Here is a 54,476-nt window from a genome sequence, read left to right as displayed (position 1 = left end):
GAATCGATGTTGTAATAGCTAATGGAAAAAGGCAAAAAAAAATTTTTTGCTCCATTACAATAAACGTATGTATGTTTAAGCATAATCCGACAAAATCTGTTCGTTGTGGCAATACTCATTCAGTGGTAACATAATAGATATAATTAGCGAACTAAAAGGAATCTTGTATGCATATACTAGTAAATTGCGGTACATACACCTATGAAATGAAATGACATTTGATAAATAAAATTTAGAAAGAGGTGCAATTTCTATTGATTGAACAAATTGTAAATTTAAGACGTAAAGGACTGTCTTTCCGGAAAATTGCCATCGAACTAAATTCAACTGTAGGAAAAGTTCAGTACCAATGGAAAAAATATGTGAAGGAACAAGAACAAGATGGGAATGTTGGACAAGCAGAGGAGCAAAAGAAGGCAATCCAAATGCAAAAGCAGGAATCATATATAACGGAAAGCTTTTGGACAAGCGTTGATTTATTAGCAAAGAAAAATGGGATGGAGGCTTGGTTAACGTCAGAAGACACTGCATTAATATTTTGGAGAATTCCCGAAGGAAAATGGCAGTTAATTTCAACTTATTATGATATTGATCCGGAAACTTGTTCGCTTGCAGTAAAGATTAATGATATAACTAGCATTATCTATAATGGAAGAAATGCGCATAATTCTCGTATTCTACCTGTTGAAAATAGGCAAGAATCAGTTGTGTTACAGGACTTATCACCAAATAGAAGTTTTTGTTTTGAAATAGGGGTTCTTGATGTGTATCAATCCTTTTTACCGATATTACAGTCAAATCCCTTGCATACACCGAGAACTGCCCATAACCAAACAGGCCAACTAGCAAAGGATTTACAGGAGTGGGAGAATGGGGATGTTTCTGTCCCGAATTGGATTGAACATGTAAGCACTTATAGTTATTATGAATTAGAAGAGCAAGAGGATGTGAAAAAGAAATGAATGGTTCTTATTTTCAGCTGATTGTAATTAATAAGATTCCTTTTATGAACTATTTTTCAAAAGATAAACAGAAGAAAAAGGAATTATATACACAAACTATTAACTTTATCAAGTTTCTTTTCGAAACAGAAAAGAATCAACTTCCATATACCATTCAAATTGTTGTGCCGCCAATTTTTCTCGAACTGCTTGATGTGCAGTCATTTCGAGAAGAAATAACAGAATTTTTAGAAAAATACTGTTGCGATGATGAATTGTATTCTTTCTGGATAGAAAAAGAAAAAAATCTATTAAAGGTCCTTAAGTCGCTTCTTCAAGAAAAGCGGATCGAATTGCTGGCAAGTCCCGCTTCCTTTTCGCCTTTATCAAATGTATCGACAAGTACAGGTATTCAATTACAAATAGAGATAGGCTTATCTATTATTGATGATTATTTAGACTACCGACCGACAGGATTCTGGTTTCCAGAAGGAAATTTTTCACCTGGTTTAGATTTATATTTGAATAAAGAGAACTTTTCTTATAGCTATCTTAACAGTAAGACAATCAATCATAGTGATCCCTTACCAAGCGGTACAGGTATTGCAGTTGAATCACCACATAATATTGTGTTTTTTCCTGTTGAAGAAAAGCTGTATCAACTTTTTAAAGGGGAGAATGTAACGAAACAAATATGGGATAAATGGTTATTAGATTTGCTAGAATCCTATCCTCCATACATAAATGAGTCCATTTTATCCTTATCAATTGATTTAGCTGACTATGTGAAGATAACAGACGAGCTGAATAAAAGTATTCGTTATTTAAATGATGAAGGCTATGTGGTTCATATCATGCCTGAAACATATATAAAGCAATTCAGTCAAGGAATGGATCGTGTCCATCTCTGTGCTTCCTTCCTAGAACGTAGAGGGGGAGAGGCGGTTGTTACACATAGTTCTTTCTATGCTGCTTTAGCATTTTTGGAAAGAGAGCTTCATGAATGGAGACAAATTTCTTTACCACCAGCAACTAATAGAGTGCAAAAGCAATTGGAAAAGGAATGGTTGTTATTAAGCGCTCTCCTTTATCAAGATAATTGGACAAGTGAAGAAGTAACAAACCATCTAGAAGCGGCAAAGAAGTTAAGCGGATTTTGGATAGGACCAATCGATAAAGACTGGCTTTCCTTAAGAGAAAGAGAACAACCAATTTTAAATACAACAATCCAGAACCATAAAACGGTTCGGTCTCAAAAGGAACCAACAAACAAGAAGAGCATTTTAATCTTATCTTGGGAGTACCCGCCCAATCTAGTTGGTGGTCTTGGTGCTCATGTAGTTGGGTTAACAAATAGTTTAATAAAAAATGGCTATGAAGTTCATCTTGTTACAGCACAAGCGATGAACAAAAATCCAGAAGATGTAGAAGAAAAGGCTGGCTTATTTGTTTATCGAGTTAAGCCGATTTATAGTAAAGAGCAAAACTTTATTCACTGGATTGGCGGCTTAAATTTAGCAATGTGGGAAAAAGCAATAGAGATAGGAAAGAACACAACATTTGAATTAGTGCAAGCACATGATTGGCTAGTAGGTGCAGCTGCTATTTCTTTAAAGAATCAATTAAATATTCCTTTAATAGCTACCATCCATGCAACTGAGCATGGAAGAAACGGTGGTATCTATACGGAAATGCAGAAATTTATCCATAGGCAAGAAAGGCAGTTAATAGACACAGCTGATTCTTTAATTGTGTGCAGTGAATATATGCAGAATGAGATAATGACTATTTTTGATGTAGAACAAACGAAAATTAATATCATTCCCAATGGAGTCGAAATGCTGAAAAAGGAAGCCGTTTCAGCAGCTCCGGTTGATAATTTCTCAAGAGACAACAAAAAAGTTGTTTTTGCCATGGGGAGAATGGTAAAAGAAAAAGGCTTTGGAACATTATTAGAAGCAGCAAGAAAATTGCATAAAAAGCGAAATGATCTATGTTTTGTTATTGCTGGAATCGGTCCAATGTATGACGAATATCAACAATTTATTGAGAGACATCAATTAGCAGAAAGTGTTCATTTAATAGGCTATTTGCAGGAAGAACAGAAGAATGCACTCTATGCACAAGCAGATATAGTTGTTATACCAAGTTCCTATGAACCATTTGGAATCGTAGCATTAGAATCCCTTGTTTTCGCCATTCCAACGATTGTATCCCAGACAGGCGGCTTAAAAGGAATTATTAAGGATGGAGAAACAGGACTATATATGGAAACAAATAATGCAGAGAACTTAGTAAAGAATATCGAGTATTTGTTAGAAAATCCAGTCGTAGGTAAAGAAATTGGTAAGAAGGGGCAAATATTAGTTAGCCAGCTTTTTAGCTGGAATCGAATTGGCGAAGAGACAAAAAGAGTTTTTGATGAATTGATTGTACAGGCAAAGGTGAAGGAATCCATATCTAATTAAAAATATTAGAGTAGGTGAAGGAAGAATGAAAATTGAGGCCAATTTACAAAAAGACTATCAAAGTGTTCAAAGAAAGTTATTAGTAAAAAAAATAACGACAACTCCTGGAATCTGGGTTGATGGAAAAACGTATTGGATTCAAAATGGTTATGAAAAATTAATACCAGAACATTCTATTTCCGTTCATGTAAAACAAATACACAAGCACTCGAAAATTCAATATAATGAGATTTTCGTCAGAAATCACTCTCAAGAACCCCAAAAAATGAAAATCCTAGTGTTGAATTATTTTTCAAAAGCTTTTCATAATCATCTTTCTTTTGTATCACCTACGGAAAACGTTATCTATCATTCCATTGATGACCAGCTATATTTAGTAAATGGAGAACATAACTCAAACAGCATGGAACAGAGAACCGTACAACCTCTCTGGAATGTGCATACTGATCATATATGGAGCAATAATCAAAATGGAGTCCTAAAATATCAGCCTATGGCAAAAGGCTCCAGTGTAAGTATTTTTTCTTTAAATATGGAGGTAATGCCTCAATCAACTGGTATTAGTCGCGCTTGGTCCATTATGGGGACAGAAAAAAAGGATATTTTAGATATGAATCATATTCTAATGCAAACAAGTACTAGCATTTCCTAACAAAAGATGTTATCATATAAAAGTCGTATGCACGAACTAGCAACCTATAGTTTGGAGGGAAATAAACATGCGTGTAAACATTACGTTAGCTTGCACTGAATGTGGTGATCGTAACTACATTTCTAAAAAAAATAAACGAAATAATCCAGATCGTCTTGAGCTAAAAAAATATTGCTCAAGAGAAAAACGTACTACAGTTCATCGTGAAACAAAATAAGCAGAGGGGGATATCCCTTCTGTTTTTTTTTCATATTTATAACGAAAATTGTAAAGAAGGTGTACATAAAATGCAGGAAAAAAAACATTTCCGATCAGAAATGATAAAACAACTCCAGTCAATTAATAAACCACTATATGAGCATATGTCCTACCAAATAGCTTCCCGATTATATAATGATGCTGCCTTTATCTCTGCTAGTCATATTGGGATAACCATTTCCAAATTTCCTGAGGTGGATACATACCAAATTATTCGTACAGCTTGGAAATTAGGCAAAAAAGTAAGTGTTCCAAAGTGCATACCTGCAACTAGACAAATGAGTTTTCGCGAATTAGAGCAATTTAATCAACTTGAATCGGTCTATAGTAACCTGTTTGAACCAGTTATAGAAAAAACGAAACAAACGGATTCCAAACAAATTGATTTACTGCTAGTTCCTGGATTAGCCTTTTCGCCTAAAGGATATAGATTAGGATTTGGGGGCGGTTATTATGACCGATTTTTGCAAAATTATGATGGACAAACAATATCACTGGCATTTTCCATGCAAATACAGCAGCAAATTCCCATTGAGAACCATGATTTAGCTGTTCAGAAGATCATTACAAATGAAGGAATTATTTGCGCAAATGAGTAGTATGATGTATGCAGTAGTCATTTTGTTTGTCTCTTATTTGGCATATAAACGCAGGTCATTAACGAAGAGTGGTGCGATCGCGGCTTTTTTTGTTGGGAGCGGAATTGCGCTAGGATTTGGCTCTAAAGGATTAGTAGTTCTAGGAGTATTTTTTGTTTCTTCTAGTATGTTTTCAAAATACAAAAGCAAAACGAAACAGACGATGGAGGACAAAACCAAAAAAGGGTCGAGACGTGATGCATGGCAAGTTATGGCGAATGGAGGCTTTGCAGCAATAGTTGGTATCATCTATTTTTTTACAAAAGAATCAGTCTGGATTATTGTATTCGCCATACTTCTAGCGGCTGCCAACTCGGACACATGGGCATCAGAGATTGGATCGTTAAGCAAGAAAAAGCCAATCTCTGTTCGAACGTTTAAACAAGCGGCCACTGGAACGTCGGGAGCGGTCAGTGTCCTAGGAACAATTGCAGCATTTGCTGGATCACTATTAATAGCTTTAACAGCGAATTTCTTATTTGCTCTGGAGCCTGGTAGTTTTGTGGTCATCCTTGTTTTTGGATTTTTAGGTAATATCGTGGATACACTTTTAGGTGCCTTTGTCCAAGTTGAATATAAATGTCCTGTTTGTGGTCGAATAGTTGAATCAAAAGTAGAATGTCACACTACCTTAGTGAAAACAAAGGGTTTTGCACTTTTTAATAATGATATGGTAAATGTTCTTTCCGGTTTTTTAGCTGCGTTGGTATATGTTTTTTTCTTTTAGTAATATTTTAACCGGGTCCATACAAGAACATTTTCATTCGTTAATATGGATAAAAAATAATATTATTACCAAACTAGTTAATAGGAGGGATTTCAAAAATGTCAAAAGTATTCTCCGTTTTACTAATTGTTTTAGGTGGATATTATTTATTTCAAAAACGATATCGTGTCATTAATACGGTATTAAGAAGTCCATTTATTCGTAAATATGCAGTTAGAATATTAATGAATATTCCAAGTGTAAAAAGAATGACAATGAATTCTGTTTTTGGACGTTCGCAAAATACGATTTATCAATGAATAAAAATGAACTGATGAGACGGAAAATAGCGTTTAAATGAGCTGGGAATAAGTAACCTCACAAAAATAAGAGCAAACAATTACAGAGAAGTAACGTAATTGATTGCTCTTATTGGCTTTTAAAAATTTACGGACAGCCAGTGTATGCCTGAATGCGCAAAGTCTTGTGAATCTAAGCTCTGCTTTTAAACTGTAAAAACTCAGTTGTCCCGCTAATCTAAGCTAAGTGTATTTAGTTTTCCTATTAGTATTACAAACGATATCTTTTTTACTTTTAAAGTGGTGGATTGTCTACCCCTATGCGAATCCAATCTTCTTTTGATGGTCCATAAACTCCAAAAGGCTTGATTCCAGCTTGACGCATCAGAATTGTAACTTGTCCACGGTGATGAACGATATGCTTAATGAGACCCATTAAAATTTGAGCATTTGTTTCTTCTCTGCCAAATGCGGTTTGCACGTCCTTTAAGGATTCGTCTGTCCATTGTTCTTCTATCACTTTGATTGCAGTAGAACTGAGAAGTTTAAATGTTGCGGCTATTTCTTTAGCTGTAGCTGGAATTATTTTTGCGTTATCTAGTTCATTTATTTTTAGCCCGAAATGAGCTAAATATTCAGGGATATTGGTTGTGAAATGCCAAACAATTCTTCCTAATGTTCGACCTTCAGGGTAGACTTTTTGCTGTAAAGATTCATCGGTTAAACCTTCTAAAACCTTTTGAGTCAGCTCTGCCTCCCACTTCCACTCTCTAATAAAGTCTGTAATCGTTACATACATAAAAATACCTCCATAGTCAAATGTCAAAGTTTTTTAATTTCATACAGGAAAAATTTCCGCTTTTTATATACGATAATTGCTTGATATCCTTTGACATAGTGCTAAATACTTGCTATCTTAATATCGAATCGAACAATTGTTCTTATGTGAATAATATCAAGAATATCGACATATATCAAATATCATTTGTTTGAGTGGTGAAAATTTGATAAATAGACATCGAAAAGGAAAGGGGATGCGCAAAGTGTTCATAACATAAGGGCATCAATGGGTTACTTTTGTTCTATCCTTTTTTTCATTTTGCCAATGTGTTTTTAATCTTCTTAAAAAGGTAATAACAAATAATAACCTTTACGTCTTCAAGCGGTATGTTTATCGAATGTCACTCTCATTTATAAAATACATAAAATAAGCTAAAATGAAAGATGGATTTTGTGACATTTAAAAGAAATGAAGGAAAAAAAGAAACATATATAGTATTGTTACATAGAAAGCGTATTTCCTTAAAAAGGAACTATTTAAGAACTTGAAGAATATAGTGTCATTACCTTTCAAGATGTTCGGAGAGTAGGGAGAGAACAGATGGAGCTAGAACATTATAAGTATTGGAGAATCATCCATATACTAGTAAATGAATATCAGTATAAAATTATCTACTTAACAGAAGATCAACAAGAAATATGGCTCGAGGCTCAAGAGAATAAATCAAAATCCCCCGTTATTCGTCTATTTCAATTTGATATTAACTGGAGTAATTGGTTAAGCAGGGACATAGAAAGGACAGCGTTAAATGCTGAAAGGATAAGAAGTTCGCTGCATAGTCGTTCCCTTAAAGTGGTGAGCATTTATATATCCGCTTATCCGCCTGTAGACTCATATGAACATATTATCAATCCAGTATTTTTAAGTCCAAATAAAAAAGTACAAATTGAATCAATACTTCTCGATCGATCCGTTCAAGACTGGAAAATAGGAGAGCATAAAATAGCTGAATTACAACGTATGCCAGAAACGGAAGCAGAGCGAGAAACCCATATACAAGAATATAAAGAAGCAATCTTTACGAGCTTAAGACAAAAAGAAAAAGAAGAAAGACAGTTATTTAATTTTGGAAAACCATTTATCACGTATCTTTTCATTGCTATACAAGTGATTGTATTTTTCTTAATGGAATTAAGCGGCGGAAGTACAAACAGTGAAACGCTAATTAAATGGGGAGCAAAAGTAAATTATTTAATTGCCAATGGGGAATGGTGGCGATTTATAACACCTGTTTTTTTACATATTGGTATATTGCATTTACTTATGAATTCCATTGCCCTATATTATGTTGGGCCACTAATTGAGCGGATTTTTGGATCATGCCGATTTTTGTTTATTTATTTATTTGCTGGGTTTAGTGGGGTATTTGCTAGTTATTTATTAAGTCCATCTTTATCGGCTGGTGCAAGCGGCGCAATTTTTGGTTGTTTTGGAGCTCTTCTTTATTTTGCCTGGCGCTTTCCACAGCTTTTTTTTCGTGTTATGGGTTGGAACGTCATTATTGTCATTATTATCAATCTTATATTTGGTTTTACTATACAAGGAATTGATAATGCAGGACATATTGGTGGCTTGCTAGGCGGCTTCTTAGCCACAGCGATTGTTCATTTTCCAAAGAAGAAAAACTGGAAAATTCAGCTTGGTGCCGCCTTTGTTACTATACTGCTTTTGGGAATTGGTGTTCTTTATACATTCCATCAAGATGTACTGCAAAGACAAGATCAATCAGCCTATAAGCTGGTCCATGAGTATATTCAAGATGAAAAACTTCAACAGGCTGAGTTGGCTTTGGAGAAACTTGAACCAAAGGATAATGAAGTTTACTACTTTTTACTTTCTTATATTCAACTTAAGAAGCGTAATCTACATGATGCAGAGAAGAACCTGCAAAAAACAATCGCGATAAATCCAGAGTTTCATGAAGCATATTATAATTTAGCGGTTGTTAGTCTATATAATAAGAAATTGGAAGAAGCAAGAGAATATATACAAGCAGCTTTAGCTTTGGACAAAAACAATCCTGAATATCTTCTATTATGGGATAAAATTAAAGAGTAGATATTTGCTGTCTTAAAACAATTGCTTCACCATCTGCTGTTGTAAATAAGATAAGAAGATGGTTATCATTAATTAATAATACAGGGATAGAACTACCGATGGGATCAGCAATGGTTCCATCTTCTTTAATAACGCCAAGAAAATAATTTTTATAGAGACCCTCTGTTAATTGGCCGATTATTTTTGCGCTTTGTTCTTTTGAAAAGTTCGGAAGAGGTGCATCGTTATAGTTGATTAAGTCTGTAAGTAATAGTTTGGTCTGATATTGCTCGGGTGAAATATGGAATTTTTTTAATGCTTGAAGATAAGCATACTCTACATAATTTAATGTTTCTTTCTCCAAAGCTTTTGCCCAATCTTTCTCTGTTAAGTTACTGGGAGTATGAAAGTTTAGGGGAGCATTTTCAAATTTGGAGTTAATAATATATAAGCTGTCTGCAGAAGTTTTTTGTGAACTGAAAATTCTTTCACTATTATCATGTATTTCCGCATAATGAAAAGTTATTGTTTGTAAAAAGTTACTTTCTCTTTCCACAATTGTTTTTTTTTCTGAAAGCTCTAATGTGTTTTGTTTCCATTCTCCCATTTTATTTATTAGTTTTCCATTTGCATACAGAAAGCTCATATCCTGTCGTAAATATGCTACTTTATTAATGGATGAATGGCTCTCCCAAAGTATGCTGTATTCATCGAACCTTTTTTTGCTAAAAGTAAGGGTCGTGTTTGCTTTCGGAAAGGTGACTGTAGGATCAATCGGAAAATAGGTGATACTTTCCTTAGCAATCTGCTTTTGCTGAAAAATATAGAAAATAGAAATAAGAATAATAAGAGAAAGACTTAAACGAATAAAATCTTTTTTCATTATTTTCACCGCTCCATGTTAAGTATGCTCAAAATATGAGCCTGTCTCATCTATACTTCTTTCAATATATGTATGGAAAAGAAAATTATGATAAAAAAAGAAAGAGGAGGGAATATCTTTTGTTTTCTAGCTTTAACCATATATTTACTTTCCTAATAAGGGAAAAGAATCTGCTGTTGAGGAAACAGTCCGTATCCTTTATACTTAATTTGAAAACGATTAATTTATCACTTTATGCAAACCTTTGCAGTGGATAGAAAAAGAATGAAATCGAGGGGTACCATGCAAACAATTTATGACGTGCAGCAGTTTTTAAAAAAGTACGGGACAATCATTTATGTTGGAGATCGAGTAGGCGATTTACAATTAATGAAATCCGAAATTAAAGAATTATATCAATCTCAATTAATAAAAGAACAAGAATTCGATTCTGCTATGCGACTGCTTAATCAAGAAATACAATACTTAGAGGATAAGAGAAATCGGGGGAATGTGTGATGCAAGAAAAATGGGTAGCTGGAATAGATTTAGGCGGAACAACGGTGAAAATTGCTTTTTTATCTTTAAATGGCGATTTAATTGATCATTGGGAAATCCCAACAGATAATTCTGAGGAAGGGAAAAATATAACATCTGATATTGCAAAATCCATAGATGCTAAATTGAAGGAATTAGGTCATTCGAAAGACGATGTTTTAGGTGCAGGAATGGGTGCGCCAGGTCCTTTTGATTATGAAACAGGAATTATTTTTAATACGGTAAATTTAGGCTGGCCCGATAATTTTCCTTTAAAGGCTCGCCTTGAAGCAGATTTAGGATTGCCAGTAACGATTGATAATGATGCTAACTGTGCTGCTTTAGGTGAAATGTGGAAGGGAGCAGGAGAGGGAGCAAAGGATTTAGTTTGCGTAACACTGGGTACTGGTGTTGGCGGTGGCGTTATTATTAATGGAGATATTGTGCAAGGCGTTAAAGGAGCTGCTGGTGAAATAGGTCATCTAACTGCAATTGTGGAAAATGGAGCTCCTTGTAACTGTGGGAAAACTGGCTGTTTAGAAACGATTGCATCTGCAACGGGAATTGTTCGTTTAACGAAAGAAAGATTAGCGGAAAGACATACATTAAGCGAGCTTCATTCGTTACTAGATCAAGAAGGGGCGATTACAGCAAAAGATGTATTCGATGCAGCGAAGAAAGGGGACGAATTAGCTAATGAAATCGTTCAATTTGTTGCATTTCATTTAGGGCTAGTATTAGCAAATATTGCTAATACGTTAAATCCTGAGAAAATTGTCATAGGTGGAGGAGTATCAAAAGCCGGAGATGTCCTGTTAGATCCTGTAAAAGAGAATTTTATGAAATTTTCCTTTAAAAGTGTAGCAGAGTCAACGGTCATTGATGTTGCGACACTTGGAAATACAGCAGGGGTAATTGGTGCTGCGTGGTTGGCTAAAAATTAATCGAGCTAAGTGTAAATAGATAGGATATTAAGCATGATAATAAATCTTCTTCCGCTGCGAAGGAGATTTTTTTTGCTGCCTTTAAACAAAAAAGAAACTTGTCGTTAAAATTCATGAAACTTTTCGTCAGATTGGACGTTTAAAAAAGAGTAAGCTATTATAATAATACACAAAGATGAAAATTTGATTAAAATTTCATAAAGATTAGCTTTATATAATAAAATTATTGTAAAATGTGTAAAGTAATAATTTTCGAGATTTTGTTTGATCAATAGTTAGGAGGATTCACCATTGTTTAAGAATAAATTGGAGTGGTCAAAGCTATCACTTATAACGATTGCAACAGTTTTACTATGGATTAAAACAAATATTGCCTATATTACTAGCTTTGATATTAAAATTGAAAATTGGATTCAACAATTCATATTAATCATTAATCCTTTAAGTTCGATATTATTTATACTAGGAATATCCATGTTTTTCTCAGAAAAAAATCAAAAGCGATATATATTTATTTCAAGTTTGATTCTTTCTTTTGTTTTGTACGCAAATGTGGTTTTTTATCGAGTTTATACAGATTTTTTAACCCTGCCGCTTTTATTTCAAACAAGTAATATGAGTGATTTAGGGAGTAGTATTAGGGAGTTAATTCATGTTACGGATATTCTTTTCTTTGTTGATATTATTTTGCTAGTTGTCATTATGAAAAAGAAACCAGCCTTTGTAAAAATTCCGCAATACACAAGGGTTCACAAGAGTATTTTCTATTTACTTACAATAAGTTTAGCTTTTTTTAATTTAAGTTTAGCAGAAACGCAAAGAACGCAATTGCTAACTAGAACATTTGATAGAGAGCTTTTAGTGAAAAATATAGGAACGTATAATTATCAACTTTATGATATTTTCCTGCAAACAAAGACTTCTGCACAAAGAGCTTTTGCAGATGGTAGTGAATTAACAGATATGGTTAATTATAATCAGGCTAATTATATAGAACCAAATAAGGACATGTTTGGTATTGCTAAGGGGAAAAATGTAATTATGATTAGTCTAGAATCTACTCAGTCGTTTACAATCAATCGAGAAGTTAATGGCGAAGAAATTTCACCATTTTTAAATGACTTTATTAAAGAGAGCTTTTATTTTGAAAATTTCTACCACCAAACTGGACAAGGTAAAACTTCAGATTCGGAATTTATTGTAGAAAATTCAATGTATCCATTAAGTAGAGGGGCTGTTTTCTTTACTCATTCTGGGAATGAATATCAAGCGGCTCCTGAGATTTTAAATGAAAATGGTTATTACACAGCTTCCCTTCATGCAAATAATAAGAGTTTCTGGAATCGTGATATTATGTACCAAAGTATAGGATACCAACGATTTTATGAGATAAATGATTATGATGTGAAGGAGGAAAACTCTGTTGGCTGGGGTTTGAAGGATATTGACTTCTTCGAGCAATCAATTGCTCATTTAAAAGAAATGCCGCAGCCTTTTTATAGTAAATTTATTACGCTGACAAATCATTTTCCTTTCGAGTTAGATGAAGAAGACAAATTTATCGAGCCATTAACAACTGGCAGCAGAACACTGAATAATTATATTCCTACTGTCCGTTATCAGGATGAAGCATTGAAAATTTTTATTGAGAAACTAAAAGAAGAAGGTCTCTATGATAATAGCATTATTGTCCTGTATGGAGATCATAATGGCATTTCCGAAAATCATAATAAAGCAATGAGTGAGTTATTAGGAGAAGAAGTGACTCCTTTTGTAAGCACTCAATTACAAAGAGTACCTTTTGTTATCCATATTCCCGGAATGGAAGGGAAAACATTGTCAACAGTGTCCGGTCAAGTGGATATTAAGCCAACTCTTCTTCATTTGCTTGGGATTGAGACAAAAAATGATATTCAATTTGGATCTGATCTTTTCTCTGATAACAATGATCCATTTGTTGTCTTACGAGATGGCAGCTTTATCACAGATGATTATGTGTATACGAAAGAAGTTTGTTATGATCGAGCAACTGGAGAAGCAGTCGATGGAGACAGATGTGAGCCTTATATAGAGCAGGCGAATTTAGAATTGCAGTATTCTGATAGTATTATTTATGGAGACTTATTGCGGTTTTATGATAAAGAAAAAGGGATGCTTGATATAGTAGAAGAAGCGAATAAAAAAGAGTAGAGTAATAGAGCTTTGTGATAAATGTAGAAATATCTACTTTGTCATAAAGCTTTTTTTTATGAATAAGGAAATGTACCATAATGAATGTTTTTTAGGGAGGTTCATATATATATAGGGAGAGGAGTGGGCATATGGAGATCAAATTAAGACCAGGAGATACACTTTGGTACTATAGTCAGCTTTTTATGGTTCCCTTGAATCTTATTTTAGACAGTAATCCACATGTTAACCCGAATAAATTAGCAGCTTCTGAAACCATCCAAATACCTGGATTTGAATTACAGGTTCATCAGATAAAGTCAGGAGAAACTCTGTGGAAATTGGCAGGAGTAAGAAATATTTCGGTGGATAGTATTTTGTTATTAAATCAACATTTAAATCCAAATAATCTTCAAGTAGGCGATGAAATTTATATTCCAAATCGCATTATTGGAAGAATAGTGCAGGGGAAGAAAAAGTATGATTATCAATCCTTGCAAGTCGATTTAACGAGATTAAAGAAGCTTTTTCCATTCATTCAAGTGAAGACAATTGGTAAAAGTGTATTAGGACATAATATTGAGGAAATTAGAATAGGAAAAGGTACAAAAAAGGTTCATATAAATGCATCCTTCCATGCCAATGAATGGATTACTACCCCGATTTTAATGGTATTTTTAAATGACTTTTTACTATCTTTAACGAATGGGACAAATATCCATTGTGTTCATACAATGCCATTATATCAGTCTATTGATCTTTCCATTGTACCGATGGTCAATCCAGATGGAGTTAATTTAGTCTTGAATGGTCCCCCAGAAGAAGAGAAAGAGAAACTTATCTCGATAAATGAAGGAAGCACTGATTTCACTAGCTGGAAGGCGAATATACGAGGAGTCGATTTGAATAATCAATTTCCGGCAAATTGGGAAATTGAAAAGGAACGGAAAGAACCAAAAGCGCCAGCACCAAGAGATTATCCAGGAGACGCTCCTTTGTCTGAACCAGAGGCTCAAGTGATGGCGAAGCTCGCATATAAAGAGAACTTTGACTGCTTATTAGCATTGCATACGCAAGGAAAAGAATTTTATTGGGGCTATGAAGGATTAGAACCAGCAGAATCGCAAACGATAGCGAATGAATTTTTTAGAGTGAGTGGATATAAGGCCATTCAAAATGTAGATAGTCATGCAGGCTATAAAGATTGGTTTATTCAAGAATTTAGAAAGCCTGGATTTACTTTAGAGCTGGGTAAAGGGATAAATCCTCTTCCTTTATCCCAATTTACTGAAATCTATCATGACACATCTACAATCTTCTTAGCGTCTTTATATTTGTAGTTTTACAGTAAATGTAAGCATGGATTGTCAATAAGTGCCTAATATTGAGGGATATTTCTTATTTTATTAAAATATCACAGCATATTTGAAAAAAAGCCGAAAAAATCGGCTTTTTTATGTTACTATTCTATAGAGTAAATAAAACATGAAAAGTAGTATAGGAGTGTGAAAAATGTTTCCATTAGGTAAGAGAAACACACTAGGAATAGTTCTTCTCTTCACTTTTTTCACACTTATTCTGTCTGGTTGTGTCCCAAGACAGAATAATTCAGCCAGTGAAAATGAAGCGAAGAACAAAAATATCCATAACAACACGATGCTTCCTCCTATTAGTCCAATTGAAGGAGATTTTGAGCAAGTATATGGCTGGATAAAAAATGATACAATTTGTTATTCGGCGAAAGTAGAGGGTGTTAATAAAATTTATACATATAACATCTATACTGGAAAGCATAGCCCTTTATATAAATCGGTAACAGAATTGTCAAATGTGATAATAAATAAAAATCAACTTTTAATATACAATGCTCTTTCTGATGAAGAAGGGGAAATTCATATAATTGATATGAAAGGAAATGAAGTGCTTACTAGAAAACTGCAGAGCTATGAAACAGATTTTGTGTGGAATCCTTATAATGAAAATGAACTGTTAATTACGACCTTCACCAAGGATTGGGAAAGTAAAGTATCTGTATTGGATATTCAAGAAAATGAATTAAGTGATTTTCCTGTGTCTACGCCCTTTCCTCAATGGCAATCAAAGGAAAAAGTAATGTATTTAGATTGGGACCAAAGCTCCCCTTCCTTTTACGCTCCTCTTAAACTATTCAATATGGAAACAAAAGAAGAAAAAGAATGGGACGTACCTGATATTTATTTTATAGAAGAGAAAAATGGTTATCTCCTTACTCTGTCCGGTTCATCTAAAGAAGAGGAAGCCATTTATACTTTTTATGATTCTGAATTAAAGGAGCAAGGAAGTGTCCGCCTACCAAGATTATCTAAATTTTCCAATTGGTTGATACCAAACTATACTTTTTATGAGAATAAATTTCTTACTTTTGTTCCCAAAAATAGTGGTAATGCGGAAACTTATCAAGATGGCTTTGATCTTGTTGAAATAAATATGGAAACAGGTGAAAGCCAAAAGGTAGATACGGAAATGGAATTAGAAGATCAGCCCATCCAAATTTCTAGTGATGGAAAGTATATTCTATTTGGTTATTACTATGAAAATATGCTGGATATGAAAACGGGTGAAATTAGCTCCTTATTTTCTACCACTATTCACAATAGTTGATGATGGCATAAAAATATGCCATCATAATCATGGAACTTAAATCAAGTATCTTTGTCTTAAATAAGATTAAATAGCCGGTTGAAAGGAGAACATAGTTAATGGCAATTGTAGATGTAACAGTTATACCAGTAGGAACACAAACACCAAGTGTAAGTGCATATGTAGCAGATATACAAAAAGTGCTTATGCATTATGAAGAAAAAGGGCAAATTCGGTTCCAATTAACACCGATGAATACAATTATTGAGGGAGAGCTTCCTGTTTTATTTGAAGTAATCCAAGCTATGCATGAAGTTCCTTTTGAAAAAGGTCTTGTTCGTGTTTGTACGAATATCCGAATTGATGATAGACGGGATATAAGTAGAAAAATGGAAGATAAAGTAGAACGTGTTGTAAGTCAATTAGAGAGTAAATAGGAGGGGGTATGGGATGGAGTATAAACAAATTCCTTTAGGGCCAATCCAGACCAATTGTTACTTAATATGGAATGAAAATAAGGATTGTTTGGTGATAGATCCTGGGGCAAATGGAGAAAAGTTAATCAAGATAATTCAGGAGTTAGGATTATCTCCGATAGCTATTCTGTTAACACATGCTCACTTTGACCATATTGGTGCTGTGGAAGATGTTCGAACAGAGTATAGTGTTCCCGTTTATGTACATATCAAAGAGGAAGAATGGCTAATTAATCCGAAATTAAACGGTAGCGAAGCATTTAGACTGCCAAATCCGATTGTAACAAGACCTGCCGAGCATTTCTTAGATGAAAATCCAAGCATGACAATCGGTGATTTTACTTTTCAAGTGATGGAGACACCAGGGCATTCTCCAGGCAGTGTTACGTTCTATTTTAAAAAAGAGAATTGGGCATTTGTAGGCGATGCGCTTTTCTATGAAAGTATTGGCAGAACAGATTTAGTTGGCGGTAATCAAAGAACATTACTAACAAGTATCCATGAAAAGTTATTGAATTTGCCTGAAGACACATTAGTGCTTTCCGGTCACGGTAGAAAAACGACGATTGAGCATGAAATGGATCATAATCCATATATTAATGGCTTTTAAATAAAGAAAAAGGGGCTGAGACAAAACTAAAAAGGATATGCTTAAAGCTGAATAATCATTTGTTGAATTAGACGAATGATAAATAATATCTATTTTTGTTTCTCGCCCCATTTTATAAGGTTAGTGAAATGGAGTGGAAGACACTCGACTCCTGCGGGAAATAGAGGAAAGGCAGAGACCCCGCAGCGCAGTGAGGAGGCTCAGCTTCCTCCCCGCGGAAAGCGAGTGTCTGAAGCGCAATGGAACGAACTTGTTTTTTAGCTATAAAAAAGATAAATCAGCGAAAAGAAAAAACCGAACTATTACGATGTTTTATTGTATTATAGTTTGGCTTTTTCTTTATGTAAAATTCTTTTGTCCCACCCTCTTTCTTATTGCACCATTGTTTTATATGCGCATTGATCACAACCAGAAATAATATTTTGTTTCTCAATTAACTGGACATCTTTAAACAAAGCTTCAAACATGCCCGTAAAGAAGGATTGGTGCATAGTACACACTTTATTTTTATGTTCTATAGCAACTTCTTTAAATGGACAGTTATAAATTTCAAAATATAAAGATGTTTGATCGTCATTCCATTCCAATGCAGGTAACTGTCCAGTCATTAAACTAGCATTTTGTAATAAACGTAGCTTATCCTCATTCGATAATAGAGCTGTGTTGTTTGTAATACGAGCAATTTCCTGCTCCATCATCTCTTTACCAAATGTTTTTCCTGTTTCATAAAGTGCCTTGCTGCCATCTGCTCCAAGACTTTCAAACGTTTTCAATAAAATGCTGCTTAATAATTGATAATCTCGAAAAGGAAAGCTAAATTGAATAACTTCATCTGATAAACGATATAGTCTGCTGGGGCGACCACCTTTGCCTGTCTTTTTTGTTTCTGAGCGTAGCATTCTTACATCTTCTAACTTAGATAAATGCAAGCGAGCTACGTTTGGATGGATGGAAAATTCATCCGCTATTTCTTGAACCGTGACATCTTGATGACGTTTCGTAATGTACTGATAAATATAGAAACGAGTTGGATCAGATAATACATTTGTAACTTTTAGTGTATTTTCCATATTAAATGTTCCTCCTAAGGACTAATTTTCTTTATTATAATATAGCAATCTACCATAAACATGGTTAAAACGATAAGTTTATAAAATGTTCACAACTTCACAAATATTTTGTTCATAAATTGTACATATTCACTATTTGAAGCATGAGCAACGTTTTAAATGGATTATTATAAGAGAAGTGGAACTTATTGTTAATTTTTATTGACAGATTTATTATTTAAATTTTATAATGTATATATGAACATATATTCATATAATATAGGGGCGATTGTGATGGATTACGATGTAATAATAATTGGCGGCGGGCAAGCTGGACTTGCGATGGGCTACTTTTTAAAGAAAAGCGGATTATCTTTTCTCATAGTAGAAAAAGAAACTTCCATAGGTGAAAGCTGGAGAAAAAGATATGATACATTAACTTTATTTACTCCACGTTTTTACAGTTCTCTACCTGGGTTGCCGCTGAATGGGGATTTAGATGGCTATCCCACAAAAGAAGAAATAGCAGACTATTTATTTGATTATGCAACAACGTTTTCGTTGCCAGTTCAATTAAATACAGAGGTAAAAGAACTATCAAAGACCAAGGAAGGTTTTAAGGTAGTCACGAATGCCAGTTTATTAGCAGCTAAAAAAGTGATTATTGCTACTGGATCCTTTCAAAAACCATTGATACCTTCATTCGCTTCTACCTTATCTAAAAATGTGGTCCAGCTTCATACATCGCAATATCATAATCCGAAACAAATTAAAGAAGGACCGGTTTTAATTGTAGGAGCTGGGAATTCAGGGGCGCAAGTTGCAGCGGAGCTTTCAGACAAATATTTGGTATACCTATCAGTAGGTCATAAAATTCGTTTTTTACCACAAAATATAGGGAATAAGAGTATTTTCTGGTGGTTTGAGAAAATGAGAATATATAAAGCAAGTACCAATTCTAAAATAGGTCAATGGCTAAGGAAGAAACCAGACCCACTTTTTGGATTTGACTTAAGAGCAAAAATAAAAAGTGGAGCAATAACAGTATTTCCGCGTACAGAAAGAATTGTTGATGATACTTTTGAGTTTCTAGATAAACGGACACTAAAAGTTAACACTGTTATCTGGGCAACCGGTTTTTATCATGATTATAGTTGGAGTACCATTCCACAAGTAGTGAATGTAAAAGGCGATCCTATTCATAAAAAGGGAATAACGAATATTGCTGGATTGTATTTTTTAGGATTACCATGGCAAAGAAATAGAGCTTCCAGTCTGCTTCAAGGAGTTGGGGATGATGCAGCATATATTTATCAACATGTACGGAGAAACATGGAATAAAGAAGTAAATATCATATTATTAGAAACAGGAGGAAGATAAGATGGGACATTCTCATGGGCACGACCATAGTCATCATGGACATCATCATGGATTCTCAGAAATAAGAGAAGGAAATAAAAAGGGCTTACTTATAGCGTTAATCATAACAGCTGGTATTATGATGTTAGAGTTTTTTGGCGGCTTACTTACAAATAGTCTTGCTTTATTGTCAGATTCTGGACATATGCTAAGTGATGCAAGTTCTCTTTTTTTAAGCTTTCTAGCAATCTGGTTCGCCACACGGCCTGCCTCTTCGAATAAAACCTACGGCTATTATCGTTTTGAAATTTTAGCGGCTTTATTTAATGGTGTTACTTTATTTGTTATTGCCTTTTTTATCATATTGGAAGCAATCGAACGTTTTTCCCAACCACCGACTGTCTCAAGTGGAACGATGATGATAATAGCTGTAATTGGACTATTAGCGAATATGATTAGTGCTTTAGCTTTAATGAGAAAAGGCGATGTAGAGGGCAATGTTAATTTACGAAGTGCTTATTTACATATCTTAGGGGATGCGTTAGGTTCTGTTGGCGCAATTATTGCAGGCTGCCTCATGCTCTTCTTTAAGTGGTATATTGCTGATCCAATCATATCTGTTGTAGTGGCGCTATTAATTTTGAAAAGCGGCTGGGGAGTAATTAAAACGTCGATCCATATTTTAATGGAAGGAACACCAACCACTATTAATCAAGAAGAGGTAAAAAAGGAGTTGGAAGGAATCGCTGGAGTAATCGATGTACATGACTTGCATATATGGACAATCACCTCAGGATTAGATTCACTAAGCTGCCATCTATTAATTGATGATAAGAGTGATAGTCAAGTGATTCTACAGAATGCGATTGATCGTCTGAAGACTAAATTTAAAATGGAACATACAACAATCCAAATCGAAAAGTCACAGATTCAGCATGAGGATATGAATGTATAATAAAAAATAAGGGACTGGAACAAAACTAAAAAGGCTATGCTTAAAGCTGAATAATAAATTTGTTGAATTAAACAAATGATAAATAGAATCTATTTTTGTTTTCACCCCATTTTATAAGATTAGTGAAATGGAGAGGAAGACACTCGACTCCTGCGGGAAATAGAGGAAAGGCTGAGACCCCGCAGTGTGGAGGCTTAGCTTCCTCCCGCGGAAAGCGAGTGACTGGAGCGTAATGGAACAAATTGGTTTCACCACTAAGTTAGAGATTGTTCGTCTTTATCCAATATATATTTTGTTTTGTCCGCCCTTCTTTTTTGACAAAAAAAAGACCCGAAACACGGGTCGCTACTGGGCTAGCTGGATTCGAACCAACGAATGACGGAGTCAAAGTCCGTTGCCTTACCACTTGGCTATAGCCCAAAATAGTTGATATATATAGTATGGATAGGAGCTGTTTTTTTATACAGACTATTGGAACTTTCTTGGAAAGATTGTTAATCAATGTATCAATGGAAAAATACAATTCAATTGTATAAGTAGCTCTAATATTAAATTCGTAAAAAAATTAAAAAGAAAGAAGGAATTTACCCTTTTTTGTCGAAAGATATATTTGAATAAATATAAAGGTGGTGTTAAATATAAGTGTTATCAATTGAAGCTCTAGCAAATCGTATTATTTGTGAGGCAGTAGAACAGAATGCTACTGATATTCACATAACCCCAAAACAAAAGGAATCTGTCCTCCAATTCCGAATTGCCAATCATTTAATTAATCACTTAGTAATTTCAGCAAATGAATGCGACAAGTTGATCTCTCATTTCAAATTTACAGCATCTATGGATATTGGCGAAAGAAGAAAACCGCAAAATGGATCTATTTCCACAACAGTCAAAGGTCAGTATATTGGCTTACGACTTTCAACCTTACCATCTCACCCTCATGAGAGTTTAGTAATTCGTATACTTTCCGACCAAAATATGCTTCCAATCTATCACATCTCTTTATTTCCGAATATTTCTCGTAAATTAATCTCCTTGTTAAAGCATGCACACGGATTAATAATTCTGACCGGTCCAACTGATAACGTTACGTAAATATTAATAAAACAAGACATCAGTAATCGTAACTAAATCTTTTCCATACTTACATCTGTCTGGTCTTTGTGGAGGTTGGGGGATTAGTTCATAATCAATTTTCTTTATAAATCTGGAGATAAACATTTTTTTTTCTTCTTGAGTGAGAAAATGGAAAGTTTGATTAAAAGTGAATACCACATTTTTTATTTCTTCAATATCAACTTGTATAGGTTCCTTCTTCTCAGATAACTTTCGTTTTAATTCTTCGAACAGTTCTCTGGTTTCTAACATTCTTTGTTCAAATTCGCTATCACTAATTAAATCTGATGCCCATGCACGTTGATATTTTTCTCTTTTTTTCTCTAATGATTTTAATTGGTCTGTCAAATGTTTGGTCTCATCTGGTTCTTCCGTAATTTCTATTCCTTTTAAATCAATCTTTTTCATATAAATATAAAGTGCGTCCAAAAAACGTTTTTCTCCAATTTGTTTAATTTTTTTACCTTTCAAATAACAAGAACTACACTTATAAATTGTACTTTGATATTCAGTACCATCTTTCCGCTTACGTAAATATCTGTTAACTGCTAGCGGTTTTTTACATGTAGGACATGAAAGTTTACCTTGAAATAAATAGTTACCAGCCACTTCTCTCCTATGATGTTTAGAACGATCATTTAAAATTTCCTGTAATTTTTTATATTGAGATTTAGAAATTATTCCTTCGTGTGTATTTTCATATACCTTATCATTCCATCTTGTAGCACCATATATAGCTGGGTTTTTTAGAATTCTTAAAACACCCTTAACATGCCAAGTTCTATCGTCATTAGTTTTATTAAGATAATTCGCCAACTGTGTTGCTGACATACCGTTAAATGTTTTCTCGATCATATCATATACAACTTTTGATTTCTCATTTTTGATTAATTTTTCATCTTCCGTTAAATCAAAACCATATGGGATTGCTCCAACTCGCTCACCGTCAGAAACTTTTTGTTCTAAAGCTACTTTTATTCTTTCTGATAAATTTTCTGTTTCCCATTGTGCAAGTAATGCGACTAGGCCGATGAACATTCTCCCCATTGCATTGGATGTATCATAAAGTTCTGTCGCTGATTTAAATGAGCAATTATGCTTTTCTAACATTTCTAACATTTCATAAAGATCCTTAACTCTTCTTGTAAAACGATCAAGTCGATAAACTAAGATCATAGATATTCTTCTGTTTTTGACATCATCTAACAGTCTTTGCAATTCTGGTCTATTCATATCTTTAGCAGATATTCCTTCATCGATATAAAATTTAAAATCATTCCATCCTTGTGCTGCACAATAGGCGATCAATCTTTCTTTTTGAGCACCTATAGAATATCCTTCATTTGCTTGTTCTTGAGTAGAAACACGAATGTAAATTCCAACTGTCATTAATATTGTCTCCCTTCAAAAAAAGGAGAGCCGTCGCTCCCCAATTTAAATTCCTAGCTAGTAATTTAAAGATCGACTGTAAATCTAATTGCTTTACCTATGATTCTTGCTGGATTTTCTTTGTTTACAATAATAGGTTCATAAGCTGGATTTTCTGGCATTAACATAACGAGACCACCAAGTTTTTTTACTCTTTTTAAAGTTGCCTCAGTATCTCCATTTACTAACACCGCTGCTATTTCTCCGTTTTCTACATCGCTTTGTTGTCTAATCATTACTGAAGAACCATCTGGAATAGTAGGCTCCATTGAATCACCTTTTGCATCGAGGTAATAAATTTCTCCATATGGTAAATTTTCAGGTGATTCATATCTATATCCAGCAAAGTTTTCTTCTACATATATTGGATCTCCACAAGCAATTGTCCCTAAAATAGGAACTTTAACTAATTCTGTAGTAGTAGAGTATAGGTTATTAGGCTTGTCTTCCGTAAGATCAGAACGATAAATACCAAAATAATCAGCCATTAATTGTATCTTATCTATTCTTGGATATGTATTACCTTTCATCCAATTAGAAACGGTCGTTTCTGGTATGTTTAAATCTCTAGCCAAATCAGTTTGATTTTTCCCCATTCGATCTAAATATTTTTTAATATTCTTAGCCATAATTTGTTTTAAATTCTCTTTCTCGTCCATTTTTGCACCTCCTTTCTTCATTAATATTACCGTTTTTCGGTAGTGTTGTAAAGAGGTAAAATACTTTTTTTCGGTACTTTTTTTAATTTTAACGATTGACAATACCGTTTAAAGGTAGTATATTAAAAACATAGAAATAAGGAAAGGAGTTGAGAGCATGAACAGAGTATTTCAAATATCATTAGCAGCAGCTAGAGTGAATGCAGGTTTAAAACAGATGGAAGCAGCAAAAGAACTTGGTATTACTGAAAAAACTCTAGGTGGATACGAACGAGGTCAAACCGCTATTCCTGGTCATGTTTTACAAAAAGCAGCAAAACTTTATGATATACCTTCTGATTTGATTAGACTTCCTAATGTTAATGATGGAAAACATGATGATGAATTTTTTTTAAATAGTAGTACCGTTTAAAGGTAGTAAGGAGTGGTGAAGATGAAAGGAATAAAAATCAATCCACCAAACATAAGCGATGAAACTATGAAAGAAATGGTGAAATTCTTTATGGAAACTTCAATACCAAGAATCATTGCATATGAAAAAGAACAAAAAAAGAAATAAAAACAATAAACCCAATACAATCCAATGCGCTGTGAACCGAGCCCATGACGGTTAATGATGAGATTAATAGCTTAGTAGACGGTAGCAACGTCAGAAGATTGAAAGGAGAAACCAATGAGCCTACAAGAAGAAAATAAAAAATATTTAGATGAACAGAAAAAAATATCTGTCACATCAAAAATAGTGGGAGCGCTAGTAGAAAGCGAATCAAATGCTTTAGAAGCTATAGAAATATTGGAACGAGCCAAGCAAACATACTTAGAAAGAAGTTGGCACATCTCAGTAATAAAGAAAGCAGATTAATTTTGACAGGAGAAACAAAATGGATTTAACAGTAATTAATCATAACAATCAACGTGTTTTAACGACAGCATTATTAGCAGAAGCATACGGAGCAGATAAGCAACAAATAAGTAAAAACTTCACTAGAAATGCAAATAGATATAAAGAAGGTAAACACTACTTTGCTTTAACTGGTGAAGACAAAAGAAACTTTCTCAACCATGTACAAATTGACGATGGTTCAAAAAATGCAAATACACTTTATCTCTGGACAGAAAAAGGAGCATGGCTGCACGCTAAATCATTAAATACAGATGCTGCATGGGATGCTTACGAGAAACTTGTGGATGAATATTATTCAGTGGTCAAAGTGTTATCAGATAAAGAACAACTCATAGCATCTATAAAACTAACCATAGAACATGAAGAGAAATTCAACGAATACGATGGCAGGCTGTCCAAGCTAGAAGACAACGTAAGAATAGATTCATTTGAACAGAATGCCTTGCAGAAGCAGATTAAGAAGAGAGTGTACAAAGTATTCGAAACAGCCAATCCGAATGGACTGGACCTAAAGAAATTGTTCCCATGCATCCACAGAAACTTTAGAGATGCGTTTGGAGTACCGACCTATCGTGATTTACGCAAATTGGATTATGAAGAAGCCATTTCATGGGTGAAGACATGGAGACCATTAATATGATTGAACACATTGAATTGTTAGTTGCAGGTGTTCTTTTAAACAACATAGTTATATTAATACTTATATTTACAAAGGAAGATAAGGAGTGGTTTAAATGAAAATCAAACCAGCTGAATGGTTAAAGCTTAATTCAGAAGAAAAGCAAAATCTACTTAAGTCTAAGAAGGGAGTGAAATAATGGATTACTACTTAAAAGCAAGTCGATTAATCGGTGAAATACAACAATTAGCTGTATTGATTCATTTGCAGACGGAAATGGGTTGTGAAGTTAGATTTCACAGTCATGTTGAAGAATTTGAATTTTATTTTGCTCCAAATAAAGAAATGTTTGTAAAGCGTTATGGCGAATTACCACCAGAACAACTAATAGTAACAGAGTTTTATGTTGGATTAAATTGGAATGAAACAGGATTAAAACAGCAAAAAACTTTAAAGAAACTAATGAGAATCAAAAGGATGCTCGTTAATTCATTGAAAGAAAAAAATATTGATTATGGCAAATTGGATTACACGATTGAAACCATCGAATATAAGCAATATGTCATTTGATTGTGGAGGGTGAGGAGTAAATGGGGTTTGTAATATACCTATCAACAACAAAAATGACCAATGACAAGAAAGTAGTTGATAGTAACAGTTATGGTTACTGGCAAGGTAAACATTATACAGTCCAAGGTGAAGATTATCCTATTACAGATAAAGAAATAACAGAAGAAACGAAAGTGTATAAAAGCAAAGTAAGGGCAGAGAAATCGGCAGAAAATGCAAGTCTTAGATTTGGATATGTAGTGGATTGGAAAGTTGAAGAAAAATAACCGACAAAAGTCGGTACTCTTTTTAGCAAATGTGCGAAAAAAGACGAACGAAAGATGTTCTATTGAAAGGTGGTGATACATATGCGAGAGATTAAGTTTCGAGTTTGGGATAAGGATTACTCAAAAATGCACATTTGTGGAACGAATACTCATGATGCAATCAATTTTCTAGAAAATCAAGCTTGTTATTACAATCAACAAAATGGTTGTGGAAGCTTACCGAATGGAGAAGGTACTTATGACTTGATGCAATATACAGGCCTAAAAGACAAAAACGGTGTGGAGATTTATGAAGGGGATGTCGTAAAAGGTCATTGGTGGGCTTATGGTAAAGCACATAGGCATATCGGCAAAGTAACTTATGGGATGGCAGCTTTCAAAGTTGTTGGAGTAAAACAGTATTTAGGAAATTCAATCGAACTAGATCCAACTTTTGAAATAATCGGCAATATCTATCAAAATCCTGAACTATTAGAAAGGGGTGAATAAGCATGAGCCAAGAAGTAATCAACGCAATATTTGACGGTGATCTACATACAAGGCTTCAAAATGTAGAGTTCTCAACTAGTCCAAGAGAAGTAATCACAGTAGACGAAATGATAGAAGGGATTGAGTGAAATGAAAGCAGCAGAAATGAGAAAGAAATCTACAGATAATCGACATAAAGTAGCTGTGGCGAACTTAGAACAATTTATTAATAGAACAAATGAAATTATCAAAAGTAAAGCTAATGATGGCCATTTCAGTTACATCACACCAGTTCCTAGTGATCCTTTATGGAATGAGTATCAATGTACAGAATCTATAGCTAATTATTATCGAAATAGAGGGTTTAAGGTTAATATTAACAACTTTTTTCTAAATAAAACCATGTGTATTTCATGGTTGGAAGAAGGAGAGGAATTGGATGATTGAACATCCAGTTATCAGTCAAATTCGCTCTACTGGTTATCCAAATATGATTGCACAGCCGGAACACGCTGGAATTGATTTCTTCGGAAATGAAATTTTAGTAGGTGACGAGATTATTGAACATGACGGCAATGTCATTTTAGCTGACAGTTTAGAAGATTACTTGATTGAGGAATTAGGGTTTGAATTTAAAACAGCAGAATAGGAGGACAAGCTATGAAGCAAGGAAAGAACCCAACTAAAAAGCAAAAGATTCACATTAAAAGTTACGGATTAAATCCCGACAACTGGCTGATTTATAAGAATGCTGGTGATCAAGTTTCATTGGTTCATAGATTTACAGGAACGACAAGAAAAATCCCAAAATAAAAGCGATACGCTTGGCAGAGCATACCGCAATTGGTCAGCGACCAAACAAATAGTTAACACAATAATAGGACATATTGTGTTAAAAATCAAGGGGAGGTTATAAGGTGCCATTCTTTAATGCGGAAGATAAAACCATATATAGCCCAGTTAATCCAGAGTTAGAAGAACTTTATAACTTTTTAGAAAAGCATCAAAAACTAATGAGTGGTAGTGCTTTTTATGACCAACTCATTGCTATATATCAAAAATTAGATAAGAAATCTAGGGAGGAAAAATAATGAGCGAATTGTCTTTGCAATATAACCAACAGCAACAACCAGGAGTGTTAGCACAGTCCTCAAGCAGCCGAGAAATGGAGGAAGTAAAAGGTCAAATATTCATGGCTAAGCAGTTCCCTAGAAATGTGTTTGATGCAGAAAAACGGATTTTAGATAACTGCAAAAGACCAGCATTAGCAGAACAAGCAGTCTATAGCTACCCTCGTGGAGGAAATAAGATAGAAGGTCCATCTATTCGTCTAGCTGAGGTTTTAGCTCAAAACTGGGGCAATTTATCGTTTGGTGTAAAAGAACTCGAACAACGTAACGGTGAATCTGTAGCAATGGCTTATGCATGGGATTTAGAAACAAATGTAAGACAGGAAAAGATTTTCACTGTTCCTCATTCTAGAAAAGCAGGCGGGCAAATAAAGAAGTTAGATGATCCAAGAGATATTTACGAATTAGTTGCCAACCAAGGAGCAAGAAGAGTTCGTGCTTGCGTTTTAAGTATCATACCAGGTGACATTGTGGACAAGGCTGTTGAGGAATGCAATAGAACTCTTACTGGTCAAAATAAAAGTCCTTTAAAGGACAGAGTCGGAAATGCTCTTAAAGCATTCAAAGACAATCATCGTGTAACTCAACAAATGATTGAGGCTCGATTTGGCTATAACGTTGATTCCTTTTCTGAAAGAGATTATTTAGATTTAATCAAGATTTTCAACTCTTTAAAAGATGGAATGAGCAAAGTTGATGATTGGTTTTCAAAAGGACAAGAAATCAAAAAAGCAGAGAAAGAGAAAAGCAGCACATTAGCAGAGTCTTTCAAAGAAGAGAAGGGAGCTGACAAGGTAGATGGAAAAGAAGCTGCTCCAACTGAACAAGGAGAATTATCATTCGATTGAAGCTGATCGAGATTACATGTCAGTTTCCCAGTTTAAAAGCTTTGTAGAGTGTGAAGCTAAAGCATTTGCAAAACTAAGTGGTGAATATAAGCAACCTTCTTCAAATGCTTTGATTGTCGGTTCTTATGTACATGCTGCCTTTGAAAGCGGAGAAGCCTTTAAAGAGTTTGTAGAACAAAATAATGGGGCCATTTTTAAGTCGCGTGGTGGCATGTATTCAGACTTTGAAACAGCTAATTCTATGATATATGCAGTAAAACAGGATCCATTTGCTATGTTTGCAATGGAGGGTGAGAAAGAAGTGATTTTCACAGGGGAACTATACGGTTCTCCTTGGAAAATCAAAGTGGATTCCATTAATCATAATCGAAATACTTTCTCGGATTTAAAGACTACACAGGACCTTCATAAAAGGTACTGGAGCGATAAATACGAAGGGTGGGTATCATTTGTTGAAGCGTGGGATTATGTTCTTCAAATGGCTATTTACCGCAAGATTATTGAGCAAAACACAGGTTCTTTATATAACCCATACATCGTGGCTGTTACAAAGGAGAATCCACCTAACAAAGCTGTTTTACATTTCGATGAATCAAGATTCTCATTTGAGTATGAATATACAGAAATGAAGATGGAGCGATTTGTACAGGTAAAGAAAGGTAAGGAAAAACCTATTGGTTGTGGAAAATGTGATTATTGTAGGTCAGTAAAAAAGCTATCAGACACCATGGAAATAGGATCGCTGCTTTATGTATGACCAAGATGTTCCTACTCATGTTGTCTTGCCAGAGTGGATTTGGAAGGAAGCAAAAGATACGGAACATCTTAAACAACTTATTTTGCAGTATATACAAAAGTGCTATCCAGGATATCGAGTTAAGAAAGTATCAAATGGAATGGCGATTTGTTATAGGAAGTAGGTGAGACAATGCCCGAAACCTTTTATTTTCCGGTACACATGGGACTCCTTTCACCTCAGCATAAAGAAAATATAGGTAACGCCTTATGGGAGTTTCTCTGGATGATCGCTAAGACCACAAAAGAAGTTAAGAGTGATGATGGAGAGACTTGGGGCATTGTTCTTGGTGGAAAACCTATTAAGTTATCTGAAATAGCTGAGGATTTAGGCAGTAGTGAACGGACTATTCAAAGAAATATCGGAAGACTCAAAGACTATGGCTATATTCACTCAGTAAAAGCACCTTACGGAGATATTTTTAAAGTGAAAAATTCTAAGAAGTTTTATAAAAAGAGACATGACAAATCTGTCGTGTCTGACCAAAAGAGAGACGACAAATCTGGCATGTCTCTAAAGGAGAGACACGACAAAAGTGGCATGTCTGAACCGAGAGACACGACAGATTTGGTAGAGAGAGACGACAAAAGTGTCGTGTCTAATAAGATAAAGAAAGATATAAAAGTTATTGATATAAAACAACAACAAGATATAAAAGAGAACGAGGTTGATGTTATGGAAAATAATCCAGTTTTAGAATATGAAAAAATCTTTGGCTTTCCTTCACAAATTTTAATTCAAGAATTTAATTTTTGGATAGATAGTGAGGAATCATTTTTCCAAGAACCAGAAGCCATAATTTGCGAAGTGATTAAACAGGCTGGAAAACAAGCTCCTAGAAATCCGAGTAGTTATGTAAAAGCCATTATTAAAAAATATCATGACATGCAGCTATTCACTTTAGAAGCAGTCCAAGAGTATAACCGGAAGTTTGAAGAAAAACGAAATGGCGGTGATCTAGGTGGCAACAGATATAAAACAGATTCTGCAGCAACTTCAAGCACGAGCCAAACCAATACAAACGGAACTCCCGTTGGGCGTGTCAGAAGAAAACAAGTATAAATGCTCTATTTGCAAAGATAAACGAATTGTCATTTATCGGGTCCATAAGGATACGGAATGGAAGGAAGATTATATCAAGGTGAATGGAAATGTTGAAAGCCGATTGGTACCTGATGAAATGGTGTTAGAAGATGATTTTTTAGCTGGCAAGGTATGTGGACCTGATGAAGCTTGGCAATGGCGAGATACTTACTCGAAAAAATGCAACTGTGTTCAATCTGTTAAGACAAATAGAATCCTTAAGTCGAGTGAGATAACAGAAGCATTTAAAAGTAAGGGATTCAAGACTTTCATTACTGAAGGCAAACCGCAAGTAATAAAAGATGCATTTGATTGTGCAGTTGAATATTACCAATCGTTCCGAGATATACGATTTACAGAGCGTAACAGTATGGCTCTATTAGGGAATCCAGGTTCAGGCAAAACACATCTACTAACTGCCTTGTGTAACAACTTAATGTCCAAAAGGCAAATACCAGTATTGTACTTTCCTTATGTCGAAGGTTTCACGGATTTGAAGGACGATTTTAACAAGTTACAAGCTAAATTAGATCGGATGAAGAAAATCGAAGTTCTGTTCATAGATGATTTGTTTAAGCCTTTTATGGTTCAGACAAAACAAGGAAAGATCAAAAAGCCACGAGCAACAGAGTGGCAAGTAGAAATGACTTATGAAGTTATCAATTACCGATACAACAATATGTTGCCTTTCCTTATCTCTTCTGAATTGAATACAAGTGAGTTAAGAGAAATTGATCCAGCTCTTGCGGACAGAATCATTGAAAGATGCAGCGACTTTACAGTGAATATCACAGGTATAGAAAAAGACTTGAATCATAGATTGCGAGGAATTGAGAATGTGTAATCTATGCAACGGAAAGAGAGTTATTAATGAGTTTGAAGTGTATGGCATACGTTATAAACCTTGTCCTAAATGCCCGCCTATAACAGAAAAAGAGTTTCATACTGATTTAGATGCACTCAAAGAGCGAATCAAAGCATTTAAGAAGGAAATGAGCGCAGTTGGCAGCTAAGAAGGAACGAACATCACCGCATAACTATAAGCCGGACGGAAGGGCAAGAAGTGACAGAAAAATAACAGTTCTCGAAGATTGTAACTTTGAGTTTTATGAAAGTGACTTAAAAGAGATTTCTAAACAATTTAGAGATTACCGAGATATAGAACGAATCGCCAAAATGATGAATCGTGACCCTGATGAAATCATGCTGGCAGTCATTCATCTAGCGAAATGTAAGAAATTAAAACAAGTGAATAGGAGGAAGAGAAAATGAAGTGCTGTTATCCAAATTGCAATCAAGATGCAAGCAGTACTTGGGCGCTCGTTCCATTGTGTGTCCATCATCATAAATCCATCGAAGAAGAAACGGACAAGTATTACAACCAAGATCGAAGTAAAAGAATTCCTTACGGATTAAGAGAAAATTATTTGAAAATTGCCAGCCAAATACCATTTAGAGCAAAGGAGATTGACTTATGAGATTTGTTGGGATTGACCCAAGTACTAAAACAGGATTTGTCGCTTTGGATGAAAAGTTAAATGTCTTAGTACAAAAAGAATTAACAGGTATTGGTGATAAGGACCCGAAACGTATGGCGACAATGATCGATGATGTTATGAGACATATGCAGCCAGATGATGTTGTGGTGATTGAAGGCTTTGGCTATAGCACAACACAAGGAATACAACTAGGCGGAATCGGATGGGGAATAAGAATGGCATTGCTTAGAAGACGAATCAATTACATTGAGGTAGCTCCTAGCGCCGTTAAAAAATTTGCAACAGGCAAAGGGAATGCAACTAAAAACGATATGATTCAACCATTATTCGATTTATGGGGATATAGCAATAAAAGTGACAATATAAGGGATGCTTTTGTAATGGCCCATATAGCTAGAAGTATTCATCTTTTCAAGAATGCTTCTGAATTAGAAATGAATATGATTCTACATCCATACCAAACAGAAGTATTAGTAAACATTCTTCAGCCAAAGCAAAAACCGAAAAAGAAAAGAAAGAAGAAGCAGGTTGCAAAATGACATTAGAACAAGAAAAAGACGATTTAAAGGCAAAACTTATTAATCTAGGATATTTCAAAACTCCTGATGGAAGGCAGCTGTACGAACTTACATATGAGGAGCTTGAAAATATATATAACCAATTAAAAGGAGCGAACCACTCATGCAACTAACCGTTAAAGCACATTTTAATAAACAAACAAAGGACAGTAAAAAGGAATTAATCCAGTTTTATGTAAAAGGCGATGATGAAAAGAAGCCAGAAATCAATCATTTAACAAGGGAAGTTGTTGAGCTAGAGATTGAGGGTGTTGAACAAAAGCTAACATGTGAGTTCAGCAAGAGTGCTAAGGACAGCAAGAAAACAGTCCTAGACTTCATCGTTAAGGGTGACACATCATCTGATCAATCTTTTAACTTTTATAAAATGGCCGGTTCTGATGTCACATTAAACATTGTTGAATCACAAATGAGCATAGAAGAATTTTATGGTGAGGATGACCACGAAGGCATTGAGTATTCAGTCGATAAAGAAGGCAACGTGAATGTGCCAAGTGACCAAATCTCTATGGATGAACTTAATGAGGACGAAAAAGAATTAGATTAATAGCTTCACTCTCCTTCCTTCGGGAGGGAGAGTGATATGTAAGTTATTTAAATAGTTCATAGAAACCCATTTGCATTGGATAGATCCAGATATAACCTCCAAGAATTAAAATAATTGGTCCGAGAAAGAAATTAAAAATTTTATTTGGAAGCCATCTGAATAGTAATGAATACAAAATTGCTATTACAAGAAAAGTTACAAATAAGATCAGCAATGGTCCAATAAACATCATTGAATTTAAAGGAATATTATCGAACAAAATTAAACACCTCCATTTGACATGGTTATATTTTACTAATTATTTAGTTATAAAGAAACAATATTTTAGGAGGAATCAAAATGAGCATAACAAGTTTACTAGATATGACAGTATGCTTGATGTGCAATGGACATGGGACTATTTATAAAGATAAAACTTGCCCGCGTTGTAAAGGAGTGGGCGAGCATCCATTAAAGGTTAGGAGGAAGAAAAATAATGAAAGATTTAACAATACAAATAAAAAAATGGGCTGTTGATAGAAATTTACACACTGCTGATCCAAATAAGCAAATGCTAAAACTGATTGAAGAAGTTGGAGAACTTGCGCAAGGCATGGCGAAAAATAATAGTAAACAAATTGAAGACTCCATTGGTGATGTGTATGTAGTATTAGTTATTTTGTCTGAACAACTTGGCTTGGACATTGAGGAATGTGTTGAATTGGCATATCAAGAAATTAAAGACCGTAAAGGAAAGATGATTAATGGAGTATTCGTGAAAGAAGATGATTTGAAATAATAACATTTTTCTCCGGTTTTTAGGTTGGTCATGTATCTATATTTTTGATTATGTATTTGGGATTCAGATGTTAGGGGAAGATGCAGGTGCTAGTAGAGAAAAAGTCATTTGGATTAATTCAGTTGCTGCAAAACATGGTGAGTTTCAAGAAACACTGTTTTAGTTTAGCTTAAAAACCTAGAGTGAAATATTATTTAATAGTACAATATTCATAACAGTTGTTATAATCAGTAGATAGAAATTACCGTGTTACCTAGTAAAGTAAGAATACCTTTAGTAGAAGTACCGAAAGATTTAAAGGAATAAAGGGGAAGAAACGTTGAAAAATGATAATTTTGTGTTTTTATTAGGAATTGGTTTTGTTGGTGCTGCAATGTGCGGATTAATTTTTAGTATAGATTCAAGTATAATCCTTGGATTAACTATATTTGGTTTCTGTTTAGCATTATCTGATTATTTTACGATACCCCTTAGAGAAGGTGAAGAGACCTCATTTGATCAGCTAAACAAAACTAAGATTGTGTTTAAAGTTATTCAATATGCTTTTGTAGTTGGTTCAATACCACTAGCGATTGGATTACCGTTATTAATTAATGATCTTTTTGCTAATCCTGAAGAAGCTTATTCCCAGTTTTCGAATTATATAGCAATCTTTAGCATTGGACTTTCTCTGATGATGAGAAAAAAATATCGATAGTAGATTGAATCGATCTTTTTTGAATGACAATAAATAAAGTAAATACAATTTTTTGTTCATTGATTATTTTTATGGGGGGAAGTCGTCTTGAAACAAATGTCTTTTGTGCTTCCTGAGATAGATAGAAAATTAACGCAGCAGGCTGTGGAAGGCGAACTAGAGAAATACCGATTATTCAAGTATCTAGAATTTGAAGAAAGAGAAGCGAGTATTACTGCAAGTTCAGAACCTAGATACCATGGACCAACAAATCAGACAAGTGACCAGACTTCCAATATTGCTACATACAACGTAGATCAACAAACTTATAGACAAAACTTCATCAATCGAGTAGAAAGAGCTGTAGCAAGGTTGCCTAAAATGGAGAGATTCTTGATTGAAGAAAGGTACATGACCAATGAATCTGAATATATAACGGATTACAATGTATATTGCTTTAAATTTCAGCCACCAATAAGCGCTGTAACATATGGTAAGATTCGATGGAAGGCATTTTATAGACTAGCATTAAATATGAATATAGCTGTATTAAAAGATTAAAAGATTAAAAGATTAAAAGCCTTGGATTATTTCCAGGGCTTTCTTTTGTTACTATAACCTTTCTTAAATACTTTGTTGTATTTTGGATTTAATGCTCTTACCATTAGTTTTTCAACGTCATCCACGTTTTTATTATATTTAAACACATTATCGAAATTTTTAGCAGCAGTTATTAAAATGGTGGATATCTCATGATGAAATTCTTTAGAATTGGAACTTCTTCCACGTATGTGTTCAAGAATTCTTTCGAGTAGAACTGTAGACCAACCAATATATAGTAACTCACCATCACTATTGTAGAATCTATATATATCTCTATCCGGAAGACCTGTTCTCCAACCTTTTTTACCAACATCACTAGATTTAATCATTGCATCTGTAACTAGCCATCCATACATTTAAATCATCCATTCATTATTTAATAAAAAAATCATATCAAATAATTAACAAAAAGTTATCTAATTTGTTTAAAAATGGTTTAAGAAATTAAGTTTTATCCGTGGTAAATTTATATTATCAAGAAAATATTCAAAAAAGAACGTTCCTAGACTAATAGGAGCGTTTTTCTGTTTTAATGAACAAATACTCTAGCAATTTATTAAAATCAAAATTTAGGTTATTTCTGTAAGTCTGAACACTATTATAGGATGTGGTGATTATGAAACTAAAAGATCATCTACGAACTGACAACTTAGAAAAGATAAATAAGATTAGGAAAGAGAAATTATCTAAGCATGATTTACGTGAATTGATGGGGACTAACAGGGATACTTATAAAAGGCATAATGGGGCCATTAGGAGGAAATAAAATTAAAAATATTTTCCATAACTCTTGTATTTTGGTACTAGATATGGTACTATATAAATATAGGAGGTGAGACATGGCTAAGATAGATAAAATCATCTTAAAGATGAAAAATCAACCAAAGGGAATTACATTTAATGAAGTCAAAAAAGTCCTTGAACATCTTGGATACATAGTAGTGAGAATTCGCGGTTCTCATCATCAATTCCGAAATGAACAAGGACTTGTGACAACAGTCAAGCGTGAAAATCCAGTAGCCGTTGAAGCCGTAAAGGATGCGCTTGAAAGGTTGGGAGAGTAATCTCCCTTCTTTTTCCCTAATATCTTAAGCCATATACACATGGAAAGTCAAAAAGATTTATCTTATTATCTATCCTTACCATATACCTTTCAAGTACGTAGAATTGAGGAAGATAACGAGGTTCGTTACTGGGCTAATGTAAAAGAGCTAGATGGATGTCACACGCCAGCTAATAGCTATGAAGAAGCTCTAAACGAATTACAAGTAGTGCTAGAAATGTATATTGAAACTAAATTGGAACATGGTGACCCGATTCCTGAACCAGTTGACCAAGAATATAGTGGGAAGTTTAATGTACGTGTTCCTAAAACATTGCATAAGCACCTAGCGAAAATGGCAGAAGAAGAAGGTATTTCATTGAATCAGTACGTACTTTATAAGCTAAGTAAATAATTCGCGGATTTTGTCGAACGATAGTATTTGTCCATTTATTTCCTTTCTCTGATAATTAGGAGGAAGGAGGTGGAATAATTGAACAAAAAAATAAGTTCAATGCAACTTGCAGAAAATCTAGCTGTAGAAGTTGCAAGAAATAGAATGAGAATAATCGCTATCAATGAATTGTTGATCGAAAAAGGGATATATACAAAAGAAGAAGCCAATGATAAATTTACAACTATACTTGATGAAAGAACCGAAGAAATCATTAGAGAAATCTTAGGTGATCTGGAAAATGATGAAACTGAATAAAATAAAAAGCATCCTTTCGAGGGTGCTTTTTATATGTAAAAAAAGACCCATCAAAGGGTCAAATAGTTTTCTTCATTCCACAGCGGCGGCATTCACGTAGGAAAACATAATCTTTAACAGAACTCTTAAATTGAGCATTACCGCAGTTGTCACAGATTCCAGCTCGTTTATCTGGGTGATCTTTGTAATCATAAATGATTGATGTATCGTAACCATTGTATTTTTCTTCTGACATAGTTATTCACCTAGAATCTATAATTTAGTTTAACAGAAAATAATTATACAACGATTTTAAGGAATAGATATAGCGTTTTTTGTCGTTATTTGGTGAACGATAGGGAATTGTGTTTAATCACTCTTAAGTACATAATATATTGAGTCGAAAGGGTGATACAAATGCAAAAATATAATGATAGAATGTTGTTCGCAATTATAACTACATTATTTTTGGGGGATATGTTGTTTTTAGGCTATATACTTCACGAATTATACAATTGGGATACCACTATAATAGCGGGGGTTATTGGTTTTGTTGGAGCTGTGCTTGGTGGGGCTATAACGTATTATGGGGTAAATAAAACATTAAGACATAGAAATATTGAATTATTCTTAGAAACCGCAACTGAAAAATTACTATTAGTTGATGAATTGATTCAAAATTTTAAAGCGAATAGGGATAATGCCTTTTTCTATGAACATTCGAAAGGCTTCATGGATCATGATGAAAGAAATGCTAGAATAAAAGAATTACTTGAAGAATTTCAAGGATCACTAATATCAAGGAATCCAGATATATATAAGAGTATGGATTACGATGAAGTACAAATAATAATGTTTCATCAAAAATCAATTGCAGCTTTAATAACAAAACAAAAGTTTGGAGACAAAGAAAGCGCAATAGCAATAGATAACATAAAACAAGTATGCAATGAGTTTAATATTGCAAAGGAAAAATTGCAGAAGAAGTACTATAGGTATAAAAAAGAAACCGAAGACATCATATAAGATGTCTTTTTATTTTGGAGAAAGAAAGTATAAAAATATTTCCTTAAAATCAAAAATAATCCATTAATTATATTGACTTGAGTCAATATATATAGTATAATTAAAGTATAGAAAGGGGGGAGGGAAATGGAAGTAGAGAGAATAATCGCTTTAACTGCAGTGATAAACTTGATAATCTCACTAATCAACTTGCAGATAGCTTTTAAAAACAGGAAAGACAAAAAAGACACTACTCCAAAAGAGTAGCGCCCGAAGTAAAATTTAAAAAAGGAAGGTTAAGGCTGGTACCCTTAGCCTTCTGATTCAAATATAAACTATTTAAAAGCATTATTCAATCTTGATATATACATTTTGATACCATAAGGAGGAAATAATAATGACTACATTAATTATGGGTTTATCTGTATTGACATTAATAATTATTGGTGTAACTCTTGTAGTAATGGTTAAAAGCAAAAAGTAAAGGCAGGTGAAAACAATGCCAGAGTATTCCTTTTCAGATAAGGAAGAACTAACTAGCTTTATACAAAAAGAAATCATTAATACTACAGAAGCATTAGAGATTCTTCAGTGCAGCAGACAGAACTTAAATAACTTAGTGCAGCGAGAAGTATTAAAACCAATTAAGGATTTACCAAGAGATAGGTTGTTCTTCCGTAGTGACATTGTAGAAAGAAAAGAATATATGGATAAGAAACGTGAGGCATCATCTTAATGGATGATGCTTTTTATTTTGGGGAAAGAAGGAGGTACTACATTGATAGAAATTGATTGGATTTATAAAGAAACAAATATCAGAGAAAGTGAAGTTAGTGTTGCCTGTTCTTTACGGGAAAGCTCAGGAGGGAATAAAAACTATTTTACTACGCTCCTTACTAATTCCATTTTACGTTTAATTAAACCAACTGAAAAAGGTGTTAACCAAATAAATAAATATAACTTTTTGTTGTTTAATTCTAACAAGAAACTTAAATCGCTTGATAACCTGTTAAAAGAATTTAAATTAAAGATAAGTGAGTTATCAGTTGAAGAGAAAGTATTCACTTTAGAAAAGATATTCGGCATGGACAATATAAAGTTGTGGTGTGTTCTTTTAGAAAAGGGTGATAGATATGAAAAACAAAATACAAGAAGCAGCTAAACAAAAGGTTGTGGAGTTATTAAATGATTATGATGTATCTTATATTGATTATGACGCAAAAGATAATGACTACACAGTAAGACTTGAAGCTAAGCAAACAAAAGATGATAAGAGATTAAAAGGAATTACTATTGAATTGCCTAGAGAAGATAAACAACCATTACTCCAAATAACCTTGGGTGAAGAGAATGGAGTACCAAAAGTATTCTACAAAGGTGAAGAGATTAAACTCAAACGAGAGATATCATTTCATTGGGAATCAACTACTGACTATAATGTTGGTGGACTAACATATGTAATTGAAAATACTGAACCTAATCTTGTTGTGAACAGAATAGAACGAAGAGTGAAGGGTCATGCATGTGACTGAATATAGAGAGTAGGTGAACAAATGAATAGCCGCCAATTCTATGACAAATATAAACGAGATCCCGAGTCGCGTAGATTCTATAAGTCTGCTGCATGGTCGAAGGCTAGGAAATTAGCTTTAGAACGTGACAACTATCTGTGTGTTTATCATCTGAAACGTGAGCAGATTGTTCCTGCTGATATGGTTCATCACATAAAAGAATTACGTGACTATCCTGAGCTAGCATTAACATTAGATAACCTAGTCTCACTATGTAATGTATGCCATGAAGCAGAGCATCCTGATCGTAGAATTAAGACAAAGAAAAAAAAGCGAAGCAGCATTAAAATTATTAAGGATAAAGCGAATGAGGAAATCATATAGCCCCCCCTGCCCTTTAAACCATTTTTAGAGGCTCCAGGGACCGAGGTGGGCCCATCCTGTGTACCGCGATTAAATTTTTTCATGAAAGGGGGGTAACCATTGGCCGTACCTACTGCAAAAAAACTTAGAGATTACTTAGGAGATGAATATAAAGAATCTGATGAGGAATTAATTCAACTATATTTAGAGACACACCAATTCTACAGAAGATTAAAGACAGAAATAAAAAAACATGATCTTATGTATGAATACACCAATAAAGCAGGGGCTACTAACCTAGTGAAAAATCCCCTTTCCATAGAACTAACTAAAACGGTACAAACCTTAAATAATTTATTAAAGTCTATGGGACTTACGCCATCTCAAAGAAAAAAACTAAAAGACGGTACTGGAACTGGTGAAGATGACGACGATTTCGACGACTTCTAAACCATCTGAAGTAGCAAAATGGTACAAAAATTGGCGTAATGAACAGGTGAAGCACTTTTTTATATTAGAGAAACCTTCAGCTATTTTAAGAACAACGTGGTATGCCGAACAAGTTGTAAAAGGAAAGATAAAGGCAAGTAAGAAAAATATAAAAGCATGCCAACGACATCTTAATGATTTAAAAAGACAGGGAACAGAAGATTTTCCTTGGGTATTCGATGAGGAAAAAGCACATAGACCAATAAGATATATTGAAAAATTCTGCCGTCCATCTAAAGGGGATTATAAAAGTTTAGTTCTTCAATCTTGGCAACATTTTGTCATAGGTTCTTTGTATGGATGGGTTCATAAAGATACAGGACATAGGCGCTTTCGTGAGGGCCTTATTTTTATTGGTCGTAAAAACGGAAAGACTACTATGATTTCTGGTTTAGCCAATTACGCTGTCTCCAAAGATAATGAACCAGGAGCTCGTGTTTATGTATTAGCGAACACTAAACAACAAGCAGGAGAATTGTTTGATGAAAGTCGAGCAATGGTTCAGAAATCGCCAGTACTTAGGAAACGTCTACGTGAAAACCAAAAAGGAATTTTCTATGATAAGACTCAATCAAGAATCGAACCGCGTGCATCCGACAGTAAAAAGTTAGATGGATTAAATACACATCTTGGTATTTTTGATGAAATTCATGAGTTTAAGAACTTTAAATTAATTAATGTTATTAAAAAGTCTCGTGCTGCACGTAAGCAACCAATGATTCTTTATATCACCACAGCTGGTTATCAGTTAGAAGGTCCGCTAGTTCAAAATTATGAGATTGCTACAGATGTTCTTGACGGTGTAATTGACCAGGATAGAAAATTCTATTTCATGGCTGAGTTAGACAGTGTGGAAGAAGTAGAATCACCCGAAATGTGGATTAAAGCTAATCCTAATATGGGTGTTTCTCTTGATTTACCAACCTTAATTGATGACTGGAATAATGATAAGGTTATTCCTTCCGAGAAGAACGACTGGATTACAAAACAGTTTAATATTTTTGTAGATAATGATGAAATGTCATTTGTAGGAATTGAGATTTTAAAACGTAATGACAAAATGATAGAACTTAGTGATCTTATTGGCCAAGAAGCCATAGGTGGATATGATTTATCATCTGTGGAGGACTTTACAAGCGCTTGTTTAGAGTTCCCATTGTCTGATGGAAGTGTATATAGCTTATCTCATAGTTGGGTACCACAAGCTAAAGTGGATAAGGATAACGAGAGCATTAACTTTAAAGAATTTGAGGAAAAGGGATGGTTAACCATTATCCCTGGTGAATATGTTAAACATGAATATGTTTACGATTGGTTTATAGAAAAATCAAAAGACTATTTCATAAAGAAAATAACTTATGATCCTGCTAATGCTTATCGTTTAAATGAAGACCTAAAAACTTATGGGTTTGACACAATACCTGTTAGACAAGGACATTTCACATTGAGTCCTGCTTTAAAAGATGTACGTCAGTTACTTCTTGATGGAAAAGTAATTAGTAATAAAAACCGTTTATTTCGTTGGTATATGAACAACGTAAAGTTAATTGAAGATAGAAATGGGAATTTTCTACCTTCAAAACAAAGTAAATATCGTAAAATTGACGGCTTTGCAGCGTTTTTAAACTCACATACAGAAGTGATGAAGATGTTATCTACTGTTCAAGGTGATGGTAATATCGAATTTGTATCTGTAAATGACTTATTCAACTAATTGAAAGGTGGTGAGAATTTGCAATGGTATAACAGAATCAAGCTTTCAGTAAAAGCAGCTGTGACAACATGGAAAGGTACAGGATATGACTTTTCTAAATGGTTTGGTCGTAAGTTTTGGGGAATTGATAACGGAAAAATAGCAACAAATGAGACTATTTTTAGTGTGATTAGTCGGCTAGCTAATACAGTATCTTCTCTTCCCATAAAATTGTATCAAAATTATGATTCTAAAATGAACCAAGCAGCAGATGTCGTAATTAACAATCCCAATCCTAACATGACGAGTTTTGAAGCAATTAACAAAATAGAAGTCTCCAGGAATGAAACAGGAAATGGCTACGCTCTTATTATGCGAGATATTAGAATGCAACCAGAACAGTTAATTCCTATAGATTCTAGTTATGTAACGCCGTTTATAAATACGGATGACGGTGAATTGTGGTACCAAGTACTTGGTGATAACGGAACACATTACTTCCACAATATGAATATGTTCCATGTTAAGCATATTACAGGGGCTAGCAGATGGGCTGGTATTAGTCCGTTAGATGTACTAAAAAATACTTTAGAATATGATAAGTCGGTACAAGAATTTTCCCTTTCGGAAATGCGGAAGAAAGATAGTTTTATCCTGGAGTATGGAGCCAATGTTGATAATGATAAAAGACAGCGAATTATTGATGATTTTAAGCGATTTTATCAAGAAAATGGCGGTATTCTTTTTCAAGAACCGGGTGTAAATGTAAAAGATATTGACCGTAAATACTTTGCTTCCGATACACTGGCTTCTGAGAAGATTACAAGATCGAGAGTAGCAAATGTATTTAACGTTCCTGTTAGCTTCCTTAACGATAGTGAAGGCATGGGTTTTGCGAGCAATGAACAACTAATGATTCAATTTGTTCAGATGACATTAACACCTATAGTTAGACAATATGAGCAAGAATTGAATAGGAAATTGCTTGTACCAGCTGATAGAAAGGCTGGTTTTTATTTTAAATTCAACCTAGGAGGGCTTCTAAGAGGTGATACTGCTGCTAGAACCCAGTTCTATCAAATGATGATTAGAAGTTCTGGAATGAAGCCTGATGAGGTAAGACAGCTAGAAGATTTACCACCTGTTGGTGGAAAGGCTTCTGAATTGTGGATATCAGGAGATATGTATCCATTAGAAATGGATCCAGCATTACGTAAAGGAGGTGAAAAAGGTGGGCAAACACAAACAAACGAATAAGTTTTTCAATATGAAAGCATCAACTGATGGAAAATCGGCTGATGTTTTTATTTATGGAGAGATTACAAAGTATGCTTGGGAAGAATATGGAGAAGTTTCATCCATTTCTTTTAAGAATGAACTAGATCAACTAGGAGAAGGGATTGAAACTATAAATCTTTATATAAATTCTCCTGGTGGAAGTGTATTTGAAGCAATGGCTATTATAGCCATGTTACATCGCCATTCAGCGAGAATAATTTCACATATTGATGGCGTAGCGGCTTCATGTGCATCAGTAATTCCGATGATTTCAGACAAAGTTATTATGCCAGCCAATTCATTAATGATGATTCATCATGCTATGACAGGAGCTTGGGGAAATGCTGAACAATTAAGAAAGGCTGCTGATGATGTTGAACGGATTAGCCAATCGATGTGTCAATATTATTTAGATAAAGCAGGGGATAAGTTAGATAGCGAGACATTAAACGAAATGCTTAAAGAGGATACTTGGTTAACTGCAGAGCAAGCATTTGAACTTGGATTATGCGACGAAATCATTACTGCAAATAATGCGGTAGCATATGCATTTGATGAAAAATGGGCTAAACAGTACAAAAACATACCAAAACAGCTTACTTCAGAGCGAAATGAGGTCATTTCAGCAGAAGAAATGGCATTAAGACAACAAATAGCCAAGGATTCTAAGACGAATTCTGCATACTTAAAAACTATTTTAGGAGGAATTATCTAATGAAAAAAGATAACTTATTAAAAATTAATCTTCAATTCTTCGGTGGTACTGGAAGTACTTTATTCGAATTAAAACAAAACATGGCTACTATTGGTCAACAATTACAGAAAGTAGAAGGAGAACTAGCTACAAAAGCTATTGATACCACTGCAACAATGGAAGATATTAAAGCATTACAAACTTCTAAAGCGGATTTGCAAATGCGTTTTAATGTTATTAAAGAACAACATGATCAAATGGAAGCTGAACAAAAGGCTAAATTTGAAAGTAATCAAGGGTTACAAGGTATTCCGGATCCAAAGCAAAAAGTTATGGAAGCAAAGGCTGAATTAATTCGTGCGACAATCCGCCAACAACCTGTATCAACAGATGTTCGTCAGGCGTTAGGGGATAATACTAATCCAACAACAGGTGGAGAAAAGTTTTTACCAAAGACAGTGTCAACAGAGATTATTACAGAACCGTTAGTTAAGAATCCACTTCGTGAGGTATCGACTGTAACTAATATTACAAATTTAGAAATTCCAAAATTAAACTACACTCTTGATGATGATGACTTCATCGCTGATACTGCAACAGCTAAAGAATTAGAACTTGAAGGCGATGTGGTAACATTCACCCGTCATAAATTCAAAGTGTTTGCTGGTATCTCTGAAACAGTGTTGAATGGTTCGGCTGCTAACTTGGTGTCTCATGCAGAGAACGCTCTTCGTTCTGGTTTAGCTGCGAAAGAAAAGAAAGTATCGTTTGCAACTACTCCTAAAACTGGAGAAGAGCATATGTCTTTTTATTCAACCCAAAATGGAATCACTAAGGTCCAAGGCGAGAATCTGTATAAAGCAATTAAAAAAGCAATTGCTGACTTACATGAAGATTACCGTGAAAATGCAAAAATCATTATGCGTTATCAAGATTACTCGGATATTATCGAGACTCTTGCAAATGGTAATGCAACACTTTACAGCGCTCAACCTGAACAAATTCTAGGGAAACCTGTTATCTTTTGTGACTCAGCAGTAAGTCCAATCATTGGTGATTTCACTTACTCGCATTATAACTATGATTTAAATGTTCTTTATGACCGTGATAAAGATGTAAAAACAGGTATTGAACAATTTGTATTAACAGCTTGGATCGATCACAGAATCAAACTTAAGTCTGCGTTCCGCATTGCTGAATTAGCAACTACACCCTGATGCACCCCAAGGGTTAGCCGCAAGTAATGTAACAGATACTACTGTAACAATTACTTGGGATGCTGTTACCTATGAACTTGGGGGAATTAAAGAATATGAGATTTATAGAGATGGAGTAAGTGCTGGCACAAGAGTTGGTACTAGTTTTGCTGATAATGGATTAACTCCATCCACTACGTATAAATATCAGGTTAAAGCAATAACAAACAATGGCTTGAGTGCACCTTTAAGCACTGAACTATCTGTCACTACTGAAGAAACAGAAATTGAAGGTGCGTAAATATGCTTACTCTAGAAAATTTTCCTGAATTAAAGACCGCATTAAGAATTGATGGGAGTGAGGATGATAGTGTCCTCACTCTTCTTTTAAGTGCAGCAAAAGGATACTTAGAAGGAGCTGGAGTACCCGAAGCAAAAATAACTGAGGAAACATTAGCTTTATATAAACAAGCTCTTATCATCTACTTAGAAATGGATTATGAGTATGATGAAAAGAAAATTCCAAGGCTAGAGAGAGCTTTTAATCGGATACTTTTGCAACTTAAAGCTGGTGTTTATTATGAGTAAAAGAAAATATAACACCAGAGTTACTTTCTATGAATACGCAGGAAATGATGGACCTGATCCAGGTGAGAAAGTTAAAAGAGTTCTTTACGAATGTTGGGCAGATATCGAAGGAGTATGGGCAAAAGATTTAGAGTTAGCTAAAGCAACAGGAACTTTGAATGATCTTACTATCAAAATTAGAGATCCTAGAGGTTCTTACCAACCAACAAATAAACATTATGTATCTATTAATGCATCAATTTATAAAGACACACACTTTAATATTAAAAATGTTGCTCCTGATTTAAGGAATAGAAGAGAAATAAGAATTATCGCAGAGGTAACATCATGAGTGTAAATATTAGGGGTAATAGCCAGTTGATTAGAGAATTAGAGAGACGATTAGGAGCACAAAGAACGCAACAAATTAGTGATAAAGCATTGTTAGCTGGGGCAAGGGTTTTTGTTAAAGAACTTAAACGTCAATTTGCTACTTTTAAAGATAAAGGTTACTCATTAGAAGAGATCACTATTTCTGAACCAACCGGAAAAGCTGGACAAAGGACAGTGAAAGTACATTGGAGAGGTCCTCATGGACGTTATCGCATCATTCACTTAAACGAATGGGGAACTGTTAATAATCCTAAACCTCGAGGTAAAGGCGCTGTTGCAAGAGCAATGAGAAATGCAGAGAATGCATACCGGGAAGCAATCAAGCGGGAATTAAGGAGGGGAATTTAATGTTAGATTACATGTATTCTCTTCTTATTTCTGATGAAGTTATTAAAGAATATGTAGGTAACCGTATTAAGTTTTATGAATATCCGGAAACTGGAGATTTTAGTGGCACCTATATAGTATTTGATCCTATCGACTCTGATAGGATAGGTGATTATGCAGATAACATTTATTTAAGTGAAGACAGCTTGATACAAGTTGATATATGGTCAGATAACCGTAAAATAAGGGATTTGGTCGCTAAAAGGATACGGAATATCTTAGTAGATAAAAATGGTTTCTCGGAAACTAATGGACCTGATGAATGGGACAAAGCTACAGGAGTTTTTCGAGTTGCGAGGCGTTATGGCAAGAAAGTTTATCGAGAAGATTTTAATAATTTATAGGAGTGATTAACTTGGCAGGACAAGAAAAAAATTACCGTTCTTCAACTGGTGTAGATGAATTCTTTTATGGTGAAGTAGGAGACGGAACAACAGCAACATCTGTGGAAAGAGTAAAATTTTTGCAGAACATTAGTATTGAAATGGCTCAAGATATTGTTAAAGCATACGGAGATAACAAGGTGGCTGAAATGGCCGTATCCAACGGTGAAATTTCCGTATCAGCTGCATTCCATAAAATACCTGTAGAGGATAAGCAAAAACTACTAGGGCTTGAAACAGTTGATGGCGTAACGGCTTATGGTGTAACTGACAACCCACCTTATGTTGCTGTGGTATTTGCTAAAACTTACAGTGATGGTTCTAAGGAATATGTCGGATTGCCTAAAGGTATTTTTACCCGTCCGAAAATTGAGGGGAAAACAAAAGAAGATGGCGTAGAATTTTCGAGTGACGAGATTGAAGCACAATTCATGGACCGGACAGTTGAAGGTTTCTCAAGTGAAAAATCAGTTATCTTCGCTGTGGATAAGAAGGGTGAAACAACTAATCGAGATGCTATTTTTACAAAGATTTTCGGTAAGCCTTATCCAGTTGGAACTTCACCGGAGGGAGCGTAAAACATGAGTAAAGAAAGCAGGCAAACTACTAAAAAAGAAAAAACCTTTGTAGTCGTTCACGATTTCAAGGATTTACAAGACAATAATCGGATTTATTTTAAAGGTGATGCATACCCGGCTGAAACAGGACAAAAGCCTACTGCTGCTAGGATTAAAGAATTATCGTCCACAAAAAATAAAATGAATAAAGTTCTAATTAAAGAGCAGGATTAATCTCCTGCTTTTTTATTTTGAGGAGGAAAAATAAATGGCAAATTTAAAACGAAATATGATCGAGCTTGTGAAAGAAGTAAAAGAAGGCGAAATTATCACCGAAAAATATTTAACCCCTGTATTTCTCCCATTTTCCGTTGTTTATGAAGCAATCGATATGACCGAACAAATAGATAAAAGTGAAGAAGAAAAAAGTGCTTCATCTGAAAAAGAATTGCTTGATAAATTACTAGATTTTGTAGCAAACAAAGTATATAACAAGCAATTTACCAAAGATGATTTGTTTAACGGCTTACATGCACCGGATGCAATTCAAACTCTTCAAGAACAAATTATGTTTGTGGCACAAGGAAGGCAAAATGACGAAACAAAAAAATTCTTAGCGGAGAAGAATCGCTAACGGATGAAGATTTTACTCCGCAAAAGCAAAAGGAATATATGGATAAACTCATCCTTGATATCATGAAAGAGGGAAAGGACATAAACGAAGTCTTGAATATGCCTTTCCATTTTGTTTTGGAATTACTTCAAGAAAAGAATAAACCAAAGCAAGAAAAATCGTTAATAGCTGCCTTTGGCGGTTAAGGAAAGGAGGTTTCTATGGAAAGAATAGAGGGTTTAACCATAGACCTTGCTTTAGATTCAACAAGGCTTAATCGTGGCTTAACGGGCTTAAAAGATAAACTTAAAACTGTAAACAGCGAAATGAAGGCAAATCTCTCAGCGTTTAGCAGGGCGGATAATTCAATAGCTAAACATGAAACAAAGCTGAATGGACTGCAACGAAAACTTGAGGTGCAAAAAGAGGTCGTAAAGGGGGCCAGAGAGCATTATCAAAAAATGGTTCAAGAATATGGTGAAGGCTCGAAGAAAGCAGATGCAGCAGCCCGATCCTATAACAACCAAGTTTCGGCTTTGAATAATTTAGAACGAAATGTAAATGAAACACGTGATGCGTTAGAACATTTAAGAGAAGAACAACGAATTCAGGAATCCAGCTGGGGTAGGATGGGGCAACGGTTGGAAGAAACGGGAAACCGACTTACCAAAATAGGCGATAAAATGAAGACCATTGGAAAAAACATGTCCATGTATGTGACTGCTCCTATAGTCGGTGTAGGCGGTCTAGCTGTAAAAACTGGAATTGAATTTGAAGAAGGTATGTCCAAAGTAGCAGCGGTTTCAGGTGCAACGGGTGACGATCTTAAAGCCCTTGAAAAACAAGCAAGGGATTTAGGGGCAGCCACTCAATTTTCTGCCAAAGAAGCAGCTGATGGCATGCAATATCTGGCTTTAGCTGGATTCAAAACTAAAGACATTATGGCAGCTATGCCTGGTATGTTAGACCTTGCTGCGGCAGGTTCATTGGATTTGGGGCGCGCTGCCGATATTGTATCGGATACTATGCAAGCCATGGGGTTATCTGCTGATAAAGCTGGACATGCATCTGACGTATTCGCATATGCCCAAGCCAACGCCAATACAAATGTTGAACAAATGGGGGAGGCGCTCAAATATAGTGCTCCGGCTGCGCATGCTTTTGGATGGAGCTTAGAAGAAACTTCTGCTGCCACTATGGCACTTGCTAACAGTGGTCTTAAAGGTTCAATCGCCGGACAAGCTTTTGCATCCTCCCTTACACGTTTAGCAAAACCTACCGAAAAAATGGGAAAGTTGTGGGCATCTACAAACTCCGAGTTTTTTGATGCTGAAGGAAACCTAAAAAGCATGCCAGAATTAGTAAAAGAGTTAGAAAATGCAACAAAAGATATGACGCAGGAACAAAGAGCAGGATATCTTGCCACAACGTTCGGGGCAGAGGCATATAAACACTGGGTCATTTTACTTGAAGCTGGATCTGATGAGCTTGGAAATATGACAAAGAATCTTGAAAATTCGGATGGTGCAGCATCAAAAATGGCTAAAACCATGAATGATAATGCGAAGGGTGACATCAAAACCTTTTATTCAGCTCTTCAAGAATTGGGCATACAAATATATGACATTGTTCAACCGGCACTTAGGAGCATTATTCAAACTTTAACCGGCGTTACTCAATGGGTGCAGAAGCTATCCCCAAAATTAAAGCTAACTATAGCAATATTTGCTGGGATTGTTGCGGCAATCGGTCCTTTATTAGTTATCGGTGGTCTTTTTGTCGGTTTTTTAGGTAACGTTGCATTAGGTCTATCAAGACTGTTCCCTTCAATCGAGCGAGCAGGTGGACTATTAAAATGGCTAAGGTTGGGGCTAATGGCATTGACAGGGCCCGTCGGAATAGTAATTGGTGTTGTAACATTATTATCTATTGGATTTATCGCCCTTTATAAGAAATCGGAAACCTTCAGGAATGGCGTGCACAATCTTATTGGAAAACTTAAAGAGCTTGGCGGCAAAGTACTTGAAGGATTGAAGACAGCACTTGGTGCTGTCGTTTCATTTTTTAAAGATCAGTTAGATGTTCTAAAACAATTTTGGAAAGAAAATGGCGATGTGATTATTCAGGCTGTAAAGAATATTGGTAGTGTAATCAGTGCTGTATTTAAAGCGATTTGGAAAGTAATTAAGTTTATAATGCCAGCAGTTTTAGCGATTATAAAATCCATATGGGGAAACATCAAAGGTGTAATAACCGGTGCATTAGATGTCATCATGGGACTTGTAAAGGTTTTTGCAGGGTTATTTACCGGTGATTTCTCAAAAATGTGGGAAGGTGTTAAACAGTTATTCTCCGGTGCTTTAGAATTCATTTGGAACTTTATGCAATTAATGTTCTGGGGGAAAATGCTGAAGGGTATTTTATCTCTCGGTAAATTGCTAGTTAATGCTTTCAAAAGCATGTGGAGTGGAATAAAAAATATTTTCTCAACGGTAATTAAATGGGTAGTCGATTTTGTGAAAAATCGTTTTACAGCCATGAGAAATAACGTTAACACAATCACTAAGGGCATAAAAAATGTTATTAGCACCATATGGAATGGAATATGGAGTTTCTTTAAAACGATCATCAAGGCAATCTATGATTTTATCCGTGGGAGATTTACTGCAGTTAGAGACACCATTAAAACTATATTTACCACTGTTAGAAGCACCACACAAACCATCTGGAACGGCATTAAAGACAAAATTATTAATCCAGTTAAAAATACGGTATCTAGCATCAAAACTAGATTTACTGATATGAAAAACCAGATTACTAGCATTTTTACAAGTATCCGAACGAAAGTCAGTGAAATCATTGGCAAAATGGTTGAAACGGTTAAAGGCATGCCTAAGAGAATGGGTGATGGACTTAAAAAGACGGCAGGTAAAATCGGTGATGGTATTAAAGCTGTAGCTAACAAAATGACTGAAACCCTTGGCAAAGGAGTGAATGGGGTCATTGGCGGGGTCAACTGGGTTTTAGATAAAGTGGGGGTCTCATCTAAAATTTCTGAATGGAAAATCCCTCAATACGCCAAAGGAACAGATGGACATCCAGGTGGACTTGCTATAGTTGGAGACGGAAAGGGATCTAATGCAGGACAAGAACTAATCCAGACTCCAGATGGTAAGCAGTTTTTATCTCCTGATAAACCGTCATTAGTAAATTTACCTAAAGGCACTCATGTGTTATCTGCAACTATGACAAGGAAATTGTTGGACATTCCTCAATATGGATGGGGTACGTTAAAAGAAGTTTGGAACAAAGGCAAAAAAGCAGTCACAAAGATAAAGGATTCTGCTTTAGATGTATGGCAATATATCTCGAATCCTTCTAAACTATTTAACAAAGCACTCAAGCTATTAGGGGTTGAAACTCCATCAATGCCTGGAATTTTAGAAGGTGTCGGAACAGGGACATTTAGTAAAGTTAAAGAATCTATGAAAGACTATCTTAAAAATAAAATTGAAGATTTTAGCAGCGTTCCAGCTGCTGGGACGGGTGTCCAAAAATGGGCAGGAGTCGCAAGTAGAGCATTAGCGATGACAGGTCAATATTCAAAGAGTAACTTGGAACGTCTGCTTTACCAAATGCAAACGGAATCGGGAGGTAATCCAAGAGCAATCAATCTGTGGGATATTAATGCAAAAAATGGTACGCCATCTAAAGGTCTTATGCAGGTGATTGATCCAACATTTAAAGCGTATGCGATGAGTGGATACAACAAAGATATTTACGATCCGTTATCAAATATAATCGCATCCATACGTTATGCAGTTTCTCGGTATGGAAGCCTTGCAAAAGCATATCGTGGAGTTGGGTATGCTACGGGTGGATTAATTAAAAATGAAGGTCTGTATCGACTTGCTGAAGGTGGTTTTCCTGAATGGGTAATACCTACTGACCCATCAAGGAGAACGGATGCTATGAAGTTGTTGGCGTTAGCCGGGAAGGATATAGGTAACAAGCGTCCTAATCAATTAAAAACACCTAGTTATGGGTCTATGGAAGATAGCATAGACATAGTGACTATTATTCGTTTATTACAAGAACAAGTTCAGTTATTGACTACTATTGCTAAAGATTCTGATTCTTCACAGCCTAATGACAGTATACAGACTGTAAGTTTGCTAACTAGAATCGCTTTAGCCATTGAGGCAGGGCAAAGTATACAAATTGGCGGAAAAGAAATAGCGAAGGTAACAGCAAAAGATACAGATAAGTTTTTGAATGGAATATCTGATAGAAGAAAAGCAGCGTGGGGTGGTTAAATGAGGGCATCTAAATTAAAAATAAATGGTGTCTATACAGATGAATATGAGGTGAAACCGAAAAATCGTATTGAAGTACCTACTCCTGAACAAGATGTAGAATATAAAGAAATTAGGGGAAGAAATGGTTCTTTAACAAGAAAATATGGTTTTAAAGATATCCCCTTACCAGTGCATTTTACTATTCATCAAGAATCCTTTAAAAAGGCTTTTCGAAAAGCAAAAATATATCTTTTTAAAGCTAAAACACTTTCTTTTGATGATGATGAAGAAGTTCATTATAAAGTGAAAAGTGTTCAAATCGATACTGCAGAAAATATGGTTGAAAGGTTCGGAGAATTTACTGTCAATTTTATATTAGATCCTTTCCAATATGAGACTAACCCTATCCAAACGATTACGGCCCCAACCACTTTAAACAACCAAGGATATGAATCTGAACCATATATAAAGTGCTTTGTCAGCGGAACAGGAAAAATTTACGTCGGAGAACAGACGATAACCATAAACGGGGTTAACGGAACGATTGAAATAGATTCTGCAATGATGAATGCTTATAGGAATGAAAATGGATTAATCACCAATCTGAACGACAAAATGATTGGTGATTTTCCTGTTTTGGTGGAAGGTAATAATCGCATAAGTTTTGATGGAGACATAACTAAGCTAGAAATTAACCCAAGATGGAGGTGGATCTAATGTTTCCTAAACTTTATGAAGCTAACGAGACATCTTTCATCCACAATGGGTTAGGTGTCTTAAAGGATGCAATAAGCGTAAAAGCAATAGAAGAACTAAATGGGTTATTTGAGTTAGAAATTGAATACGATCCGGAAGGTTTTCTTATCGATGAAATAGATTATGAGATGATTGTTAAAGCAAAGGTTAATGATAAACAGGATGAGCAATTATTCCGTATTTATAGCTTTGATAAGAGCTTTCAAAACGATAATATTTTGATACATTGTCAGCATATTACATATGATGCGGCTGGTAATTTTGTAGAAAAATTGGAATTGAATAATGTTACAACAGCAGAAGCGATGCAAACACTTCAATCCAAACTTGCTTATCCTTCAAAAATTAAGTTTTCTAGTCCTAATACTTCTACTAGATCCAGTACAAAATTATATCGGACGAATCCATTGCAAATGGTTGCTGGAATGGATGGCTCCATCTTAGATAATTGGGGCGGGGAAATCGAACGTGACAATTTTCACCTTGTAATGCATGCTAGACGCGGAAAAGATGATGGGGTACTCATAGCATATAAAAAGAATTTAACAGGCTTAGAAGCGAAGTTTGATATGTCTAATGTGGTAACAAGGATATTTCCTTTTGTAATCAAAGATGATGTACTTATCACAATTCCAAATAAGTATATTGATAGTCCAAATATTAACGCTTATGAAACTGTTAAAATACTTCCTGTTGATTTCTCAGATGATGAAAATATAACGGATTCCACAAGCTTATATAATGCTTCGAAAAACTATTTTAGTAGTGGTGGAAAAGATTTACCGACTGTTACTATGGATGTTGAATTTGAGCCTTTGTGGGATACAGAAGAGTATGAAGATTTAGCGGTTTTAGAATTAGTTGGTATGGGTGATACTGTCACAGTCCGTCATACAAAGATGGGTGTGGATGTAACTGCGAAAGTAAATCGTATTGAATATGATGTTATCGCTCAGAAAAATAGTGCAGTAGGTATCGGAAATGTAAAGGCTGGTTTAACAGATAAAGTGAATAAATCAGCCGATATGGAAAACGCAGTAAAACAAGCTGTTTCATCAGCTAATCAAGCAGTAACTGCAGCTAATGGAAAAAACCGAAACTATTACGGTCCCAATGAACCGAAAGGAACTTTTTTAGAAGGTGATTTATGGTTTAGATTAGTCGATGGAGATTACACTCAAACTTATCGATATGATGGATTACAGTGGCAACTTATCGTGGATATGGATGTCAATGTGGCAAAACAAGAGGCAGCAGAAGCGTCAGAACGAGCAGAGGATGCTTTTAACAGAGCTAATGAAGCAACCGAAAATGCCCAAAAGGCTATCGTTGAAGCACAAGAATCTTTTGATAAAGCACAAGAAGCATTCGATAAAGCAGACGCGGTTAACGGTATAGCGGCTGATGCAGTTAACGTTGCTAATACAGCGAAACAAAGCGCAATAAATGCTATTAATAAGGCTAGTGAATTAGAGTCACAAGTTATAGATGATTTTGCTAGTGTAAATAGTCGAGCCGATGACCTATTAGCAAAGATAAACGATAATGCCACAAGTCTTAAAGCAGCTGGC

76 protein-coding genes, 1 tRNA gene and 1 pseudogene are annotated in these 54,476 nt (G+C 34.8%); 70 read left to right on the top strand and 8 right to left on the bottom strand.

Annotated features, from left to right (window positions below; translation table 11 throughout):
- The first annotated feature begins 254 nt into the window (after window positions 1-254).
- The 7 genes from NiCM35_RS18485 (at window position 255) to NiCM35_RS18455 (ending at window position 5,983) form a co-directional block, all read left to right on the top strand.
- Window positions 255-962, top strand: a complete 708-nt coding sequence (locus tag NiCM35_RS18485; RefSeq protein ID WP_095333889.1) for a DUF4912 domain-containing protein — start codon at window positions 255-257, stop codon at window positions 960-962.
- Window positions 959-3,409 carry a glycosyltransferase gene (locus tag NiCM35_RS18480; RefSeq protein ID WP_095333891.1) on the top strand — a complete coding sequence of 817 codons (2,451 nt, stop codon included), beginning with the start codon at window positions 959-961 and terminating at the stop codon, window positions 3,407-3,409. The genes NiCM35_RS18485 and NiCM35_RS18480 overlap by 4 nt, the downstream gene beginning before the upstream one ends.
- Window positions 3,410-3,434: 25 nt before the next feature.
- Window positions 3,435-4,061 (top strand): hypothetical protein, encoded by a 627-nt coding sequence (locus NiCM35_RS18475; protein ID WP_095333893.1) that lies wholly within the window; start codon window positions 3,435-3,437, stop codon window positions 4,059-4,061.
- 67 nt (window positions 4,062-4,128) lie between these two features.
- Complete coding sequence (gene rpmG / locus NiCM35_RS18470; RefSeq protein ID WP_016204868.1) at window positions 4,129-4,278, top strand: 50S ribosomal protein L33; 150 nt, start codon at window positions 4,129-4,131, stop codon at window positions 4,276-4,278.
- Between the two features lie 70 nt (window positions 4,279-4,348).
- On the top strand, window positions 4,349-4,918 hold the full coding sequence (locus NiCM35_RS18465; RefSeq protein ID WP_095333895.1) for a 5-formyltetrahydrofolate cyclo-ligase: 570 nt from the start codon (window positions 4,349-4,351) through the stop codon (window positions 4,916-4,918).
- Window positions 4,890-5,684, top strand: a complete 795-nt coding sequence (locus NiCM35_RS18460) for a DUF92 domain-containing protein (protein WP_235850357.1) — start codon at window positions 4,890-4,892, stop codon at window positions 5,682-5,684. The genes NiCM35_RS18465 and NiCM35_RS18460 overlap by 29 nt, the downstream gene beginning before the upstream one ends.
- A gap of 98 nt (window positions 5,685-5,782) precedes the next feature.
- Complete coding sequence (locus NiCM35_RS18455; protein ID WP_095333897.1) at window positions 5,783-5,983, top strand: hypothetical protein; 201 nt, start codon at window positions 5,783-5,785, stop codon at window positions 5,981-5,983.
- Between the two features lie 274 nt (window positions 5,984-6,257).
- Here the strand turns inward: NiCM35_RS18455 and NiCM35_RS18450 are convergent, their stop codons facing one another.
- The gene (locus NiCM35_RS18450) at window positions 6,258-6,761 is read right to left on the bottom strand and encodes a DinB family protein (protein ID WP_095333899.1); all 504 of its coding nucleotides are present in this window, start codon (window positions 6,759-6,761) and stop codon (window positions 6,258-6,260) included.
- 582 nt (window positions 6,762-7,343) lie between these two features.
- Between NiCM35_RS18450 and NiCM35_RS18445 the strand changes: the two genes are divergently transcribed.
- On the top strand, window positions 7,344-8,861 hold the full coding sequence (locus NiCM35_RS18445) for a rhomboid family protein (RefSeq protein WP_123257984.1): 1,518 nt from the start codon (window positions 7,344-7,346) through the stop codon (window positions 8,859-8,861).
- On the opposite strand, the gene NiCM35_RS18440 is transcribed toward NiCM35_RS18445, so the two are convergent.
- On the bottom strand, window positions 8,851-9,723 hold the full coding sequence (locus NiCM35_RS18440; RefSeq protein WP_123257983.1) for a hypothetical protein: 873 nt from the start codon (window positions 9,721-9,723) through the stop codon (window positions 8,851-8,853). The two genes, NiCM35_RS18445 and NiCM35_RS18440, sit on opposite strands and share 11 nt — an antisense overlap.
- A gap of 282 nt (window positions 9,724-10,005) precedes the next feature.
- Here NiCM35_RS18440 and NiCM35_RS18435 point away from each other — a divergent pair, with 282 nt between their 5' ends.
- The 7 genes from NiCM35_RS18435 (at window position 10,006) to NiCM35_RS18405 (ending at window position 17,057) form a co-directional block, all read left to right on the top strand.
- Window positions 10,006-10,221 carry a YqgQ family protein gene (locus NiCM35_RS18435; protein ID WP_047941253.1) on the top strand — a complete coding sequence of 72 codons (216 nt, stop codon included), beginning with the start codon at window positions 10,006-10,008 and terminating at the stop codon, window positions 10,219-10,221.
- Window positions 10,221-11,183, top strand: coding sequence for an ROK family glucokinase (locus NiCM35_RS18430; RefSeq protein ID WP_095333905.1), 963 nt, complete (start codon window positions 10,221-10,223; stop codon window positions 11,181-11,183). Before NiCM35_RS18435 ends, NiCM35_RS18430 begins: the two co-directional genes overlap by 1 nt.
- A gap of 291 nt (window positions 11,184-11,474) precedes the next feature.
- Window positions 11,475-13,373: an LTA synthase family protein gene (locus tag NiCM35_RS18425; RefSeq protein ID WP_095333907.1), complete on the top strand. Its 1,899-nt coding sequence runs from the start codon at window positions 11,475-11,477 to the stop codon at window positions 13,371-13,373.
- A 131-nt stretch (window positions 13,374-13,504) separates the two neighbouring features.
- The gene (locus NiCM35_RS18420; protein ID WP_095333908.1) at window positions 13,505-14,692 is read left to right on the top strand and encodes a M14 family metallopeptidase; all 1,188 of its coding nucleotides are present in this window, start codon (window positions 13,505-13,507) and stop codon (window positions 14,690-14,692) included.
- Between the two features lie 172 nt (window positions 14,693-14,864).
- Window positions 14,865-15,992: a YqgU-like beta propeller domain-containing protein gene (locus NiCM35_RS18415; protein WP_123257982.1), complete on the top strand. Its 1,128-nt coding sequence runs from the start codon at window positions 14,865-14,867 to the stop codon at window positions 15,990-15,992.
- 98 nt (window positions 15,993-16,090) lie between these two features.
- Window positions 16,091-16,408, top strand: a complete 318-nt coding sequence (locus NiCM35_RS18410; RefSeq protein WP_095333912.1) for an MTH1187 family thiamine-binding protein — start codon at window positions 16,091-16,093, stop codon at window positions 16,406-16,408.
- Window positions 16,409-16,421: 13 nt separating this feature from the next.
- Window positions 16,422-17,057 (top strand): MBL fold metallo-hydrolase, encoded by a 636-nt coding sequence (locus NiCM35_RS18405; protein ID WP_123257981.1) that lies wholly within the window; start codon window positions 16,422-16,424, stop codon window positions 17,055-17,057.
- A 371-nt stretch (window positions 17,058-17,428) separates the two neighbouring features.
- On the opposite strand, the gene NiCM35_RS18400 is transcribed toward NiCM35_RS18405, so the two are convergent.
- The gene (locus NiCM35_RS18400) at window positions 17,429-18,127 is read right to left on the bottom strand and encodes a helix-turn-helix transcriptional regulator (RefSeq protein ID WP_095332761.1); all 699 of its coding nucleotides are present in this window, start codon (window positions 18,125-18,127) and stop codon (window positions 17,429-17,431) included.
- Between the two features lie 273 nt (window positions 18,128-18,400).
- Here NiCM35_RS18400 and NiCM35_RS18395 point away from each other — a divergent pair, with 273 nt between their 5' ends.
- Both NiCM35_RS18395 and NiCM35_RS18390 read left to right on the top strand, forming a co-directional pair.
- Complete coding sequence (locus NiCM35_RS18395; protein WP_095332763.1) at window positions 18,401-19,447, top strand: flavin-containing monooxygenase; 1,047 nt, start codon at window positions 18,401-18,403, stop codon at window positions 19,445-19,447.
- A 41-nt stretch (window positions 19,448-19,488) separates the two neighbouring features.
- Window positions 19,489-20,421 carry a cation diffusion facilitator family transporter gene (locus NiCM35_RS18390; protein WP_095332765.1) on the top strand — a complete coding sequence of 311 codons (933 nt, stop codon included), beginning with the start codon at window positions 19,489-19,491 and terminating at the stop codon, window positions 20,419-20,421.
- Window positions 20,422-20,769: 348 nt separating this feature from the next.
- Here NiCM35_RS18390 and NiCM35_RS18385 read toward each other — a convergent pair.
- Window positions 20,770-20,841 (bottom strand) — tRNA-Gln (locus NiCM35_RS18385).
- A gap of 222 nt (window positions 20,842-21,063) precedes the next feature.
- Here NiCM35_RS18385 and NiCM35_RS18380 point away from each other — a divergent pair.
- Window positions 21,064-21,516: an ATPase, T2SS/T4P/T4SS family gene (locus NiCM35_RS18380; protein WP_249928299.1), complete on the top strand. Its 453-nt coding sequence runs from the start codon at window positions 21,064-21,066 to the stop codon at window positions 21,514-21,516.
- Between the two features lie 3 nt (window positions 21,517-21,519).
- Here the strand turns inward: NiCM35_RS18380 and NiCM35_RS18375 are convergent, their stop codons facing one another.
- Both NiCM35_RS18375 and NiCM35_RS18370 read right to left on the bottom strand, forming a co-directional pair.
- On the bottom strand, window positions 21,520-22,926 hold the full coding sequence (locus NiCM35_RS18375; protein WP_433780474.1) for a recombinase family protein: 1,407 nt from the start codon (window positions 22,924-22,926) through the stop codon (window positions 21,520-21,522).
- A 65-nt stretch (window positions 22,927-22,991) separates the two neighbouring features.
- Window positions 22,992-23,624 carry a LexA family protein gene (locus NiCM35_RS18370; protein WP_341132758.1) on the bottom strand — a complete coding sequence of 211 codons (633 nt, stop codon included), beginning with the start codon at window positions 23,622-23,624 and terminating at the stop codon, window positions 22,992-22,994.
- A 157-nt stretch (window positions 23,625-23,781) separates the two neighbouring features.
- On the opposite strand from NiCM35_RS18370, the gene NiCM35_RS18365 reads away from it, so the two are divergent.
- From NiCM35_RS18365 to NiCM35_RS18235, 27 genes are all read left to right on the top strand, one after another.
- The gene (locus NiCM35_RS18365) at window positions 23,782-24,036 is read left to right on the top strand and encodes a helix-turn-helix domain-containing protein (RefSeq protein WP_123257977.1); all 255 of its coding nucleotides are present in this window, start codon (window positions 23,782-23,784) and stop codon (window positions 24,034-24,036) included.
- A 21-nt stretch (window positions 24,037-24,057) separates the two neighbouring features.
- Window positions 24,058-24,183, top strand: a complete 126-nt coding sequence (locus NiCM35_RS18360; protein ID WP_433780471.1) for a hypothetical protein — start codon at window positions 24,058-24,060, stop codon at window positions 24,181-24,183.
- Between the two features lie 114 nt (window positions 24,184-24,297).
- Window positions 24,298-24,486: a hypothetical protein gene (locus NiCM35_RS18355; RefSeq protein WP_433780469.1), complete on the top strand. Its 189-nt coding sequence runs from the start codon at window positions 24,298-24,300 to the stop codon at window positions 24,484-24,486.
- Between the two features lie 19 nt (window positions 24,487-24,505).
- Complete coding sequence (locus NiCM35_RS18350; RefSeq protein WP_433780467.1) at window positions 24,506-25,168, top strand: ORF6N domain-containing protein; 663 nt, start codon at window positions 24,506-24,508, stop codon at window positions 25,166-25,168.
- Between the two features lie 177 nt (window positions 25,169-25,345).
- Window positions 25,346-25,717: a hypothetical protein gene (locus NiCM35_RS18345; protein WP_433780465.1), complete on the top strand. Its 372-nt coding sequence runs from the start codon at window positions 25,346-25,348 to the stop codon at window positions 25,715-25,717.
- Between the two features lie 20 nt (window positions 25,718-25,737).
- A complete protein-coding gene (locus NiCM35_RS18340; protein ID WP_433780463.1) occupies window positions 25,738-25,983 on the top strand; it encodes a hypothetical protein in 246 nt (81 codons plus the stop codon).
- Window positions 25,984-26,064: 81 nt separating this feature from the next.
- Window positions 26,065-26,472, top strand: coding sequence for a YopX family protein (locus tag NiCM35_RS18335; RefSeq protein WP_433780461.1), 408 nt, complete (start codon window positions 26,065-26,067; stop codon window positions 26,470-26,472).
- 2 nt (window positions 26,473-26,474) lie between these two features.
- Window positions 26,475-26,600, top strand: coding sequence for a hypothetical protein (locus tag NiCM35_RS18330; protein ID WP_433780459.1), 126 nt, complete (start codon window positions 26,475-26,477; stop codon window positions 26,598-26,600).
- Window position 26,601: 1 nt separating this feature from the next.
- Complete coding sequence (locus tag NiCM35_RS18325) at window positions 26,602-26,898, top strand: hypothetical protein (RefSeq protein ID WP_433780457.1); 297 nt, start codon at window positions 26,602-26,604, stop codon at window positions 26,896-26,898.
- Window positions 26,891-27,100, top strand: coding sequence for a YqaI family protein (locus NiCM35_RS18320; RefSeq protein ID WP_433780455.1), 210 nt, complete (start codon window positions 26,891-26,893; stop codon window positions 27,098-27,100). Before NiCM35_RS18325 ends, NiCM35_RS18320 begins: the two co-directional genes overlap by 8 nt.
- Before the next feature lie 11 nt (window positions 27,101-27,111).
- Window positions 27,112-27,264, top strand: a complete 153-nt coding sequence (locus tag NiCM35_RS18315; RefSeq protein ID WP_164463660.1) for a DUF6906 family protein — start codon at window positions 27,112-27,114, stop codon at window positions 27,262-27,264.
- Window positions 27,265-27,368: 104 nt separating this feature from the next.
- Entirely contained in the window at window positions 27,369-27,542 is a 174-nt protein-coding gene (locus NiCM35_RS18310) for a hypothetical protein (RefSeq protein ID WP_433780453.1), read from the top strand.
- Window positions 27,542-28,429, top strand: coding sequence for a hypothetical protein (locus tag NiCM35_RS18305; protein ID WP_433780451.1), 888 nt, complete (start codon window positions 27,542-27,544; stop codon window positions 28,427-28,429). The genes NiCM35_RS18310 and NiCM35_RS18305 overlap by 1 nt, the downstream gene beginning before the upstream one ends.
- Complete coding sequence (locus NiCM35_RS18300; protein ID WP_433780449.1) at window positions 28,380-29,186, top strand: PD-(D/E)XK nuclease-like domain-containing protein; 807 nt, start codon at window positions 28,380-28,382, stop codon at window positions 29,184-29,186. The genes NiCM35_RS18305 and NiCM35_RS18300 overlap by 50 nt, the downstream gene beginning before the upstream one ends.
- A complete protein-coding gene (locus NiCM35_RS18295) occupies window positions 29,179-29,349 on the top strand; it encodes a hypothetical protein (RefSeq protein ID WP_341132748.1) in 171 nt (56 codons plus the stop codon). The genes NiCM35_RS18300 and NiCM35_RS18295 overlap by 8 nt, the downstream gene beginning before the upstream one ends.
- A gap of 8 nt (window positions 29,350-29,357) precedes the next feature.
- A complete protein-coding gene (locus tag NiCM35_RS18290; RefSeq protein ID WP_433780446.1) occupies window positions 29,358-30,287 on the top strand; it encodes a DnaD domain protein in 930 nt (309 codons plus the stop codon).
- The gene (locus NiCM35_RS18285) at window positions 30,211-31,152 is read left to right on the top strand and encodes an ATP-binding protein (RefSeq protein WP_433780538.1); all 942 of its coding nucleotides are present in this window, start codon (window positions 30,211-30,213) and stop codon (window positions 31,150-31,152) included. The genes NiCM35_RS18290 and NiCM35_RS18285 overlap by 77 nt, the downstream gene beginning before the upstream one ends.
- A complete protein-coding gene (locus NiCM35_RS18280; protein WP_433780444.1) occupies window positions 31,145-31,321 on the top strand; it encodes a hypothetical protein in 177 nt (58 codons plus the stop codon). The genes NiCM35_RS18285 and NiCM35_RS18280 overlap by 8 nt, the downstream gene beginning before the upstream one ends.
- Complete coding sequence (locus tag NiCM35_RS18275; protein WP_433780443.1) at window positions 31,311-31,580, top strand: hypothetical protein; 270 nt, start codon at window positions 31,311-31,313, stop codon at window positions 31,578-31,580. The genes NiCM35_RS18280 and NiCM35_RS18275 overlap by 11 nt, the downstream gene beginning before the upstream one ends.
- Window positions 31,577-31,786: a hypothetical protein gene (locus NiCM35_RS18270; RefSeq protein WP_249878197.1), complete on the top strand. Its 210-nt coding sequence runs from the start codon at window positions 31,577-31,579 to the stop codon at window positions 31,784-31,786. Before NiCM35_RS18275 ends, NiCM35_RS18270 begins: the two co-directional genes overlap by 4 nt.
- Entirely contained in the window at window positions 31,783-32,346 is a 564-nt protein-coding gene (locus NiCM35_RS18265) for a crossover junction endodeoxyribonuclease RuvC (protein WP_433780441.1), read from the top strand. The genes NiCM35_RS18270 and NiCM35_RS18265 overlap by 4 nt, the downstream gene beginning before the upstream one ends.
- Window positions 32,343-32,498 carry a Fur-regulated basic protein FbpA gene (locus NiCM35_RS18260; protein WP_433780440.1) on the top strand — a complete coding sequence of 52 codons (156 nt, stop codon included), beginning with the start codon at window positions 32,343-32,345 and terminating at the stop codon, window positions 32,496-32,498. Before NiCM35_RS18265 ends, NiCM35_RS18260 begins: the two co-directional genes overlap by 4 nt.
- Window positions 32,489-32,932, top strand: coding sequence for a hypothetical protein (locus tag NiCM35_RS18255; protein WP_433780438.1), 444 nt, complete (start codon window positions 32,489-32,491; stop codon window positions 32,930-32,932). Before NiCM35_RS18260 ends, NiCM35_RS18255 begins: the two co-directional genes overlap by 10 nt.
- Before the next feature lie 339 nt (window positions 32,933-33,271).
- Window positions 33,272-33,448, top strand: a complete 177-nt coding sequence (locus tag NiCM35_RS18250) for a hypothetical protein (protein ID WP_433780436.1) — start codon at window positions 33,272-33,274, stop codon at window positions 33,446-33,448.
- The gene (locus tag NiCM35_RS18245; protein ID WP_171509756.1) at window positions 33,408-33,710 is read left to right on the top strand and encodes a MazG-like family protein; all 303 of its coding nucleotides are present in this window, start codon (window positions 33,408-33,410) and stop codon (window positions 33,708-33,710) included. The genes NiCM35_RS18250 and NiCM35_RS18245 overlap by 41 nt, the downstream gene beginning before the upstream one ends.
- A 319-nt stretch (window positions 33,711-34,029) precedes the next feature.
- On the top strand, window positions 34,030-34,407 hold the full coding sequence (locus tag NiCM35_RS18240; RefSeq protein ID WP_249878202.1) for a hypothetical protein: 378 nt from the start codon (window positions 34,030-34,032) through the stop codon (window positions 34,405-34,407).
- 96 nt (window positions 34,408-34,503) lie between these two features.
- Window positions 34,504-34,947 carry an ArpU family phage packaging/lysis transcriptional regulator gene (locus NiCM35_RS18235; protein WP_433780536.1) on the top strand — a complete coding sequence of 148 codons (444 nt, stop codon included), beginning with the start codon at window positions 34,504-34,506 and terminating at the stop codon, window positions 34,945-34,947.
- 26 nt (window positions 34,948-34,973) lie between these two features.
- Here NiCM35_RS18235 and NiCM35_RS18230 read toward each other — a convergent pair whose 3' ends face one another.
- Entirely contained in the window at window positions 34,974-35,345 is a 372-nt protein-coding gene (locus NiCM35_RS18230; protein WP_433780433.1) for a GIY-YIG nuclease family protein, read from the bottom strand.
- 483 nt (window positions 35,346-35,828) lie between these two features.
- Between NiCM35_RS18230 and NiCM35_RS18225 the strand changes: the two genes are divergently transcribed.
- The 3 genes from NiCM35_RS18225 to NiCM35_RS18215 all read left to right on the top strand — a co-directional run bounded on the left by NiCM35_RS18225 (window position 35,829) and on the right by NiCM35_RS18215 (window position 36,743).
- A complete protein-coding gene (locus NiCM35_RS18225; RefSeq protein ID WP_433780432.1) occupies window positions 35,829-36,053 on the top strand; it encodes a type II toxin-antitoxin system HicA family toxin in 225 nt (74 codons plus the stop codon).
- 39 nt (window positions 36,054-36,092) lie between these two features.
- The gene (locus NiCM35_RS18220) at window positions 36,093-36,446 is read left to right on the top strand and encodes a type II toxin-antitoxin system HicB family antitoxin (protein WP_433780430.1); all 354 of its coding nucleotides are present in this window, start codon (window positions 36,093-36,095) and stop codon (window positions 36,444-36,446) included.
- Between the two features lie 78 nt (window positions 36,447-36,524).
- Complete coding sequence (locus NiCM35_RS18215) at window positions 36,525-36,743, top strand: hypothetical protein (protein ID WP_433780429.1); 219 nt, start codon at window positions 36,525-36,527, stop codon at window positions 36,741-36,743.
- 58 nt (window positions 36,744-36,801) lie between these two features.
- On the opposite strand, the gene NiCM35_RS18210 is transcribed toward NiCM35_RS18215, so the two are convergent.
- Entirely contained in the window at window positions 36,802-36,978 is a 177-nt protein-coding gene (locus NiCM35_RS18210; RefSeq protein ID WP_433780427.1) for a DUF8096 family protein, read from the bottom strand.
- A 161-nt stretch (window positions 36,979-37,139) separates the two neighbouring features.
- On the opposite strand from NiCM35_RS18210, the gene NiCM35_RS18205 reads away from it, so the two are divergent.
- The 22 genes and pseudogenes from NiCM35_RS18205 to NiCM35_RS18100 form a co-directional block, all read left to right on the top strand.
- Window positions 37,140-37,748, top strand: coding sequence for a hypothetical protein (locus tag NiCM35_RS18205; RefSeq protein ID WP_433780425.1), 609 nt, complete (start codon window positions 37,140-37,142; stop codon window positions 37,746-37,748).
- 478 nt (window positions 37,749-38,226) lie between these two features.
- Complete coding sequence (locus NiCM35_RS18200) at window positions 38,227-38,463, top strand: DNA-binding protein (protein ID WP_433780423.1); 237 nt, start codon at window positions 38,227-38,229, stop codon at window positions 38,461-38,463.
- A 42-nt stretch (window positions 38,464-38,505) separates the two neighbouring features.
- Window positions 38,506-38,889, top strand: coding sequence for a phage tail tape measure protein (locus NiCM35_RS18195; RefSeq protein ID WP_433780421.1), 384 nt, complete (start codon window positions 38,506-38,508; stop codon window positions 38,887-38,889).
- Window positions 38,861-39,259, top strand: a complete 399-nt coding sequence (locus tag NiCM35_RS18190; protein WP_433780419.1) for a hypothetical protein — start codon at window positions 38,861-38,863, stop codon at window positions 39,257-39,259. The genes NiCM35_RS18195 and NiCM35_RS18190 overlap by 29 nt, the downstream gene beginning before the upstream one ends.
- Before the next feature lie 21 nt (window positions 39,260-39,280).
- Complete coding sequence (locus tag NiCM35_RS18185) at window positions 39,281-39,622, top strand: HNH endonuclease (protein WP_433780417.1); 342 nt, start codon at window positions 39,281-39,283, stop codon at window positions 39,620-39,622.
- A 99-nt stretch (window positions 39,623-39,721) separates the two neighbouring features.
- Window positions 39,722-40,051 carry a phage terminase small subunit P27 family gene (locus NiCM35_RS18180; RefSeq protein ID WP_341099726.1) on the top strand — a complete coding sequence of 110 codons (330 nt, stop codon included), beginning with the start codon at window positions 39,722-39,724 and terminating at the stop codon, window positions 40,049-40,051.
- The gene (locus tag NiCM35_RS18175; protein ID WP_433780414.1) at window positions 40,026-41,804 is read left to right on the top strand and encodes a terminase large subunit; all 1,779 of its coding nucleotides are present in this window, start codon (window positions 40,026-40,028) and stop codon (window positions 41,802-41,804) included. Before NiCM35_RS18180 ends, NiCM35_RS18175 begins: the two co-directional genes overlap by 26 nt.
- An 18-nt stretch (window positions 41,805-41,822) precedes the next feature.
- Window positions 41,823-43,040, top strand: a complete 1,218-nt coding sequence (locus NiCM35_RS18170; RefSeq protein WP_433780412.1) for a phage portal protein — start codon at window positions 41,823-41,825, stop codon at window positions 43,038-43,040.
- Window positions 43,015-43,776, top strand: a complete 762-nt coding sequence (locus NiCM35_RS18165; protein ID WP_433780410.1) for a head maturation protease, ClpP-related — start codon at window positions 43,015-43,017, stop codon at window positions 43,774-43,776. Before NiCM35_RS18170 ends, NiCM35_RS18165 begins: the two co-directional genes overlap by 26 nt.
- Window positions 43,776-44,972, top strand: a complete 1,197-nt coding sequence (locus NiCM35_RS18160; protein ID WP_433780408.1) for a phage major capsid protein — start codon at window positions 43,776-43,778, stop codon at window positions 44,970-44,972. Before NiCM35_RS18165 ends, NiCM35_RS18160 begins: the two co-directional genes overlap by 1 nt.
- Window positions 44,973-44,982: 10 nt before the next feature.
- Window positions 44,983-45,252 (top strand): annotated as a pseudogene (locus tag NiCM35_RS18155) (fibronectin type III domain-containing protein); the annotation flags it as partial.
- 2 nt (window positions 45,253-45,254) lie between these two features.
- The gene (locus tag NiCM35_RS18150) at window positions 45,255-45,539 is read left to right on the top strand and encodes a head-tail connector protein (RefSeq protein ID WP_433780406.1); all 285 of its coding nucleotides are present in this window, start codon (window positions 45,255-45,257) and stop codon (window positions 45,537-45,539) included.
- Window positions 45,532-45,870 carry a phage head closure protein gene (locus tag NiCM35_RS18145; RefSeq protein ID WP_433780404.1) on the top strand — a complete coding sequence of 113 codons (339 nt, stop codon included), beginning with the start codon at window positions 45,532-45,534 and terminating at the stop codon, window positions 45,868-45,870. The genes NiCM35_RS18150 and NiCM35_RS18145 overlap by 8 nt, the downstream gene beginning before the upstream one ends.
- Complete coding sequence (locus NiCM35_RS18140) at window positions 45,867-46,259, top strand: hypothetical protein (RefSeq protein ID WP_433780402.1); 393 nt, start codon at window positions 45,867-45,869, stop codon at window positions 46,257-46,259. The genes NiCM35_RS18145 and NiCM35_RS18140 overlap by 4 nt, the downstream gene beginning before the upstream one ends.
- On the top strand, window positions 46,259-46,642 hold the full coding sequence (locus NiCM35_RS18135) for a hypothetical protein (protein ID WP_433780400.1): 384 nt from the start codon (window positions 46,259-46,261) through the stop codon (window positions 46,640-46,642). The genes NiCM35_RS18140 and NiCM35_RS18135 overlap by 1 nt, the downstream gene beginning before the upstream one ends.
- 11 nt (window positions 46,643-46,653) lie before the next feature.
- A complete protein-coding gene (locus NiCM35_RS18130; RefSeq protein ID WP_433780398.1) occupies window positions 46,654-47,259 on the top strand; it encodes a major tail protein in 606 nt (201 codons plus the stop codon).
- A gap of 3 nt (window positions 47,260-47,262) precedes the next feature.
- On the top strand, window positions 47,263-47,472 hold the full coding sequence (locus NiCM35_RS18125; protein WP_433780396.1) for a hypothetical protein: 210 nt from the start codon (window positions 47,263-47,265) through the stop codon (window positions 47,470-47,472).
- A gap of 34 nt (window positions 47,473-47,506) precedes the next feature.
- Entirely contained in the window at window positions 47,507-47,872 is a 366-nt protein-coding gene (gene gpG / locus NiCM35_RS18120; RefSeq protein ID WP_433780394.1) for a phage tail assembly chaperone G, read from the top strand.
- 38 nt (window positions 47,873-47,910) lie between these two features.
- Window positions 47,911-48,057 carry a phage tail assembly chaperone GT gene (gene gpGT, locus NiCM35_RS18115; protein ID WP_433780392.1) on the top strand — a complete coding sequence of 49 codons (147 nt, stop codon included), beginning with the start codon at window positions 47,911-47,913 and terminating at the stop codon, window positions 48,055-48,057.
- Between the two features lie 15 nt (window positions 48,058-48,072).
- Window positions 48,073-52,167: a phage tail tape measure protein gene (locus NiCM35_RS18110; RefSeq protein ID WP_433780390.1), complete on the top strand. Its 4,095-nt coding sequence runs from the start codon at window positions 48,073-48,075 to the stop codon at window positions 52,165-52,167.
- Entirely contained in the window at window positions 52,168-52,866 is a 699-nt protein-coding gene (locus tag NiCM35_RS18105) for a distal tail protein Dit (RefSeq protein ID WP_433780388.1), read from the top strand. It begins immediately after the preceding gene.
- Window positions 52,866-54,476: phage tail spike protein (locus tag NiCM35_RS18100; RefSeq protein WP_433780386.1), on the top strand; the 1,611-nt coding region annotated here is incomplete at its 3' end. The genes NiCM35_RS18105 and NiCM35_RS18100, both read left to right, overlap by 1 nt.

This window comes from Niallia sp. M35, assembly GCF_050971705.1.
In the GTDB taxonomy this organism is placed as follows: domain Bacteria; phylum Bacillota; class Bacilli; order Bacillales; family Cytobacillaceae; genus Niallia; species Niallia circulans_A.
This window is presented reverse-complemented; position numbering and strand designations above follow the sequence as displayed.

Bases quoted from the DNA above. Each gene is read 5' to 3' on its own strand.
- NiCM35_RS18335 (WP_433780461.1), top strand. From the start codon at position 26,065: ATGCGAGAGATTAAGTTTCGAGTTTGGGATAAGGATTACTCAAAAATG.
- NiCM35_RS18110 (WP_433780390.1), top strand. From the start codon at position 48,073: ATGGAAAGAATAGAGGGTTTAACCATAGACCTTGCTTTAGATTCAACA.
- gpGT (WP_433780392.1), top strand. From the start codon at position 47,911: ATGGATAAACTCATCCTTGATATCATGAAAGAGGGAAAGGACATAAAC.
- NiCM35_RS18390 (WP_095332765.1), top strand. From the start codon at position 19,489: ATGGGACATTCTCATGGGCACGACCATAGTCATCATGGACATCATCAT.
- NiCM35_RS18405 (WP_123257981.1), top strand. From the start codon at position 16,422: ATGGAGTATAAACAAATTCCTTTAGGGCCAATCCAGACCAATTGTTAC.
- NiCM35_RS18235 (WP_433780536.1), top strand. From the start codon at position 34,504: ATGTCTTTTGTGCTTCCTGAGATAGATAGAAAATTAACGCAGCAGGCT.
- NiCM35_RS18395 (WP_095332763.1), top strand. From the start codon at position 18,401: ATGGATTACGATGTAATAATAATTGGCGGCGGGCAAGCTGGACTTGCG.
- NiCM35_RS18365 (WP_123257977.1), top strand. From the start codon at position 23,782: ATGAACAGAGTATTTCAAATATCATTAGCAGCAGCTAGAGTGAATGCA.
- NiCM35_RS18290 (WP_433780446.1), top strand. From the start codon at position 29,358: ATGCCCGAAACCTTTTATTTTCCGGTACACATGGGACTCCTTTCACCT.
- NiCM35_RS18135 (WP_433780400.1), top strand. From the start codon at position 46,259: ATGTTAGATTACATGTATTCTCTTCTTATTTCTGATGAAGTTATTAAA.
- NiCM35_RS18475 (WP_095333893.1), top strand. From the start codon at position 3,435: ATGAAAATTGAGGCCAATTTACAAAAAGACTATCAAAGTGTTCAAAGA.
- NiCM35_RS18465 (WP_095333895.1), top strand. From the start codon at position 4,349: ATGCAGGAAAAAAAACATTTCCGATCAGAAATGATAAAACAACTCCAG.
- NiCM35_RS18305 (WP_433780451.1), top strand. From the start codon at position 27,542: ATGAGCGAATTGTCTTTGCAATATAACCAACAGCAACAACCAGGAGTG.
- NiCM35_RS18210 (WP_433780427.1), bottom strand. From the start codon at position 36,978: ATGTCAGAAGAAAAATACAATGGTTACGATACATCAATCATTTATGAT.
- NiCM35_RS18350 (WP_433780467.1), top strand. From the start codon at position 24,506: ATGGATTTAACAGTAATTAATCATAACAATCAACGTGTTTTAACGACA.
- NiCM35_RS18160 (WP_433780408.1), top strand. From the start codon at position 43,776: ATGAAAAAAGATAACTTATTAAAAATTAATCTTCAATTCTTCGGTGGT.
- NiCM35_RS18145 (WP_433780404.1), top strand. From the start codon at position 45,532: ATGAGTAAAAGAAAATATAACACCAGAGTTACTTTCTATGAATACGCA.
- NiCM35_RS18375 (WP_433780474.1), bottom strand. From the start codon at position 22,926: ATGACAGTTGGAATTTACATTCGTGTTTCTACTCAAGAACAAGCAAAT.
- NiCM35_RS18220 (WP_433780430.1), top strand. From the start codon at position 36,093: ATGGAAAGTCAAAAAGATTTATCTTATTATCTATCCTTACCATATACC.
- NiCM35_RS18325 (WP_433780457.1), top strand. From the start codon at position 26,602: ATGAAAGCAGCAGAAATGAGAAAGAAATCTACAGATAATCGACATAAA.
- NiCM35_RS18410 (WP_095333912.1), top strand. From the start codon at position 16,091: ATGGCAATTGTAGATGTAACAGTTATACCAGTAGGAACACAAACACCA.
- rpmG (WP_016204868.1), top strand. From the start codon at position 4,129: ATGCGTGTAAACATTACGTTAGCTTGCACTGAATGTGGTGATCGTAAC.
- NiCM35_RS18105 (WP_433780388.1), top strand. From the start codon at position 52,168: ATGAGGGCATCTAAATTAAAAATAAATGGTGTCTATACAGATGAATAT.
- NiCM35_RS18140 (WP_433780402.1), top strand. From the start codon at position 45,867: ATGAGTGTAAATATTAGGGGTAATAGCCAGTTGATTAGAGAATTAGAG.
- NiCM35_RS18200 (WP_433780423.1), top strand. From the start codon at position 38,227: ATGCCAGAGTATTCCTTTTCAGATAAGGAAGAACTAACTAGCTTTATA.
- NiCM35_RS18185 (WP_433780417.1), top strand. From the start codon at position 39,281: ATGAATAGCCGCCAATTCTATGACAAATATAAACGAGATCCCGAGTCG.
- NiCM35_RS18430 (WP_095333905.1), top strand. From the start codon at position 10,221: ATGCAAGAAAAATGGGTAGCTGGAATAGATTTAGGCGGAACAACGGTG.
- NiCM35_RS18345 (WP_433780465.1), top strand. From the start codon at position 25,346: ATGGATTACTACTTAAAAGCAAGTCGATTAATCGGTGAAATACAACAA.
- NiCM35_RS18245 (WP_171509756.1), top strand. From the start codon at position 33,408: ATGAAAGATTTAACAATACAAATAAAAAAATGGGCTGTTGATAGAAAT.
- NiCM35_RS18260 (WP_433780440.1), top strand. From the start codon at position 32,343: ATGACATTAGAACAAGAAAAAGACGATTTAAAGGCAAAACTTATTAAT.
- NiCM35_RS18420 (WP_095333908.1), top strand. From the start codon at position 13,505: ATGGAGATCAAATTAAGACCAGGAGATACACTTTGGTACTATAGTCAG.
- NiCM35_RS18255 (WP_433780438.1), top strand. From the start codon at position 32,489: ATGCAACTAACCGTTAAAGCACATTTTAATAAACAAACAAAGGACAGT.
- NiCM35_RS18230 (WP_433780433.1), bottom strand. From the start codon at position 35,345: ATGTATGGATGGCTAGTTACAGATGCAATGATTAAATCTAGTGATGTT.
- NiCM35_RS18225 (WP_433780432.1), top strand. From the start codon at position 35,829: ATGGCTAAGATAGATAAAATCATCTTAAAGATGAAAAATCAACCAAAG.
- NiCM35_RS18280 (WP_433780444.1), top strand. From the start codon at position 31,145: ATGTGTAATCTATGCAACGGAAAGAGAGTTATTAATGAGTTTGAAGTG.
- NiCM35_RS18175 (WP_433780414.1), top strand. From the start codon at position 40,026: ATGACGACGATTTCGACGACTTCTAAACCATCTGAAGTAGCAAAATGG.
- NiCM35_RS18445 (WP_123257984.1), top strand. From the start codon at position 7,344: ATGGAGCTAGAACATTATAAGTATTGGAGAATCATCCATATACTAGTA.
- NiCM35_RS18315 (WP_164463660.1), top strand. From the start codon at position 27,112: ATGAAGCAAGGAAAGAACCCAACTAAAAAGCAAAAGATTCACATTAAA.
- NiCM35_RS18270 (WP_249878197.1), top strand. From the start codon at position 31,577: ATGAAGTGCTGTTATCCAAATTGCAATCAAGATGCAAGCAGTACTTGG.
- gpG (WP_433780394.1), top strand. From the start codon at position 47,507: ATGGCAAATTTAAAACGAAATATGATCGAGCTTGTGAAAGAAGTAAAA.
- NiCM35_RS18300 (WP_433780449.1), top strand. From the start codon at position 28,380: ATGGAAAAGAAGCTGCTCCAACTGAACAAGGAGAATTATCATTCGATT.
- NiCM35_RS18320 (WP_433780455.1), top strand. From the start codon at position 26,891: ATGATTGAACATCCAGTTATCAGTCAAATTCGCTCTACTGGTTATCCA.
- NiCM35_RS18460 (WP_235850357.1), top strand. From the start codon at position 4,890: ATGAAGGAATTATTTGCGCAAATGAGTAGTATGATGTATGCAGTAGTC.
- NiCM35_RS18355 (WP_433780469.1), top strand. From the start codon at position 24,298: ATGAGCCTACAAGAAGAAAATAAAAAATATTTAGATGAACAGAAAAAA.
- NiCM35_RS18415 (WP_123257982.1), top strand. From the start codon at position 14,865: ATGTTTCCATTAGGTAAGAGAAACACACTAGGAATAGTTCTTCTCTTC.
- NiCM35_RS18295 (WP_341132748.1), top strand. From the start codon at position 29,179: ATGTATGACCAAGATGTTCCTACTCATGTTGTCTTGCCAGAGTGGATT.
- NiCM35_RS18190 (WP_433780419.1), top strand. From the start codon at position 38,861: ATGAAAAACAAAATACAAGAAGCAGCTAAACAAAAGGTTGTGGAGTTA.
- NiCM35_RS18440 (WP_123257983.1), bottom strand. From the start codon at position 9,723: ATGAAAAAAGATTTTATTCGTTTAAGTCTTTCTCTTATTATTCTTATT.
- NiCM35_RS18250 (WP_433780436.1), top strand. From the start codon at position 33,272: ATGAGCATAACAAGTTTACTAGATATGACAGTATGCTTGATGTGCAAT.
- NiCM35_RS18360 (WP_433780471.1), top strand. From the start codon at position 24,058: ATGAAAGGAATAAAAATCAATCCACCAAACATAAGCGATGAAACTATG.
- NiCM35_RS18435 (WP_047941253.1), top strand. From the start codon at position 10,006: ATGCAAACAATTTATGACGTGCAGCAGTTTTTAAAAAAGTACGGGACA.
- NiCM35_RS18340 (WP_433780463.1), top strand. From the start codon at position 25,738: ATGGGGTTTGTAATATACCTATCAACAACAAAAATGACCAATGACAAG.
- NiCM35_RS18400 (WP_095332761.1), bottom strand. From the start codon at position 18,127: ATGGAAAATACACTAAAAGTTACAAATGTATTATCTGATCCAACTCGT.
- NiCM35_RS18125 (WP_433780396.1), top strand. From the start codon at position 47,263: ATGAGTAAAGAAAGCAGGCAAACTACTAAAAAAGAAAAAACCTTTGTA.
- NiCM35_RS18370 (WP_341132758.1), bottom strand. From the start codon at position 23,624: ATGGACGAGAAAGAGAATTTAAAACAAATTATGGCTAAGAATATTAAA.
- NiCM35_RS18480 (WP_095333891.1), top strand. From the start codon at position 959: ATGAATGGTTCTTATTTTCAGCTGATTGTAATTAATAAGATTCCTTTT.
- NiCM35_RS18205 (WP_433780425.1), top strand. From the start codon at position 37,140: ATGCAAAAATATAATGATAGAATGTTGTTCGCAATTATAACTACATTA.
- NiCM35_RS18330 (WP_433780459.1), top strand. From the start codon at position 26,475: ATGAGCCAAGAAGTAATCAACGCAATATTTGACGGTGATCTACATACA.
- NiCM35_RS18265 (WP_433780441.1), top strand. From the start codon at position 31,783: ATGAGATTTGTTGGGATTGACCCAAGTACTAAAACAGGATTTGTCGCT.
- NiCM35_RS18455 (WP_095333897.1), top strand. From the start codon at position 5,783: ATGTCAAAAGTATTCTCCGTTTTACTAATTGTTTTAGGTGGATATTAT.
- NiCM35_RS18450 (WP_095333899.1), bottom strand. From the start codon at position 6,761: ATGTATGTAACGATTACAGACTTTATTAGAGAGTGGAAGTGGGAGGCA.
- NiCM35_RS18150 (WP_433780406.1), top strand. From the start codon at position 45,255: ATGCTTACTCTAGAAAATTTTCCTGAATTAAAGACCGCATTAAGAATT.